This window comes from Achromobacter sp. 01N37 (assembly GCF_056399725.1).
Window position 1 is genome coordinate 167320 of sequence record NZ_JBFTRX010000004.1, and the last position, 57671, is coordinate 224990.

Annotated in this window: 42 protein-coding genes (2 of these 42 only partly in view); 29 read left to right on the forward strand and 13 right to left on the reverse strand. The window is 64.6% G+C overall.

The window, feature by feature from the left end; translation table 11 throughout:
- From AC1DSJ_RS09790 to AC1DSJ_RS09800, 3 genes are all read left to right on the forward strand, one after another.
- Positions 1 to 173 carry the 3' portion of an MFS transporter gene (locus AC1DSJ_RS09790; RefSeq protein WP_175170663.1) on the forward strand. It extends 1237 nt beyond the left edge of the window, so only the last 173 of its 1410 coding nucleotides appear in the window; its start codon lies off the left edge, out of view; the stop codon is at positions 171 to 173.
- 102 nt (positions 174 to 275) lie between these two features.
- Entirely contained in the window at positions 276 to 1598 is a 1323-nt protein-coding gene (locus tag AC1DSJ_RS09795; protein ID WP_441371342.1) for a UDP-glucose dehydrogenase family protein, read from the forward strand.
- Positions 1595 to 2653, forward strand: a complete 1059-nt coding sequence (locus AC1DSJ_RS09800; protein ID WP_346552471.1) for a glycosyltransferase family 4 protein — start codon at positions 1595 to 1597, stop codon at positions 2651 to 2653. The genes AC1DSJ_RS09795 and AC1DSJ_RS09800 overlap by 4 nt, the downstream gene beginning before the upstream one ends.
- 15 nt (positions 2654 to 2668) lie before the next feature.
- Here AC1DSJ_RS09800 and AC1DSJ_RS09805 read toward each other — a convergent pair whose 3' ends face one another.
- A complete protein-coding gene (locus tag AC1DSJ_RS09805; protein WP_346552474.1) occupies positions 2669 to 3157 on the reverse strand; it encodes an Lrp/AsnC family transcriptional regulator in 489 nt (162 codons plus the stop codon).
- Positions 3158 to 3307: 150 nt separating this feature from the next.
- Here AC1DSJ_RS09805 and glmS point away from each other — a divergent pair, with 150 nt between their 5' ends.
- From glmS to AC1DSJ_RS09875, 14 genes are all read left to right on the forward strand, one after another.
- Positions 3308 to 5140, forward strand: coding sequence for a glutamine--fructose-6-phosphate transaminase (isomerizing) (gene glmS / locus AC1DSJ_RS09810; RefSeq protein WP_054421081.1), 1833 nt, complete (start codon positions 3308 to 3310; stop codon positions 5138 to 5140).
- A 565-nt stretch (positions 5141 to 5705) separates the two neighbouring features.
- A complete protein-coding gene (locus AC1DSJ_RS09815; protein ID WP_082386902.1) occupies positions 5706 to 6965 on the forward strand; it encodes a nucleotide sugar dehydrogenase in 1260 nt (419 codons plus the stop codon).
- Between the two features lie 39 nt (positions 6966 to 7004).
- Positions 7005 to 9485, forward strand: coding sequence for a hypothetical protein (locus AC1DSJ_RS09820; RefSeq protein WP_441371343.1), 2481 nt, complete (start codon positions 7005 to 7007; stop codon positions 9483 to 9485).
- Complete coding sequence (locus AC1DSJ_RS09825; RefSeq protein WP_175170658.1) at positions 9482 to 11545, forward strand: glycosyltransferase; 2064 nt, start codon at positions 9482 to 9484, stop codon at positions 11543 to 11545. Before AC1DSJ_RS09820 ends, AC1DSJ_RS09825 begins: the two co-directional genes overlap by 4 nt.
- 43 nt (positions 11546 to 11588) lie before the next feature.
- Entirely contained in the window at positions 11589 to 12743 is a 1155-nt protein-coding gene (locus tag AC1DSJ_RS09830; protein ID WP_054421085.1) for a polysaccharide biosynthesis/export family protein, read from the forward strand.
- 7 nt (positions 12744 to 12750) lie between these two features.
- Positions 12751 to 14091 carry an ABC transporter permease gene (locus AC1DSJ_RS09835; protein WP_054421086.1) on the forward strand — a complete coding sequence of 447 codons (1341 nt, stop codon included), beginning with the start codon at positions 12751 to 12753 and terminating at the stop codon, positions 14089 to 14091.
- A 9-nt stretch (positions 14092 to 14100) separates the two neighbouring features.
- Positions 14101 to 14817: a P-loop NTPase family protein gene (locus AC1DSJ_RS09840; protein ID WP_054421087.1), complete on the forward strand. Its 717-nt coding sequence runs from the start codon at positions 14101 to 14103 to the stop codon at positions 14815 to 14817.
- On the forward strand, positions 14771 to 15970 hold the full coding sequence (locus tag AC1DSJ_RS09845) for a KpsE/RkpR family capsule polysaccharide export protein (protein ID WP_156336331.1): 1200 nt from the start codon (positions 14771 to 14773) through the stop codon (positions 15968 to 15970). Before AC1DSJ_RS09840 ends, AC1DSJ_RS09845 begins: the two co-directional genes overlap by 47 nt.
- The gene (locus AC1DSJ_RS09850; RefSeq protein ID WP_441371344.1) at positions 15963 to 17867 is read left to right on the forward strand and encodes a Vi polysaccharide transport protein VexE; all 1905 of its coding nucleotides are present in this window, start codon (positions 15963 to 15965) and stop codon (positions 17865 to 17867) included. Before AC1DSJ_RS09845 ends, AC1DSJ_RS09850 begins: the two co-directional genes overlap by 8 nt.
- 13 nt (positions 17868 to 17880) lie before the next feature.
- Positions 17881 to 19113, forward strand: coding sequence for a pectate lyase family protein (locus AC1DSJ_RS09855; RefSeq protein ID WP_441371462.1), 1233 nt, complete (start codon positions 17881 to 17883; stop codon positions 19111 to 19113).
- A 124-nt stretch (positions 19114 to 19237) separates the two neighbouring features.
- Positions 19238 to 20179, forward strand: a complete 942-nt coding sequence (locus tag AC1DSJ_RS09860; protein WP_441371345.1) for a GAF domain-containing DNA-binding protein — start codon at positions 19238 to 19240, stop codon at positions 20177 to 20179.
- Between the two features lie 163 nt (positions 20180 to 20342).
- Complete coding sequence (gene ampH, locus AC1DSJ_RS09865; RefSeq protein WP_054421090.1) at positions 20343 to 21488, forward strand: D-alanyl-D-alanine-carboxypeptidase/endopeptidase AmpH; 1146 nt, start codon at positions 20343 to 20345, stop codon at positions 21486 to 21488.
- 23 nt (positions 21489 to 21511) lie between these two features.
- Positions 21512 to 22753, forward strand: coding sequence for a hypothetical protein (locus AC1DSJ_RS09870; RefSeq protein WP_441371346.1), 1242 nt, complete (start codon positions 21512 to 21514; stop codon positions 22751 to 22753).
- Between the two features lie 7 nt (positions 22754 to 22760).
- Entirely contained in the window at positions 22761 to 24338 is a 1578-nt protein-coding gene (locus AC1DSJ_RS09875; protein ID WP_441371347.1) for a serine hydrolase, read from the forward strand.
- Between the two features lie 23 nt (positions 24339 to 24361).
- Here AC1DSJ_RS09875 and AC1DSJ_RS09880 read toward each other — a convergent pair whose 3' ends face one another.
- Both AC1DSJ_RS09880 and AC1DSJ_RS09885 read right to left on the reverse strand, forming a co-directional pair.
- Positions 24362 to 30535, reverse strand: coding sequence for an autotransporter outer membrane beta-barrel domain-containing protein (locus AC1DSJ_RS09880; RefSeq protein WP_441371348.1), 6174 nt, complete (start codon positions 30533 to 30535; stop codon positions 24362 to 24364).
- 128 nt (positions 30536 to 30663) lie between these two features.
- On the reverse strand, positions 30664 to 31854 hold the full coding sequence (locus tag AC1DSJ_RS09885; RefSeq protein WP_441371349.1) for a hypothetical protein: 1191 nt from the start codon (positions 31852 to 31854) through the stop codon (positions 30664 to 30666).
- 258 nt (positions 31855 to 32112) lie between these two features.
- Here AC1DSJ_RS09885 and AC1DSJ_RS09890 point away from each other — a divergent pair, with 258 nt between their 5' ends.
- Both AC1DSJ_RS09890 and AC1DSJ_RS09895 read left to right on the forward strand, forming a co-directional pair.
- The gene (locus tag AC1DSJ_RS09890) at positions 32113 to 32541 is read left to right on the forward strand and encodes a YjjA family protein (RefSeq protein WP_441371350.1); all 429 of its coding nucleotides are present in this window, start codon (positions 32113 to 32115) and stop codon (positions 32539 to 32541) included.
- Between the two features lie 81 nt (positions 32542 to 32622).
- A complete protein-coding gene (locus AC1DSJ_RS09895; RefSeq protein ID WP_441371351.1) occupies positions 32623 to 33399 on the forward strand; it encodes a fused MFS/spermidine synthase in 777 nt (258 codons plus the stop codon).
- Here AC1DSJ_RS09895 and AC1DSJ_RS09900 read toward each other — a convergent pair.
- The 6 genes from AC1DSJ_RS09900 to AC1DSJ_RS09925 form a co-directional block, all read right to left on the reverse strand.
- Positions 33392 to 34318, reverse strand: coding sequence for a hypothetical protein (locus AC1DSJ_RS09900; RefSeq protein WP_175170650.1), 927 nt, complete (start codon positions 34316 to 34318; stop codon positions 33392 to 33394). The two genes, AC1DSJ_RS09895 and AC1DSJ_RS09900, sit on opposite strands and share 8 nt — an antisense overlap.
- Complete coding sequence (locus AC1DSJ_RS09905) at positions 34315 to 35418, reverse strand: type IV toxin-antitoxin system AbiEi family antitoxin (protein ID WP_441371352.1); 1104 nt, start codon at positions 35416 to 35418, stop codon at positions 34315 to 34317. Before AC1DSJ_RS09905 ends, AC1DSJ_RS09900 begins: the two co-directional genes overlap by 4 nt.
- A 91-nt stretch (positions 35419 to 35509) precedes the next feature.
- Positions 35510 to 37777 carry an FdhF/YdeP family oxidoreductase gene (locus AC1DSJ_RS09910; protein WP_441371353.1) on the reverse strand — a complete coding sequence of 756 codons (2268 nt, stop codon included), beginning with the start codon at positions 37775 to 37777 and terminating at the stop codon, positions 35510 to 35512.
- Positions 37778 to 37890: 113 nt separating this feature from the next.
- Positions 37891 to 39198 (reverse strand): chloride channel protein, encoded by a 1308-nt coding sequence (locus AC1DSJ_RS09915; RefSeq protein ID WP_441371354.1) that lies wholly within the window; start codon positions 39196 to 39198, stop codon positions 37891 to 37893.
- 161 nt (positions 39199 to 39359) lie between these two features.
- The gene (locus AC1DSJ_RS09920) at positions 39360 to 40802 is read right to left on the reverse strand and encodes a M81 family metallopeptidase (protein WP_441371355.1); all 1443 of its coding nucleotides are present in this window, start codon (positions 40800 to 40802) and stop codon (positions 39360 to 39362) included.
- A gap of 31 nt (positions 40803 to 40833) precedes the next feature.
- The gene (locus AC1DSJ_RS09925) at positions 40834 to 42081 is read right to left on the reverse strand and encodes a D-amino acid dehydrogenase (protein WP_441371356.1); all 1248 of its coding nucleotides are present in this window, start codon (positions 42079 to 42081) and stop codon (positions 40834 to 40836) included.
- Positions 42082 to 42478: 397 nt separating this feature from the next.
- Here AC1DSJ_RS09925 and AC1DSJ_RS09930 point away from each other — a divergent pair, with 397 nt between their 5' ends.
- Genes AC1DSJ_RS09930 through AC1DSJ_RS09960 form a run of 7 tightly spaced genes read left to right on the forward strand, consistent with a single transcriptional unit; the run spans position 42479 to position 50995 of the window.
- Positions 42479 to 43918, forward strand: a complete 1440-nt coding sequence (locus AC1DSJ_RS09930; RefSeq protein ID WP_441371357.1) for a M81 family metallopeptidase — start codon at positions 42479 to 42481, stop codon at positions 43916 to 43918.
- 57 nt (positions 43919 to 43975) lie between these two features.
- Positions 43976 to 45568 (forward strand): ABC transporter substrate-binding protein, encoded by a 1593-nt coding sequence (locus tag AC1DSJ_RS09935; protein WP_441371358.1) that lies wholly within the window; start codon positions 43976 to 43978, stop codon positions 45566 to 45568.
- Between the two features lie 31 nt (positions 45569 to 45599).
- Positions 45600 to 46535, forward strand: a complete 936-nt coding sequence (locus AC1DSJ_RS09940) for an ABC transporter permease (RefSeq protein ID WP_175170643.1) — start codon at positions 45600 to 45602, stop codon at positions 46533 to 46535.
- Between the two features lie 19 nt (positions 46536 to 46554).
- Complete coding sequence (locus AC1DSJ_RS09945; protein WP_054421104.1) at positions 46555 to 47466, forward strand: ABC transporter permease; 912 nt, start codon at positions 46555 to 46557, stop codon at positions 47464 to 47466.
- A gap of 9 nt (positions 47467 to 47475) precedes the next feature.
- Positions 47476 to 48549, forward strand: a complete 1074-nt coding sequence (locus AC1DSJ_RS09950) for an ABC transporter ATP-binding protein (protein ID WP_441371359.1) — start codon at positions 47476 to 47478, stop codon at positions 48547 to 48549.
- The gene (locus tag AC1DSJ_RS09955) at positions 48546 to 49553 is read left to right on the forward strand and encodes an ABC transporter ATP-binding protein (RefSeq protein WP_054421106.1); all 1008 of its coding nucleotides are present in this window, start codon (positions 48546 to 48548) and stop codon (positions 49551 to 49553) included. Before AC1DSJ_RS09950 ends, AC1DSJ_RS09955 begins: the two co-directional genes overlap by 4 nt.
- Positions 49538 to 50995 (forward strand): amidase, encoded by a 1458-nt coding sequence (locus AC1DSJ_RS09960; RefSeq protein WP_441371360.1) that lies wholly within the window; start codon positions 49538 to 49540, stop codon positions 50993 to 50995. The genes AC1DSJ_RS09955 and AC1DSJ_RS09960 overlap by 16 nt, the downstream gene beginning before the upstream one ends.
- Here AC1DSJ_RS09960 and AC1DSJ_RS09965 read toward each other — a convergent pair.
- Complete coding sequence (locus tag AC1DSJ_RS09965) at positions 50938 to 52158, reverse strand: amidase (RefSeq protein ID WP_427948549.1); 1221 nt, start codon at positions 52156 to 52158, stop codon at positions 50938 to 50940. The two genes, AC1DSJ_RS09960 and AC1DSJ_RS09965, sit on opposite strands and share 58 nt — an antisense overlap.
- Entirely contained in the window at positions 52155 to 53147 is a 993-nt protein-coding gene (locus AC1DSJ_RS09970; protein WP_054421108.1) for a Bug family tripartite tricarboxylate transporter substrate binding protein, read from the reverse strand. Before AC1DSJ_RS09970 ends, AC1DSJ_RS09965 begins: the two co-directional genes overlap by 4 nt.
- A 119-nt stretch (positions 53148 to 53266) precedes the next feature.
- Between AC1DSJ_RS09970 and AC1DSJ_RS09975 the strand changes: the two genes are divergently transcribed.
- Positions 53267 to 54190: a LysR family transcriptional regulator gene (locus AC1DSJ_RS09975; protein ID WP_441371361.1), complete on the forward strand. Its 924-nt coding sequence runs from the start codon at positions 53267 to 53269 to the stop codon at positions 54188 to 54190.
- On the opposite strand, the gene dkgB is transcribed toward AC1DSJ_RS09975, so the two are convergent.
- Positions 54187 to 54990 (reverse strand): 2,5-didehydrogluconate reductase DkgB, encoded by an 804-nt coding sequence (gene dkgB, locus AC1DSJ_RS09980; RefSeq protein ID WP_441371362.1) that lies wholly within the window; start codon positions 54988 to 54990, stop codon positions 54187 to 54189. The two genes, AC1DSJ_RS09975 and dkgB, sit on opposite strands and share 4 nt — an antisense overlap.
- Positions 54991 to 55114: 124 nt before the next feature.
- On the opposite strand from dkgB, the gene AC1DSJ_RS09985 reads away from it, so the two are divergent.
- Both AC1DSJ_RS09985 and AC1DSJ_RS09990 read left to right on the forward strand, forming a co-directional pair.
- Positions 55115 to 56017, forward strand: coding sequence for a LysR substrate-binding domain-containing protein (locus tag AC1DSJ_RS09985; protein WP_054421114.1), 903 nt, complete (start codon positions 55115 to 55117; stop codon positions 56015 to 56017).
- Between the two features lie 102 nt (positions 56018 to 56119).
- The gene (locus AC1DSJ_RS09990) at positions 56120 to 57013 is read left to right on the forward strand and encodes a DUF4261 domain-containing protein (RefSeq protein WP_427948547.1); all 894 of its coding nucleotides are present in this window, start codon (positions 56120 to 56122) and stop codon (positions 57011 to 57013) included.
- On the opposite strand, the gene AC1DSJ_RS09995 is transcribed toward AC1DSJ_RS09990, so the two are convergent.
- A protein-coding gene (locus AC1DSJ_RS09995) for an MFS transporter (RefSeq protein ID WP_441371363.1) crosses the window boundary here: on the reverse strand, positions 56997 to 57671 show its 3' portion. Its footprint extends 555 nt past the window's final position; only the last 675 of its 1230 coding nucleotides appear in the window; its start codon lies beyond the right edge, outside the window — the gene reads right to left on this strand; the stop codon is at positions 56997 to 56999. The genes AC1DSJ_RS09990 and AC1DSJ_RS09995 overlap by 17 nt on opposite strands.

A 57671-nucleotide genomic window follows, 5' to 3' on the forward strand; every position in this document is an offset into this window, starting at 1 on the left:
GCTTGCAGGCCACGACCCGGGTGTTCGGCCAGAGCTTTGGCACGGCGCTGGTGGCCATCGCCTTCAGCGTCAGCGTGGCGCACGGCCCCGGGCTGGCGCTGGTGCTGGGGACGATCTGCGCAGCTCTGGCGGTGGTCGTGAACACCGTCCGTTTCAGCAAATTGCGGGTCTAGGGGCCATTCAGCCCCTGGTTCCCGGCCGCTTCTATAATGGCGGCCGGCGCCTGGTTCCTGAAGCCAGGCGCGCAAGATTCCCTATTTTGAAGGCGGGCAGGCATGAAAATCACGGTCGTGGGTACCGGTTACGTGGGATTGGTGTCGGGAGCGTGCCTGGCCGACATGGGCAACGACGTCATGTGTCTGGATGTCGACGCGGCGAAGATCGCCCTGTTGCGCCAAGGCGGCATCCCCATCTATGAACCCGGCCTGGAAGACCTGGTCCGCCGCAACGTGCAGGCGGGCCGCCTGCATTTCACGGACGACGTGGCGCAAAGCGTGGCCTTTGGCGACGTGCAGTTCATCGCCGTGGGCACGCCGCCGGGCGAAGATGGCTCCGCCGATCTGAAGTACGTGCTGGCCGCCGCGCAGAACATCGCGCGCCACATGACCACGCGCAAACTCATCGTCGACAAGTCCACCGTGCCGGTCGGCACCGCCGACAAGGTGCGCGCGGTGGTGGCTAAGGAACTGGCGGCGCGCGGCGTCGACATTCCCTTCAGCGTGGCCTCCAACCCCGAATTCCTGAAGGAAGGGGCCGCCATCAATGACTTCATGAGCCCGGACCGCGTGGTCGTGGGCGCTGACGACGACTACACCATCGGCATGATGCGCCGCATCTACGAACCCTTCCAGCGCACGCACGACCGCCTGATGGTGATGGACGTGCGCTCGGCAGAACTGACCAAGTACGCCGCCAACGCCATGCTGGCCACGCGCATCTCGTTCATGAACGAGATGGCGAACCTGGCCGAAGCCTTGGGCGCCGACATCGAGCAAGTGCGCCGCGGCATCGGCGCCGATCCGCGCATCGGCTATCACTTCCTGTATCCCGGCGCGGGCTACGGCGGCTCGTGCTTCCCCAAAGACGTGCAGGCGCTGGTCAACACCGCCGCCGAAAATTCCCTGCCCATGCGCGTCATCGAAGCCGCCGAAGCCGCCAACCACGCGCAGAAATTCCGCTTGTCGGAAAAGCTGGTGGAACGCTACGGCGAAGACCTGCGCGGCCGCAAGATTGCGCTGTGGGGCTTGTCGTTCAAGCCCAACACGGACGACATGCGCGAAGCGCCCAGCCTGACGGTCATCGCCGAACTGACGCGCCGTGGCGCGGACGTGCGCGCCTATGACCCCGTCGCCATGCACGAGGCCGCCCGCGTGCTGGTCGGCCAGCCGGGCATCAGCTTCGCCACCGACATGTACGACGCGCTGGACGGCGCCGACGCGCTGCTGATTGCGACCGAATGGAAGGTCTTCCGCGCACCCGACTTCGACCGCGTGAAGGCGCTGCTGAAGACGCCGCTGATCATCGACGGCCGCAACCTGTACACGCCGGCCGACGTGCGCGGCCTGGGCTTCGAGTATTCGGGCATCGGCCGCGCATGAAGATCCTGCAACTGAACTTCGAAAAAGGCTGGCGCGGCGGCGAACGGCAGACGCTGTATTGCATGCGCGCCTTTCGCAAGGCGGGCCATGACGTCGAAGTGATGTGCCGCGAAGGCGCGCCGCTGGCCGAGCGCGCGCGCCAAGAGGGTTTCGTCGCCCACACCTGCCGCAACGTGCCGGGCCAACTGGCGTTCCTGGCGGGCGCCAGCCGCTACGACATCATCCACGCGCAAACCGCCAACACCATCACGTGGGCCGTGCTGACCAAGTGGCTGCATCGCAGCCCCGTGGTGTTCTCGCGCCGCACGTCGTTTGTGGTGAAGCCGGGCGACGAATGGAAAACCGGCTACAAGTGGCGCCACGCGAATCTGTTCGTGGCGATCAGCGAGATGGCCGCCAGCGAACCGCGCCGGCTGGGCATCGAACCCGTCATCATCCGCAGCGCGGTCGAACCGCACGCCATCAACGCCGAGAACGTCGCCAACCTGGTGCGCGAATTCGAACTGACCGGCAAGAAGGTCATGGCGACCTCCGCCGCGCTGATCCGCGACAAGGACCCCGTCACCTTGGTGCGCGCCGTGGGCGAACTGGCCAAGACGCGCCGCGACTTCGTCTTCCTGCATTTCGGCGCAGGCGGCGACCGCGAACAGCAGGCCAAGGACGAAGCCAAAAAGCTCGGTATCGAAGACGTCTACCGCTTCGCGGGCTTTCGCAAAGGCGTCGAAGATTTCTACAGCATCCTCGACGTGTTCGTCATGAGCTCCGAAGAAGAAGCGCTAGGCAGCAGCGTGCTGGACGCCTTCCTGCAACGCGTGCCGGTGGTATCCACCGACGCGGGCGGCTTGAAAGAAAGCCTGGCCGACGGGCGCGGCGTGCTGGTGGCCGTGGGCGACCACCAGGCCATGGCCGCCGGCATGGCGCGCTGCCTGGACGACGCCGCATTCCGCCAAGATGTGACGGCGCGCGCGTACGAGTACGTCAAGAACGAACACGACGTGCAGAAAATGGGCAACCGGTATCTGGCGCAGTTCGAGCGGCTGCTGGGCGGGCGCTGACCCTTGCGGGGGCACTCACCCCCGCACATCAATCCTCGTTTCAAACTTCGCGCGGTGCACCGAGAAGAACGTGCGCACGTTGCGCACGTTGGCTTGCGCCGTGAAGGCGCGGTGGACCAGTGCGTGATAGGCGGGCATGTCCTTTACCTGGGCGATCACCACGAAGTCCGGGCCGGGCGACACGCGGTAGCACTGAAGCACGGCGGGCTCGGTCAGCATGCTTTGTTCGAACGCGTCCAGGCTTTCGGCGGCCTGCACATCCAGCGTGATCTCGACGATTGCCGTCAGCGTGCTGCCCAGCTTTTCGGCCGCCAGGATGGCGACCTGGCGGTCAATCACGCCTTCATCCACCAAGCGCCGCACTCGCCGCAGGCAGGTGGGGGGCGAGGCATGCACGCGTGCGGCCAGATCCTGGTTGGTCAGTGAGCTGTCTTCTTGTAACTGTTCAAGAATGCGCAGGTCCAGATCATCGAGTTCCGGCAGCAGATTGGGCATATTTTGCATGATTAATTCAAAAACAACATTTTGAAGAAAGATTATTTAATCACAAATATGTAAGGGAATTAACTTCCAAATATAGACGTATTAAGAAATCATATTTCTTTGCGGGTCGCGCACAATGCGTCGGTACACGAACTTAGCGGAGTCTCTCCTATGTGCGGCATTGTTGGCGCCGTCGCCCAGCGCGACATCACCCCGATTCTTGTTGAAGGTCTGAAGCGGCTGGAATACCGCGGCTACGACTCTTGCGGCGTTGCCGTCTATGCCGACGGCCATCTGCGCCGTACGCGCAGCACGCAGCGCGTGGCTGAGCTGGCCGACCAGGTTGCCCAAGACAAGGTGCAGGGTTTCACGGGCATCGCCCATACGCGTTGGGCCACGCACGGCGTGCCGGCCACGCACAACGCGCACCCCCACTTCTCGCATCTGGGTAACGACGAGCCGCGCATCGCGCTCGTGCACAACGGCATCATCGAAAACCACGACGAACTGCGTGCTGAATTGCAGGCCGTGGGCTATGTCTTTGAAAGCCAGACCGACACCGAAGTCATCGCGCATCTGGTGAACCACCTGTACGCCGGCGACCTGTTCGAAGCCGTGCAGAACGCCGTGCGCCGCCTGCATGGCGCCTACGCCATCGCCGTGTTCTGCCGCGACGAACCGCATCGCGTCGTGGGCGCTCGCCAAGGCTCGCCGCTGGTGGTGGGCGTGGGCCAGAACGAAAACTTCCTGGCTTCCGACGCGCTGGCGCTGGCTGGCACGACCGACCAGATCATCTACCTGGAAGACGGCGACGTCGTTGACCTGCAACTGTCGCGCGTGTGGATCGTGGACGCCAACGGCAAGAACGTGGATCGTGAAGTGCACACCGTGCACGTGCACACGGGCGCGGCTGAGTTGGGCCCGTACCGCCACTACATGCAGAAGGAAATCTTCGAGCAGCCGCGCGCCGTGGGCGACACGCTGCAAGACATCGAAGCCATCACGCCCGAGCTGTTCGGCGACCAGGCTTACAAGGTCTTCAAAGAGATCGATTCGCTGTTGATTCTGGCTTGCGGTACCAGCTACTACGCGGGTCTTACCGCCAAGTACTGGATTGAGTCCATCGCCAAGATCCCGGTGGCCGTGGAAATCGCCAGCGAATATCGCTACCGCGACAGCGTGCCCAACCCGCGTTCGCTGGTGGTCACGATCTCGCAGTCGGGCGAAACCGCCGACACGCTGGCCGCGTTGAAGCACGCGCGTTCGCTGGGCATGGAGCACACGCTGACCGTCTGCAACGTGTCCACCAGCGCCATGGTGCGCGAATGCAAGCTGTCGTACATCACGCGCGCCGGCGTTGAAATCGGCGTGGCGTCGACCAAGGCCTTCACCACCCAGCTGACCGCGCTGTTCCTGTTGACCCTGACGCTGGCGCAAGTGCGCGGACAGTTGTCGGACGAGCAGGAAGCCGATCACCTGAAGGCGCTGCGCCATCTGCCGGTGGCCATCGGTTCGGTGCTGGCGCTTGAGCCGCAGATCATGGCGTGGGCCGATCGCTTCGCGTCCAAGGAAAACGCCCTGTTCCTGGGCCGTGGCATGCACTACCCCATCGCGCTGGAAGGCGCGCTGAAGCTGAAGGAAATCAGCTACATCCACGCCGAAGCCTACCCGGCTGGCGAGCTCAAGCACGGCCCGCTGGCGCTGGTGACCGAGCACATGCCGGTTGTGACCATCGCGCCCAAGGACGAGCTGCTGGAAAAGCTGAAGTCCAACATGCAGGAAGTGCGCGCGCGCGGCGGCGAGCTCTATGTGTTTGCGGATGCCGACAGCAAGATCCAAAGCGCCGAAGGCATGCACGTGATCCGCATGCCCGAGAACTACGGCAAGCTGTCACCCATCCTGCACACCATTCCGCTGCAGCTGCTGTCCTACCACACGGCCTGCGCCCGCGGCACGGACGTGGACAAGCCGCGCAACCTGGCCAAGAGCGTGACGGTGGAATAACACCGCTGTTCGTCTTTTATATCAAGCACTTGGCCCACCGCATGCGGTGGGCCAAGTGCTTTGAAGACGGCGATTTTCAGGGGCATTATTCAGCGGATTATGACGGGCTTGTACACAACGATTTTGCATTACGGAATAATTGCTTTAGGCTATTAATAAATACCCGCTGAACAAGCATTATGTTTTTCAGTATGGTTAAACAGGAATAAGAAATACCCTTTTTAATATTCGTTAACAATTGCCCGGCCATTCTGTGTTGCGGTTTGTGTAATGAATGTAATTATTTGAGGGAATTCCCGGGGTTTATTACGGAAACCCTGACTCATTTCCACAGCAATAATAATTTTTAGAAAGAATATTGCTGTCTGGCCCATCTACGATTCGTTGGCTCGTCATCCGACACGTATGTGCAGGTTTCGAGACGAAACATTTCTTAAGCAATAAGTCCGCCCAATGGGGACAGTCGTATATCGATTTTGAATCGATTTACGTGTCTTCGGGCGTCGATTTCTAGTGTCCACGACACGACGAAAACAGTGAGGCCCCCGTGGTAAAGAGAATCGCAGTGTGTGGCCTTGGATATGTCGGCCTGCCCGTAGCCGTCGCATTTTCCAAGCGCTTTGATGTCATCGGCTTTGATGTAGATAAGCGGAGAATCGCACGACTGAAAGAGGGACATGACTGGACCGGCGAGATTGACGACGACGCCCTGCGTGCCTCTGCCATGACCTTTACCGACCAGATTTCGGAACTGGAAGGCTGCGACTTTTTCGTGGTCGCCGTTCCCACGCCGGTCGACGAAAAGAACAACCCCGATTTTTCCCTGCTGGTGCGCGCATGCCAATCGATTGGCCCTGTGCTGCGTCCGGGTTCCATCGTGGTGTTTGAATCCACCGTCCACCCCGGCGCTACCGAGGAAATCTGCGGCCCCGAACTCGAAAAGGTGTCCGGCCTGCGCTGCGGCGTCGATTTCAAGCTGGGTTACAGCCCCGAACGGATCAACCCGGGCGACCGCGAGCATCCGCTGGAGAAGATCGTGAAGATCGTGTCCGGCCAGGATGAAGCATCGCTGGAGATCATTGCCGGCGTGTACGAGAAGATCATCGACGCCGGCGTGCACCGCGCCTCGTCCATCAAGGTGGCCGAAGCGGCGAAGGTGCTGGAAAACACCCAGCGCGACATCAACATCGCGCTGATGAACGAGATGTCGAAGATCTGCGATCTGGTCGGCATCCGCACCTCGGAAGTCCTGAACGCCGCCGGCACCAAGTGGAACTTCCTGAAGTTCTCGCCCGGCCTGGTGGGCGGACACTGCATCGGCGTCGACCCGTACTACCTGACGTCCAAGGCCCAGGAACTGGGCTATCACCCGGAAGTCATCCTGTCCGGCCGCCGCATCAATGACGGCATGGCGAACCACGTTGCACAGCGCATCGTGCAGACGCTGGCCCGCAACGGCCGCCTGAACGCGTCCACGCGCGTCGGCATCCTGGGGATGACGTTCAAGGAAAACGTGCCCGACATCCGTAACTCGAAGGTTGTCGACCTGTACCAGGCGCTGGGCAGCTACGGCATCACGCCGGTTGCGTGCGATCCGATGGTCGACCCCGAACAGATGGAACACGAATACGGCATCAAGCTCGTCCCCCGCGAAGCATTCGGTGGCATGGACGTGCTGATTCTCGCGGTCCCTCACCGCGAAACCATGGAGACCATCTGGGAAGACCTCCCCGGCCTGGTCAACAGCGGAGGCATGGTGTGCGACCTGAAGTCGGTGCTGGACAGCAAGCGCCTTGCCCCCGACCTCTTGTACTGGACTCTTTAAGTTCAGGCTCGCTATCCATCACTACAGGAGAGACCCTGGATGACTGCATTTACTATCGCTCCGATCGGCACCTGCCGAATTCATACGCCCCTGCGTGACGCCGTGGGACGCTACCCGATCAAGCTGCAACTGGGGCGCAACTACGGCTTTGTGCACACCAGCGCCGAGGCGCTACAGCAGGCGCGTTTCATGTTTGGCCAGATGGACATTCCGGCCGACGTGCAGCGCCTGATCTTCCGCCCTTCGAATGGCGAGCAAGCGCGCCGCGGCACGCACAAGCCGGCCGACCTGTACATGGTCGAGCTGTCTTCGCGCAAGCTGCTGACCATCGACGGCCATCCCATTCAATCCAACTATCTGGTTCGCTATTTCAGCGAGTTCTTCGCCGACCGCGCGCGCACCCGGATGTTCTGGCAGCTGGCCAGCACCGACCGGCTTGCCGAACGCCGTGTGCAGCTGGACCAGGACGCCGTGTTCAAAAGCCTGTCGCGCGATGACCAGGACCTGCTGTCGCGCATCGTCAAGCGCGATCAGACCGACGAAGAAATCGAAGCCGAAATGCGCGAGCTGGTCGCGCTGCTGGGTCATGACAAGGTCGTGTTCGTCACGCATGTCAACGCACTGACGCCGGACAACGTGCCGATCGACCAACGCGCGCAGCTGATCGCCGCCGTGGCCGCAAGCGCGCAGCGCATCGGCGTGCCGTGCTATGACCCGACGCCGCTCATGAGCAAGATCGGCCAGGCCGACGCCATGGAAAACGGCGGGCTGGATTTGACGCACTACACGCAGGTCTTTGCCGAGCGCCTGTGCCACGAATGGTTCAAGAACTACATGCGCCCGCGCATGAGCGCATCGACCACGCAGGTGTCTGTACCCAAGCTGGGCGCCGACGACAGCGCCGAGCGCATCGAAAAGATCTGGGATTCGGGCGACCTGCGTGAAGCCTCGCGCCGCGTGCGCGACGTGCTGCGCCGCCACCCAGGCCTGCCCGAGCACATGCTGCTGTTCGCACGCATCCAGGCAGAACTGGGCGACTACGAAGGTTCGCTTGAGCTCTTGGGCAGCGCGGACGGCGCTCTGGCTTCCGGCAGCAAGGCGGAACAGATCCTGATGCGCAACCACTTCAAGCTGGGCCGCCACGATCTGGCGTACTCGCTTGCGGCCGGCTTGCTGGGCGACGAAATCGAAACGCCCGAAATCGTCCGCATCGCCGCGGCCTCCGCCGGCCAGTTGGGTCACGTGGACGAGTCGCTGGGCAACTGGAAGCAGCTGTTCCGCATTTCGTCGCCCACCGACGCCACCGCGCTGGAAGCGGCCGACACCGTGTTGTCGCTGTTGCAAACCAGCGGCGACATGGACGCCGTCATCCGCTGGGTCAATGAAGTGCGCGAAGCCATCCCGACGTACGGCCGGGGCTTTGCGGTGCTGTGGCGCGACCGGCTGCTGGCGGGCGACCGCGCCGGCCTGCGCGCCCTGGCGTCGGAATCCCCCGCGTTGGAAGACGTGGACGCGCTGGAACTGGTCAAGGAAGCCTCGTGGCGCGGTTGCATCATGGCCGCCGCCGCGCTGGCCGTGTCTTGCGGCCTGGCCAAGAGCCAACACGAAGACATCAGCGCCTGGTTGCAATCGCAATCGGCCGCATGGGCCGAGGACGGCACCCGCGCGCTGGAAGAAGGACGCCTGCGCGATGCCGCCGAACGCATCTGCGCGCACCGCCTGCTCAACGCCGACGCCCTGACCGCCCTGCGCGCGCAGCGTGCGTTCGAACGAGCGATGCGCCTTGGCGTACGCGCCGCGCTACTGGCCGGCAATCACAAGGAAGTGATCGACCTGACCGACATCGCGTTGGATACGCAGGTTGATTTCCCCGAACTGGACGCGATGCGCGGCCGCGCGGCCGATGCGCTGGGCGACAAGCAGACCGCCATGCGCCATCTGGAACAAGCCGCCGCCGACAAGGCCGCGCCGTTGAGCACGCAGCTGTACTTTGCCCGCGTGGCCTTCAACGGTGGCTGGTTCGGCGAAGCCATCGACGCCTACCAGGCCGTGCTGGCCAACGCCTCGGCCGACCAGAACGCCAAAGATGAAGCCGAACGCCAACTGGGCAGACTGGGCCCGCGCGCCATTCGCGGCGCTCGCGAAATCCTCGCGGCAGGCGATCACCGCGCCGCCTGGAACCTGTTGGAACGCGTTGCTCAATCGTGGCCGCAGATGACGGAAGTCGATCACGAAAAACGCCGCATCATCGCCGTGCTGTATGCCGAGGCGCGCGCGTTGGACCCGGCCAGCACCACCGAGCGCCTGGCGCTGGGCGAACGCATTCTGCAACTGGTTCCCACCGACGCCATCGGCCTGCGCCTGGCCGCCGTCGGCGCCATGCGTCTGCATCGTTTCGAACAGGCTTTGCCGTACTGGCGCCGCCTTCGCGAACTGTCCGATAACCCCACGCAGTTCGATCACTACATCGATCGCTGCTTGGTGTGGATCGAAAAAGCCAATCGAAGGAAGGCAGCATGAACCCACCACTGACTACCGAACGGGCGGACGTTGCGTCCGATCTTCAATGGGTGCATGCCCAGTTGGAGGAGATCGTCACGGCGTCGGTGCGGGTCCAGGTCGCACAAGAAAACCTGGCGCGCGCCGAAGCGTTGGCGCGCGATCATCTGCAAGACTCGAAGGTCCGCTTCCTGTTGCTTCGGCTGAAGGAATCGGCAGGCTTGAACGAGGGCATGGCCGAGCAGTGGGCAACCCTGCTGCAAGAGTGCCCGGACGACCTTCTTATCGTGCGCTACTGCGCGACGCGGCTGGTCAAGGAACGGCATGTCGACGAGGCCTTGTCCTTGGTCGACCGCCATCTGCCGGCAACGTCGGAGAACCCGTCGCGGCTGTTCGCCCGCGCCAAGTTGCTTAGCGACATCCGCGCACACGAGCAGTCGGACCAGTTGTTCCGGCGCTTGATTCTGGAACACACGGATCGCAATATCCGCGTTGAATTCGCCAAACGGCTGCGCAAGCGCGGCTTGCTGGCGGACGCGTATGAAGCGATCCGCCCCGTGGCCGCGCACCTGGCGCCGGGCAGCAAGGCGGCGGAGCTGGCCAACGCGCTGGCCGCCGACTACGCCTTCTTCAAGGGCCTTGAGCCCGAAGGCGGCCTGGCGGGAAAGGACGTGCGGATTGTGTCGATGAAGCACGCCATCCTGCACTTTCGCAACCGCAAGATCGCCGAGCAGCCGCCAGAAAAGCCCGTGTCCGTCGCCCTGGTGACGGGCAGCCTGGGCCCCGGCGGCGCCGAGCGCCAGCTGACGCGCCTTGCCGGCGAATTGACGCGCATGGCGGAGCAGCCGGATCGGCAGCTGCCGGACGTGGTGATGCGGCCCGAGAAGGTCGAAGTCATGGTCAAGCAGCACACCGAGCCGGCGGGTTCGACGAAAAAGAAGCAAGGGCTCGACTTCTTTTTGCCGGTGCTGGTGCAGGCGCAGATTCCGGTCACCGAGATCAACAAGCTGCCCGCCATTTCGGTGGCGCATCAATCGGTGCCCGACGGCCGCCTGGGCCGCATGCTGGAACAGCTGCCCCCGCCCGTGCACTACGGCGTGACGCGGCTTGCGCCGGTGCTGCGCGCCAACCCGTTTGACGTCGTCAGCCTGTGGCAAGACGGCACGTGCCTGTTCGGCGCGCTGGCCGCGTTGCTTGCGGGTGTGCCGACCATCCACCTGGTGTTTCGCGGATTGCCGCCGAACATCCGCAAAGACCGCTTCCGCGAAGAGTATCCCGAGCTGTTCCAGGCCTTGGCGCAAGTGCCGGGCGTGTACTTCGTCAGCAACAGCCGCACGGCCGCCGAGGCGTACGCGCAGTGGCTGGGCATTCCCGTCGTGCGCTTTCACGTGCTGTACAACGGCGTGCCCGACCTGGCGACCAATGCATCCAGCGCCGACGAGCAAAAGTGGGAGTCCTTCAAGGAAGCCACCACCGACGCCACTGAAACGATTGGCGGCGTGTTCCGGCTGGAACCGGACAAGCGGCCGCAGCTCTGGATCAAGCTTGCCGCGATGTATCTGAAGCGGCGGCCTCAGGCACGCTTTGTCATCGTGGGCGACGGACGCCTGCACGACAACATCGTGGCGCTGGCGGAAGAACTGCGCGTGACCGATCGCCTGTTGCTGGTGGGCCTGTCCAACCACGTGGGCTACTGGTATTCGCAGATGGACGCCAGCCTGCTGCTGTCGCGTTATGAGGGCTTGCCAAACGTGTTGATCGAAGCGCAGCTGTTGGGCGTTCCGGTGATCTCAACACCCGCTGGCGGCGCCGGAGAATGCTTCGTTGAAAACGAAACAGGCCATCTGCTCAGCGATGTCGAACATCCAGACCTGACCGAAGCTTGCGACAAGGTTGAGTCGATGGTTGATCGGGTGCGCAGCAACGAGTCATTGAAGGCGCAGAGCCGTACCCGGGCACAAGACCTGTTTTCGCTCGACGCGATGCTGAGCAAGTTCCTGAGCCTGTGCGTGCCCGTCCTGCCCGTCTCGGAAAACGAGGAACGCATCGACTTCCAGCCCATGCAGCGCATGCTTGCCTGACACACGGCTGGTCTTCCCGAGGTCCTACAGATTTAAGGTTTTTATGCACATGAACGTCCCGGCTTTCGGCCTGCGGCGCAACGCGGCCTTCGCCCTGCTGGTGTTGGCCGCTCTTTCACTTTCGGGATGCCAGCTGCCGCGTTCCGGTCCGATGTTGAGCGAAATGACGGGGGCTCACGATGACAAGGATGTCGTCGTGATGCCCGCCTCGCGCGAGCTTGCGCGCGCGAGCCAGGTGCCAGAGGTGTCTGACTTTCCGGTGCCGTACCGGGATCTTACGCAGGCAGGATTCGACCGCCTGGTGCCGGGCGACGGCATCAACGTCAAAGTATGGGAACGCGGTGGCCTGGGTGTATTCGCGGCGGACCCGTCCGGCGTCAGCGACCTGGGCAATCAGGAAATCGATCGGACGGGGTATGTCTCGTTCCCGATCCTGGGAAAATTCCGCGCCGCGGATTCGACGCTCTCGCAATTGCATGACGCCATCGTGCAGCGGCTGGCCAAGCTTGTCGTGGGCGCGGATGTGAGCGTCACGCGCGCAGCCGATGCGCGCGGGCAGATGGTGACGGTGCAGGGCAACCTGACCAAGCCCGGCATGTATCCCATCACGCAGACCGCGCAACGCCTGAGCAGCGCGCTGGCGCAGGCCGCGCCGGTGCAGACGAATCCCGAACAGCTCGTGATCAGCCTGCGCCGCGACAATCAGGTGGCGTCGGTGCGTTTGTCGGATATCTACCGCAACCAGAACAACGACATCATGCTGCGGCCGGGCGATGTCATCACCGCCTATGACTCGCGTGAATACCTGACCGTGTTGGGCGCCGCGGGCAACCAAGGCCGTGTGGCGATCAGCAAGCGCAACTACTCGGTGCTGGATGCGTTGGCCGATTCCCGTGGCCTGGACGACAAGCTGGCCGACCCGCGTTCCGTGTTCCTGTTCACGCCCGCGAAGGCCGGGGTGGAAGGCAAGGCGGACCTGCTGCCGGTGGTGTATCAGTTTGATCTGACGCGTCCCGAGCAGGTGGCGCTGGCCCGCGAATTTACGGTCCATGAAGGCCAGGCCATCTATATCTCGGACGCGCCGTTCACACAGGTGCAGAAGGTCTTGTCGGCCTTCCGCGTCACGATGAGCGCCGGCTTCAGCGCCACGCGAGCCATCGATAGCGATTCGGGTTCGAGTTCGTCCGGCGTGCAATAGCGTGTCGATGAGTAACGAGGACCGGATCAAGGGGTGGCGTAACCGCCGCAAGGACAGTAACTACGCGGTGGGTTCGGGGGTCGATGCCTGGCGCCTGGACCCGGCCGCGCTCTTTGAAGCACAAGCCAAGCCGGGCGTGTTGCTGAAGCCGTTGCTGGCGCGCCTGCAAGGCGAGCCGCACGATTCCGTGGCCGCCCGCCGCGCGGTGTACGAGGCCGTGCAGGCCGAGCTGGACGCAGAGATTGCGCGCAGCAAGGTCGATGAGACGCTCGCCGATTTTTCCCGGCGGCGGCTGCGTCTGATCGTGCGCCTGCTGGAGCAGGACATCCGCGCGGGCGTCGACGTGTTCACGCCGGGCTACATGCCGCCCAAGCTGATCGCTGAAGACGAGCGGCTGGCGGCGGCGCATGCGCGGCGCGTGGAACGGCGCAAGCAGGACGAAGCGCGCGATGCGCGCCGTCATGCGTCGCGCAACGACATCGCGCTGGAAATCGAGCTGCCGCAAGGCGAGGCCGGTGATCTTGCGATTCTGCGTGAACGCCTGCAAGCCTTGCATGAAGGGCATCACCCGGGGAATGCCGCGCGTGGGCGGCCCGTCGGGCGCACGCTGATGGCGTTGTTCGTGTATCAGCTGCGGGTGATTCATGGCGAAAGCCGAATCGCGCTGCTGTGGGCCTTGGTTGGCCCGGTGGTGCTGCTGACGCTGATCTCGTCGCTGTACATCCTGATGGGGACGCACTTCATTCTTGGCATGGACGTGCAAACGTTTTCGCTGTTGGGGGCCACCACATGGATCATGTTCCGGCAGATTGTTTTCCGAAGCAGCACCGCGTACGTGTCGGCCCGAGGCTTGCTGAACTTTCAGGGCGTCACGCCGCTGATGTGCGCGATGGTGCAGGCGCTGATCTACGTGTCGGTGTACCTCGTGGTGTTCGCGGTATTGATCAGCGCCGGCCACGCGTTGGGGCTCATCACGCTTCCCGAAAGCTGGGCGGGGTTCATTCTGTTCGTGGTGCTGATGGGATGCTGCGGCTCCGCCATGGGCGTGCTGTTCGGGTCGATCGCCACCTTCTGGCATTTCTTCCTGCGCCTGGCTCCCGTGATCGAGCGGGGTCTACAGATCTTCTCCAGCGTGTTCTTTGTGTCGGAGCAATTGCCCGAACACTTGCGGCCCTGGATTCTGTGGTCGCCCTTTGCCCACGGCATGCAGCTGCTGCGTTCGGCGTACTTCGCCGCCTACGATTCGCACGACGCCAGCCTGGGCTATTTCCTGACGGCATTGGTGTTCATGATGGTGGTTGCCTTGGCGGCCGAGCGTCTTGCGCGCCCCAATGTCCAACCGATGTGAGGCAAGCAGATGATCCATCTGAACGGCGTCACTGACGAACCCTATGCCTTTGGAAGCCGGCAGCCGCTGCTGGCCAACGCCACGCTCGACATTCCGGTGGGGCGTTACGCGCTGCTGTCGCATTCGCCGGAAATGCATCGCCAGATCGTCGACGTGCTGTGCTGCCTGCGTCCGCCGCGCCAGGGCTTTGTCAAACATGACGGCAACGTCTCGTGGGCGATCGGCCGGCAAGGCTTTATCCGCGGCAAGGCCAGCGGCATTGCCGTGATCGACTTCGTCTGCGAGATGTACGAAATCGATGTGGATGCCACGTTCGAACTGGTCGCAGACCTGATCAGCGATCCCAAATGCCTGGCCAAGCCCATGGAGCATTGGCCGCTCTACGTACGGCAGGAATTCTCGTTCGCCCTGGCGCTGGCGCCGGCGTTCGATGTCTACGTGATCGAAGGGGCCATCCCTTTCGAACCCTGCCGTTTCACCCGGCTATGGCTGGCGCTGTTCGAAGAGCGGCTGATCGGCCGAACCCTAATTCTCTCTAGCTACCGCCAGAACCAGATGGCGGACTATTGCCTAAAAGGCTTGATTTATGAACGAAGCGCTCTCAGCATCGAAGACGACCTCGACCAATGCCTCAGCAAATACCCCCCGCGACGATCACGAAGCGACTCCGGCACCGGCGATGACGTCTTCGGAGGCGGCTTCGAAGACAGCCAGCTCGGGATCTGAGGGCGGCTCCGAGATCGAACGCCGCCGTCGCGAACGGCAGGCGGCGCTGCGCGAACGCCGCCGCCACCGTTGGATCAACGCGTTCATCGTCATCGTGCCGGTGGCGCTGGCGCTGGTGTATGTGCTTGCCATCGCCACACCGCGCTATGAAGCGGAATCGCGGTTCTTCGTGCAATCGGGATCGGGCCAGCAAGGCGGTGGCGGCGGCGCGGCCAGCCTGCTCACCACCGGCAACATGGGCGGCATGCTGGGCGGCTTTGTCGACGGCTGGGCCGTCAGCGACTTCCTGAAATCCCGCGACGCCATGCAGCAGCTGGACAAGAAAGTCGGCCTGCGCCAATACCTGATCCACGCGGGCGTGGACCCGTTCAACCATCTTTCCGAAGACTCCAGCGAAGACGATCTGTACCGCGCCTATCAGTCGTCGGTGCATGTGTCGTTCAATGCGTTGGAGCAGATTGACGTGCTGCGCGTCAGCGCGTTCTCGCCGGAAGATGCGGCAACGCTGTCCAAGGCGCTGATCAGCCTGGCCGAAGAGTTCGTCAGCTCGATGAACGAGAAAGGCGTGGCCGATAAATTGAAGGTCAGCGAAGAGGCGGTGAAGCTTGCGGAACAAAAGGCGCTTGCCGCCCGCGACGCCCTGATGTCATGGCGGACGACGCACGGCAACATCGACCCCACGGCGACGGTGGCGATGCTGTTGAATCTGTCCAGCACGCTGGAGGCCGAGCTCAGCAGCGCGCAGATCAATCTGGACAAGATTCGCGCGCTGGGCAACAAAGACCACTTCATGCTCAAGCCCGCTGAAATGCAGGTGCTGGCGTTGCAAAAGCGGATTTCGTCGGTGCGCCGCCGTCTAAGCGGCGACGGCAATGCCGAAGCCAAGCAGCTGAAATCGTATGAGTCGCTGCGAAATGCCCAGGCGTTTGCGGATTCGAACCTGACCCTGGCGCAGCAGTCGTACCAGCAGGCCATGACGGACGCGCTGCGCTTGCAACGTTACCTGTCCATCATTGCTCAGCCGGTGCCCACCGACCGTCCGAGCAGCCCGCGCACGATGGTTCTGCTGCTGCAAGCGCTGGCGCTGGGCTTTGTGTTGATGTTCATCTCGCGCGTTGCGATGGCATTGTTGAGGGGGCTGCGTCATGGTTGATACGGCAATTGATACCCGTCGCGCTGCGGCCGACGCCACCGCGCGGCTGCGCGAGGTCATCAAGGACATTTACGCGGCGGGCGACCCCGCGCGCGAGATGGCCCGGCTGGACCCGGCGTTGGCCGAGGCCCATGACGGCTGGCGCGATGTGCGCCGTTTGATGGTGGCGCCGTGGATGCGCGAAGCGCGCTTCGAACCCGCCATCGCCGCGCTTGAAAAGCTGACGGTGGCTTACCCGACACGCGCTGATGACCGCCGCTTGCTGGCCAGCCTGTTGGGCCGCAGCAAGCAGTGGGACCGCGCGATTGCCGAGGCCGACGCCGCGGCCGGCATCGAGCCCGCCAACGCCTCGCTGCATGCCGCGCGCATTCAATTGCGCGTGCAGGCCGGGCGCGTGGCGGATGCCGCCGACATCGCGCGCGCCACTATCAGCATGGCCAAAGACGATCCTGCTGAAGCGTATGCCTGGATGATGGCGTTCGTGCGCAACGGCGACGTGGCCGAGGCGGCGGGCATTGCGGCAAGCCTGGATTCGAACCAGCTGCCCAACGAACGCGTAGCAACGATGGCCGTGCGCGCCTTGCTGGAAGACGACCGCGCGGAAGCCGCCATCCAACTGGGCAATGCGGCCTTAAGCGCAAACCACGATTGCGCGGCATTGCGCGCCTCGCTGGGCCTCGCGCACCTTCGGCGCGCCTCTGAAGAGGATCGCAAGGTGCACGCGCTGACGCATTTCGAAGCGGGCCTGAGCGCCGCGCCTGCGGACGTCAGGCTGCTCACGCTGTATGGCGAAACGCTGTTGCGCGCTGGCCGCTACAAAGAAGCCGCGGCGCCGCTTGCGCAGGCCATGGAGTTGGCGCCGGACCTGGAACAGACGCGCGCGCTGTATGCCCGCGCGCTGCGCTATACGTTGCAGTACGACGAAGCCGCCGACCAGATGTTGAAGCTTGTGGAAAAGTCGCCCGACAAGCTGATGTGGCAGCGCGCCGCCATCGGCGCGCTGTCGCAGGCCGGCCGCAAGGGCGACGCCGAAACCCTGTACGAAAAATACGTCGCCACCCGCAGCGCGAACCTGCCGAAGACCTTCCCGGAAGCCATGGCCCAGATGGAAGCGCGGCTGGATACCGCCCCGATTCCGCAGGCGCGTCTGGATTGGGCGTGGTCGATGCGCGGTGACACGAATGTGGACCGCGCAGAATGGGAACGCCGCGCACGCTGGGGCCACATGATCGATCACCTGCTGTTCGATTGGCTGGAATGCCGCGAGGATGACGTCGAAGAATCCATGCAGCTGTTGGGCGAACTTGATACCGGCGAACGCTTCTTTGCGCCGCTGCTGGCGGCCGGCAAAGGGGTGGTGGTAGCCACCGCGCACGTCGGCCCCATGTACGCGGGCCTGATGGCGTTGGAGCTGCTGGGCATCCCGTCGCGCTGGCTCGCCACCGCGCCCAGCATCGCCCAGAGCAGCTATTCCACGGCGCTGATCTCCACTGCCGACCAGACCGAAGCGCAGGTCGCCAAGGCCTGCATGCGCGCCATCAATTCGGGCTACGTGCTGTGTCTGGCGATTGATGGCGCGGCAAATCCCGCCGCACCGCGCACGACCTTTGAAGGGCAGGAAGTCACGTATTCCAGCTTTGCATCGCACCTGGCGCATCGTCTTGGCGTGCCGTCGGTGTTCTACGCGCCGCGATGGGAGAACGGCCACGTGGCTTACACGCTGGAAATGCTGCCCGCCGCCAACCCCGGTGAAGACGCCGACGCCTATGCCAAGCGCTGGCAGCAGGCGTATTTTGAACGGCTGCGCGAACACGTGGCCGGCCCCCCCGAAAATCTGCGCCTGAGCGGGGGCATCTGGCGCCATGTGCAGTCTGCGGATCGCTCCGCGCAGCAATAGGAATCAAGCCTTGATGAAGACAGCAATGAAAACGAGCCGGTGGACAGTGCGTCGGTCAATCCAGTGGCTGCTTGCCGTGGCCCTGTTGCAAGGCGGCGTGGCGGCCGCGAGTGAATCGTGCGCCAGCCCGGATGAACACTGCCCGCTCGTTTCGTCGCTGCTGTCCCAACGCGAAGGCTATGGCGCCAAGGCCACGGGCGGCTTGGGCGGAAAATTCATCGAGGTCACGTCCGACCAGGATTCCGGCCCAGGCACGCTGCGCGCCGCGCTCGCGCAAGCGAAGAAGGGGCCGACGTGGATACGCTTTGCGTCGGACATGACCATCGTGCTGGACAAGCAGCTGCGCGTGCCGTCGAACGTAACGATCGACGGGCGTGGCAAGCAGGTCACGTTGATTGACGACGGGTTGGGCGTGTACGGCAGCCAGAACGTCATCCTGACGCACCTGACCATCGACGGCCGCCTGAACCGGCTGACGCAAGCCGTGAACGTGGCCAACGGCAGCCGCGACGTGTGGGTCGACCACATGGACCTGTCGCGCATGTCTGACCGCCTGCTCAACGTGAAGAATGGCTCGACCGACGTGACGATTTCATGGACCAAGTTCCATAACTCGAACAAGGTCATGCTGCTGAACAACATCACATCGAAAAATCTGTTCGAAAACTACGACCGTGATTCGATTGCGCGCGTGACGCTGCACCACAACTATTTCTTCAACACCGTGCAGCGCAACCCTCGCGGGCAGTTCGGCACGTTCCACCTGTTCAACAACCTGTTGGAGAACTGGGACTTCTACGGCATGAGCTTCAGCCTGGAGGCCAAAGCCTTTGTGGAAGGAAACATCTTCAACAACACCACCCAGCGCAAGTGCGTGGAGCCGGCGTTCTTTCCCACGGTGGAAGGCATCAACGTCAACTACTGCCACTACATTCCCATCGCCGCCAAACGCAGCGCGCTGGACAACGGCGAATCCGATCGCGGCGCTTACGAAAAACTGAAGGCGCAGCACGGCTACACGCGCGACTACAAGGCGTTCCTGCGTCTGAAAGACAATCTTTATCTGGGCGACGCGAAGCCGGTGCTGGAAGACTACCGCCCCGAATCGGCGCCGACGCCGCCGTACTGCTACGGCTATGAGCGGCCCACGCCGGAATTGGCGGCAAAGATCCGCCAATTCGCGGGGAATACGGGTGGCGATACGCCGTTGCCGACGTCGCGCGTGGGCTCGGGCTGCGGGAAGTAACTCAGGAGGCCCAGCCGCCCTTTCCCGCGCTTGTCATTTCCCCTTCTCAGAGTGAAAATCGCCGCTTGGCGTGTTGCACAGCAACACAGGGACGACACACGATTCGGCCGCCAGGGGAAACGCAGTGAAGGACGCCGTCCAGTATCAGACTCACACCGCTTTCGACGGTGCCGCCGGCACTGAACCGGATCGCCCGTCAGACCGTTCGCCGGACTGGGTCTACCGTTGCGCGATGAGCCTGCTCAAGCGCCCGGCCGATGATGCGATATCCGAGCAACTGGCCTTCATGGGCGAGACGTCCGATGTGGATCGCTCGTGGCTGATCGAGTACCGGCCCGACATGCTGCGATTCCGCAATACCCATGAATGGTGCCGCGGCCAGACGCAGCCGTTTGTTGCCGAACTTCAAGATGTGCCGACCACGCTGATTGCGTGGCTGCACCGGTTCATGGTGAAGGGCTATGCCGTGGCCATTCATGATGTGCACGACCTGCCGCGCACGGCGCGGATCATCCAGGCCGAGTTCGTGCGCCAGGGCAACAAAAGCGTGCTGAGCGTGCCGGTGTTTCATGACAAGAAGCTGTACGGCATCATCGGTTTCGACACCACCGCCCGGCACCGCAGCTGGTCGCCCGCCGAGGTCAACGCGCTGTATCAATGCGCCAACCTGATCGGTCAGGCCAAGTATTCCAACAGCCTGGATCACAACCGCACAGCGATGCACGAGAGCTCGATGTCGGTGGTCTATCTGAACATGCGCGGCGTGGTGCGGGGTGTACAGCCGGAGACCATCGTCGGCGTGCGGTCGGCAGGAAACTACAGCGAGATCTGGCTGGAAGACGGCTCGATGGTGCTGGACTCCCGCGCGCTCGGGATGTGGTCGACCTTGCTGCCCGAAAAGATCTTCTTCCGCGTACACCGCACCGCCATTGCCAATGCGTTGCATGTCATGGACGTTGACCGCCGCAGCGTCGACAAGTGGCTGATCAGGATGCGCTCGGTTGAGGGCGCATGGCCCGTGTCGCGCTCGTACCGCAAGTCGCTGCGCGAACGCATGGGGATCTGATCCACCAGCCGGGGCCGCCGCGCCCCGCGCCTATGTCATTCGTCATGCGGGAATGTTGTTTCGTCCTGGCAAGGTGGTCAATTTCCAAGGTTTTGGGATGATCTCGCTTGCGGTGACCCCTTCCCGCAACTCCCATCCCCCGGGCGACCTTGAGAGAATTGGCATGCTGGCGACTCGCGCTTTCACACGTTTGACTTCCCTGGCTTTGACGGCGGCGTGCGCGTTGGGCGTGGCCCCGGCGCGCGCGACTGACCTGGCGTTGCAAGATGCCGTGTCCATGGCCGGCATGCAGCTGTTTCTGAACTCGGGTGCGCCGGCCGTCATCATCGCGGTGGTGCGGGGCGATGAGGTGGTCATCCAAGGCTATGGTGAGACAGCGCCGGGCAATGGCGTTGAGCCGGACGCGAATTCCATCTTCAGAATTGCGTCGGTATCCAAGGTGTTCGCCGCCGATGTGCTGGCGTCGCTGGCCGCCAAGGGCAAGGTCAAGCTGACCGACCCGCTGGCCAAGTACGCGCCCGACAATGCCCGCGTCGAAGCTAACGGGCGGCCCATCACGCTGTTGGATCTGGCCACGCATTCCGCAGGCTTGCCGCGCGAATTGCCGGACCCGAACGCCAAGCCGTCCGACAACCCCTACGCCGCGTTTGACCGCGCGTACTACTGGAAATGGATCGGCAGCAACAAGCCGGCCTACACGCCCGGCACCACCACGCTTTATTCGAACCTGGGATTCGGCTTGCTGGGCGATGCGCTGGCGAAAGCGGGCGGCGCGGATTATTCGACGGTGCTGGCCCGCGAAGTCACGCAGCCCGCGGGCCTGACGGACACCACCAATGTGTTGAACGACGCGCAGAAGAAGCGCTTGATGACGGGGCTGGACCCGTTTGGCAAACCGGACCCGAACGCGCCGGTGCCGGACGTGATGTACGCCAGCGCGGGCATCTATTCCACGGCGGCCGACATGGCGCGCTGGATGCGCTGGCACCTGGACGGCGCGCGCCAGGCCAAGGAAGCCTTCGCGCTGGACCATGTCATGTGGCTGCCGTATGACGGCTTGAAATCCGTGGTGGGAACCGAAGTGACCAGCGCCGATGGCATGGGCTTGGGCTGGGTGGTGTCACTGCCGCGCAACGGCACGCCCTTGCTGTTGGGCAAGAGCGGCGGCCTGGGCGGCTTCATGAGCTATGCGGTGTTGTCGCCGAATCGCGACCTGGGCGTCTTCGTGGTGGCCAGCCGCGTGAACTTCGCGATGTTCGAAAACATCCATTCCCAGGTGCGCGAATTGGCGGCTGAGCTGGCGCGGTGATCGGGTCTGGCCGGTGCTTGGCGATGGGCAAGCGCATTGGATTATCGGTATGCCACGGGATCGTGGCGGCATTGGTGATGCACGGCGTTTTTGCGCAAGACGTGTTTGCGCAAGAAGTGTCTGCGCAAGAGGTGTATGCGCAAGAAGTGCCTGCGCAAGAAGTGCCTGCGCAAGGCGGGCCCGACATCTTCAAGACCGAGATTTTCCTCACGCCGTACAGCCAGCTGGGCGAAGACGCAGGCACGTATCCGCAGTTGAACGGCCGCTTTCTGCTGATGACGGGCTACACCGGGTTTTTTGGCATCAAGGATGCCAACGGACAGATTCCGCGGTCGCACTGGAGCAGCGTGCAGCCCACAGCGGAAGCCGCACTGGTGATGCAGCTGACGCAACGATTTTCGATCCGCACCAAGGCAACGCTCAACTCGTCGAACAATGAGACCAAAGACAACGCGTTCTCGGACCTGGGCGTGAATTTGGACAACCTGTTCGCGGCCTATACCGCCGACCGCTATGCCTTGTACGGCGGCAAGATGGACTTGGGCTTTGGCGACGCGTGGCACGTCATCGATGGCCTGTACAGCGGCTTTAACGAGAACTCGGAGTTTCGCGGTTCCATCGGATTGGGCGGCCGCTACACCTTGGCCACCGGCGGCAACGGCACGCATTCGGTGGCGGCGGTGTTGTTCAAGCGTGATGACACCGCGTTGAACCAGCGCTTGAGTCTGGACGATGGTTTCATTCGCCAAGATCAGCCGCCGGCATTCAGCGACCAACTGAAGTCGTTCATCCTGTCTTATGACTTTCGTGATCTGCCGGAGCTGGAACGCTGGTCGGGCGGCGTGGACGCCGGCCGCCTGCATGTGGACCCGGGCATGGGCGAAAGCGCCAACACCGTCTCTGCCCGGCTTCGATACGACGCGCCGCTTGCCAATGCGTGGGCGCTCAGCTGGTTTAACGAAGCCACGTTTTCCAGCGCCTTTCGCGGCGCGCCCGTGCGCAACGGCAATGGCGTGACGTCAGTATCGCTGTCGCGCGACCGCTGGCAATTGACCGCTACCGCCGCGGCGCGCAAATTATCGGGCAGCGACGGCAGGCTGGCGCCGTACGGCTTGCAGAACGATTGGGACTGGGCGTTGTCCGGCGCCATCACCTACGTCACGCCGGTCGGGTTCATCTTGCAGGCCGGCGTGACGCATCAGCGCGATCAGGCCATCCGCATCAACCAAGGTGTTTTTCGCATCGCTTATCAAGCGGGATTCTGAGGTCACCATGACTAGCAAAACCAACTTCATTGCAGGCCTGTGCGTGTTGGCCCTGAGCGGCGCCGCGTCAGCGTGGGCGCAGCCGATTCCCGTTGAATCGCATGCCAGCCCGCCCGCCGACGTCGTCGCCATCCCCAAGGGCAGCCGCGAACAAGCCGTGAAGGATCTGCCGCGCGTGGTGGCAGACATCATGAAGCGCAGCCATGTGCCGGGCATGGCGGTGGCCGTGGTGATGGACGGCAAGACGGTGCTGACCCAGGGTTACGGCACGCGTGAAGTGGGCAAGAACGCGCCGGTGGATGCCGGCACTGTGTTCCAGATTGCGTCGATTTCAAAGTCGCTATCGGCCACTGTGGCGGCGATGGAAGTGTCGCAAGGCGTGGTGGCGTGGGACGACCCCGTGGCCCGCTATCTGCCGGACTTCAAGCTCAGCAACGCTTATGTGTCAGCGCACGGCACCATCGGCGACTTCTTCGCGCATCGCTCGGGTTTGCCTGGCACGGCGGGCGACGACCTGGAAGACTTGGGCTATACGCGCGGTGACGTCATGGCCCGCTTGCGGCTGCTGCCGCTGGACGCGTTTCGCACGTCGTATCACTACGCAAACTTCAGCACGACGATCGGCGCAGAAGCCGTGGCGAAGGCCGTGGGCCGCCCTTGGGAAAGCCTGGCGCAAGACGTGCTGTTCAAGCCGCTGGGCATGACGTCCACCAGCTATCGCTATGACGACTTCATGGCGCGCACGAATCGCGCCGTGCTGCATGGGTATCAGAAGGGCGCGTTCGTGCCGTTGGGCCAGCGCAATGCGGATCAGCAGGCGCCCGCGGGCGGCGTGTCGTCCACCGTGGGAGACATGGCGCAATGGTTGAAGCTATTGCTGGCCGATGGCGAATTCCAGGGCAAGCGGATGATCGCGCCGGGCGCGCTGCTGCCGGCCTTGTCGCCGCAGTCGTTCAGTGCGCGCGCGCACAACCTTGACGCGCGTTCGGGCTTTTACGGTTATGGCTTCAACGTCAATACCGAGCTGGGCGGACGCCCGTCGATGGGGCATTCCGGCGCGTTCCTGATGGGCACGGGCACGACGTTCCGGATCGTGCCGTCGGCGGGCATCGGCATCGTGGTGCTGACCAACGGCGCGCCCGTGGGTGCAGCAGAATCGGTGGCGGCAACCTTCATCGACACGGCGCTGTATGGCAAGCCCACGCGCGATTGGTTCGCCGCGTACAACGGCGCCATGCAGGCCTTCTTTGCGCCACAAGCCGATCTTTCCGCGCAGGCCAAACCGGCGAACGGCAAGCCTGCCGGCGCGCTGTCGCAATACACCGGCCATTTCGACAACCCCTATTACGGTCCTGCGGAAATCCAGGAAGCCAATGGCGGGTTGAGCCTGGTGCTGGGACCCAAAGGCATGCGCTTTCCCGTCAAGCACTGGGACGGCGATACCTTCGCGTTCGCCCCGGTCGGCGAAGCCGAGCTGGTGGATTCGCTGGCGTCCATTGTGTTCAAGATGGATCAGGGCAAGGCCAGCGGTTTCGACATCAAGTTCTATGACGATGCCGGCATGGGGCATTGGTCGCGCAAGTAACCTCAAGCGCCGCCACCGCCCCTTCAAAAGCGGTAGGCGGCGCGCAGCGTCAGCGATTGGTCGCGGTACTGTCCGTTGCCGCGCAAGGCGTATTCCGTCTTCAACTCCATGCCCTTGGGGCTCACGACTTCCAGGCCCGCCGACAGATTGCCGTAGGTGCGCGGCATGCCCGACTTCAGCGAGAACGGCGTGGCGTTGAAGCTGCTTAGCTGCATCGTCGTGACCACATCGCCACCGTTCAGAAAGCTCATGCCGCCGGCCACATACGAACGCAAGGTGGAGCCGTTAGCCAGGTCTTTCCGGCCGCCCAGTTCGATCATGGGCGACACCATGAACGACGTGGTGTCGTTGCCGCGCACCTTCAGGTTAAAGAGGCCCGCCCCGCTTTCCTGATAGCCGTCCTGGCGGATGTGGTTCACGTCCAGATCCACATAAGGCCGCAGATACCAGGTGGGCTGGCTGAATTCATAGGCGGTGCGCAAGCGGGCGGCCAGGAAGGACGCATCAGGTTTGCTTTTGGCCACACCATCCAGCGTGCTGCGCGACATTCTGCTTTTCTCAACACCGCCATGAACGGCCACGGCAATCTGCCACGGCGCGCGGTTGTACTTCAGCGCCAAACCACCCGAGAACGTGTCGCTGTTGCCGGTCAAGTCATTCGAAGACGTCGTCTTGCCGGCGGCATAGGCCAGCGAGCCGCCCAGGAACCAGTTGTTGACGATTTCGCGCTGCGCGCCGAGGGTCAGCGCGGTCTGGCGGATGCGATAGCCCTGGTCATCCGACGTGCTCTTGCGTTGCGTCCAGTTGGTGTCCAGCCGCGACCAGACGCAATTGCCTTCACGCAGTATCGTGCTTTCGCCGACAAAGCCCGGGCAGCTCATCATGCGGCCCATGGATGCATAGGACTCATGTATCTGGTTTGCCGCGCGGGCGAATTGCCCATCGTGGGCGACGCCATTGAGCGCATCGCGGTATTGGCCGGCGGTTTGCACGCCCGTGAACTTGTCGAACAGCGCTGCGCTGCGTGTGTCGCCCTGGTTCCACAGGCTTTGCAAGGAAGTCGCGATGCTCCGGTGGTCTGCGCTGACGGGCAATGCCGAGGGCGTGAAATTCGCGTCCACCGAAATCAGGGGATCGCGCCAGCCGCCTGCGCCGTTGTTCTTCAGCGCATAACTGAACAAGGGGCTGTCGCTGGCGGTGGCGGGAATTTGCGATTGCTCGGCGTCGAAATGCGCGATGCCCATCCACACGTTCTTCACGGGGTTATGCAGCACGGGTTGGATGATGCCCCCGAACGTGGATGGGCCAGACACCGAGATGAAGTCGCTGTGATGGTTGCCGAAATCCAGGTCGGGCCGATAGGTGCCGGTGTGGTTCAGCACGCCCGTTAACCGGGTGGCGGCGTACGCACCGGGGCCTGCCGGGTTGAGGATACCGGCGTTGTTCAGATCGCCCACGAACTGCGAACCGGTGTACAGGTTGCCGCCCGCGTTGTTGTTGAACGTGCTGCCGTTGCCCAGTTGCACATCGCCGGCCACGGTGCCGGTGTTGTTGACGAGCGCCTGGCCCGACACCTCAATCGCCGTTTTGGCTTGAATGGTGCCGGCGTTGGTAATGGTGGTGGTGGCCAAGGGCGCCACGGCAAGAATGCCCGTGCCGGAGGTGGCGTTCGCGCTGACGAGTGCGCGCGTGCCCAAGCTGATCGACACCGCCCGCCCGCCACCATTGGCGCCGTTGCTCAAGGCGACGATGGCGGGCGAGCCCGCGCCTGTGGCGACAACCTGGGCCGCTTCGCCCAGGCTGATCGTGACGGGGCCGCCGTAGGCCAGCGCGTTGTTGGGGGTGCCGTATTGGTAAAGCGTGCCGTCCTTGAAGACGCCGCCGCCGCCCACGCTCATGGCAAGAATAGCGGGCGCATTTGCGCCTGAGGTTTGCACGGTGCCGCCCGTGCCAATGGCCACATTGACCCCTGCCGAGTTGCCCGTGCCGCCGGTCAAGCCGGCGCTTTGGATGATGCGGGTGGAGTAGCTGGCGGACGACTGGTCGCCCGTCAGGCCGCCACCGCCGCCGATGCTTTGCGCCAGCACGCCCGCCGCGCCATTACCCGACGTCGAGATCACGCCCGACAACGACAGGTTGACGGCGTTGCCGTCGCCGTCCTGGGTGGGGGCCGTCACGGCTTTCAAGGTGGTCAGATTGGGCTGGAGCGCCAAGCCGGCGATGCCGCCGCCACCGCCGATGCTCTGCGCGACGATGGCATGCGCGTTGGCGCCAGCGGTGACAATGCGGCCGCCCACGTCCTGCGTGACGGTCACAACGCCGCCCGCGCCCTGCATACTGCCATTCGATCCGAACGTGATGGTCATGGGGTTGGCCGCTGGCCGCGCGGTGTTATCCAGCGAGGCATACCCGCCACCGCCGCCCACGCTTTGCGCCAGCACGCCGAACGACAGCGCGCCGTTCGTGACGATGCTGCCGCCCGAGTTCGAGACGGTGACGTTGCCGCCGCTACCCGTCAGCGTGGAAAAGGGCGTGGCGACGGTCTGGAGGCTGCCCAGCTGCATGTCGACGCTGCCTAGTGACGCGCTGGCCGACACGATGGCCGCACCGCCGCCGCCGCCCACACTTTGCGCGAAGATGCCCGGCGACAGCCAGCCCTGCGTCGTGATGAGGCCGGTGTTGTTCGCCACGCTGACCGCGCCACCCGACAGCAACGCGCTATTGAATGCCGCGGAGTTGCTGAACGTGTAGTCACCACCCAAGGTGACGCCCACGGAGGCGGTTTGTGAAATGTTGGCCAGGCTGGTGTTGCGCAGGCTTAAGGTCGTCAACCCGCCGCCGCCGCCCACGCTCTGCGCCATGATGCCGGCCGCGCCGCCTGCCTGCGTAGTGAGCGCACCGCCATGGATGACGCTGGCCTGGCCGCCCAAAGTGAATTCTGCATTGCGTTGTGCGCCGGTGGCGCCCAGCGTCGTGGTGGTGGTGAACGCGCTCCATAGATACATCGGCTGGTCCAGCACCGACACGCCGCCGCCGCCGCCGATGCTTTGGGCCAGGATGCCGGGCGCTTGCAAGCCCTGTGTGTTGATGCGGCTGGTCGACGCGCTGGCGTCCACGGTGACGGCTCCGCCCGAGCCGCTTGCGCCATCGGAGCCGCCGTTTTGCACATGAATCAATGAGCCCAGCACGGAACCGCCCTTGGTGCCGAGGAGGTTGATGACTTGCGTGATCTTGTCGATGATCGCGGCGCTTTGATTCCCGGCCGCCGCGGTGACGACGTCTTGCAAGTCCTGGCCGCTTGCCGTGCTGCGGCCGCCGCCGCCGCCGATGCTCTGCGCCACGATGCCGGCCGATCCATCGCCTTGCGTGGTGAGGGTTCCGGTATGGATCACGATGGCGGGATCGCTTGCTGATCCCCCGCCCGCGCCGCCCGTGCCGCCGCTGCCGCCCGTTTGATGGGTGATGCTGGTTTGCGGCAGGGCGACGGTGAACAGATTCTGCGCGCCGGATTCCGCTGCCTTGATCAGCGCGTCGATGCTCGACAGCAGGCTCGACGCGCCTGTGGAATCGATCAATCCGGCGTTGCCGCCACCGCCGCCGATGCTTTGCGCGAGGATGCCGGGAGCATGGTCGCCTTGCGTGGTGATGGCGCCGTCATTGCGCACATTGAAGGCGCTGGCGCTGCCGCCTCCACCGCCTTGGCCGCCGGTTGTGACGCTGGTGGACAGGCTGATGGCTTTGCTGATCTGCATCTGCGGGGCCGCTTCCAGCCACTTCACGGCCTGTTGCAGCAAGCCGGGCAGCGCCGCCGGTGAGCCGACGATGGCGTTGAAGGCATTGGCGTCCAGCGCTTGAACGATGCCGCCGTTGCCGCCACCCCCGCCAATGCTCTGCGCCACGATGCCCGCTGCGCCTGTGCCCGCCGTGGCGATGATGCCGCTGCTGGAATTGTTGGCCTGCACGCTTGCGCCACCACCGCCCTGGCCGCCTTGCGCGCCGTGCCGGATGCTCAGGTCCAACGACACCAGCGAGTTGCCGATCGTCGGCGTCTTGACCGGGGCCAGCACGCCGCCGCCATTGCCGCCACCGCCGCCCACGCTCTGCGCGACGATGCCATGGCTTTGCGCCGAGGCCGTGCGGATGCTGCCGTCGTTGGTGAGTGTGACGTTGCCGCCGTTGCCCGCGCCCTGTCCCGCCCCGCCATTGGTGATGGCGAGCGTGACCGTGCCGCTGGGGTTGTCGCCTGTGGGCGGTGCGATGGTGACGGTGCGCGAATTGGCCAGCCCGCCGTTGCCGCCGCCGCCGCCAATGCTCTGGGCCAGCACGCCATTGCTGTGCGGACCTAGTGTCGAGATCATGCCGGCGCTGGCCTGCGTGAACGACACGGTGCTGCCCGAGCCGCCGCTGCCGCCTTTGCCGCCTGTGGCCACGGTGACGTTCAGCCCCACGCCCACGCCCACCGCGTTGGCCGACCCGGCCGTGCCGCCGCCGCCTCCGATGCTTTGCAAGACGACGCCGGGCGCATTGCCCGCCCGCGTCAAGATCTTGCCCTGCGATGAAAACTGCACCAGCCCGCCGTTACCCGCCGCGCCGCCCGTGCCGCCGATGGCGACGGTGGCGATGACGCCGGTGGCATTGGCGTCACCGCCCGCGCCACCGCCGCCGCCTATGCTTTGCAGCGTTACGGCGGCGCTGTTGTCGCCCGAGGTATCGATGCTGCCGGTGTGTGTCATGGCGACGCCTCCACCCGCACCGCCCATGCCGCCATGTCCGCCGCCGACCGCGATGAAGCCGTTGCTGGCCTGCGCCAGTCCGCCGCCGCCGCCCGCGCTGTTCACCAGCACGCCCGCGGCATCGTTGCCCAAGGTGCTGATGACGCCCGCGTTGGTCAGCGTGATGGCCTGGCCGGCCATCGCACCCGCGCCGCCATTGCCGCCTGAGCCGAAGGCGCCGCTGGACCCGCCCGGCCCGCCTTCACCGCCCAGAACGCTGGCGACAATGCCCTTTGCGCCGACGGTGTTGGCGGCGCCTGTGGTGATGGCGCCGGTGTTGGTGATTGTGATGGCGCCGGGGTTGCCGCCCGCAGCGCCGTTGTGTCCGTCGGCCCAGGAACCATCGCCGCCGTTGCCGCCATTGCCGCCTTGGCTCAGCGCATAGATACCGATTGCGCGGTTGCCGGTGGTGGTGATCTTGCCGCCGTTGCTGAGGGTGACCAGGCCCGCGTTGCCGCCTGCCGCAGCCTTGGTATCGGTGTCGTTGCGCTGCGACGCATTGCCGCCGAGGGATCGCGCAATCACGCCATACATGCCGTCGCCCAGCGCCGTCACCGCACTGTTTGCCGATGACGTGAACGTCACGGCCCCTGCATCGCCGCCGCGCCCGGCATTGCTGTGGCCGCCGAAGTCGCCGGAGTGTTCCGCCGCACCCCCATTGCCGCCAAGCGAGATCAGCCCCACGCCTGCGCTGACGTCGTCCGGGCCGGGTCCGCGCGCCATGATCGATGTCGTGCCTTGCAAGATTGCGGTGGCGTCGCCGGCGTTGCCGCCTCGGCCCGAATCATTCGCGCCGCCAAACCCGCCAACGATGGCGCTGTCGGTGCCAGACCCGCCCCAGGATTGCACCGCTACGCCGAAACCCGTGCCGGTGACGGTGGTGTTGTTGAGTGTGATGCGCGCCAGATGGCCATCGCCGCCATTGCCGAAATGGCCGGCGCGCCCGTCGGCATTGGCGTACAGACCGCCGTTGCCGCCGGCCGAGGTCAGGCTGATGCCACGGCCCGCAGCCGACACGGTGCTGGCCGACAGCGCGTAGTCGATGATGCGCCCGCCGCCGCCGTTGCCGCCCCAATGGTTGAAGTTGGACGGCGCGTCGCGGCCATCACCGCCCTTGCCGCCGCTGACGTCGATCAGAATGCCCGTTTGCCCGGCTGCGGTTGCGGTGATGTTGACGTTGCGGTCCTGCTGGAGAAAGTCGCGCTGTCCCCATTGGCCGTCTAAGCCGTTGTCCGGGTAGTCGCCGCTGGTGCAGCAGGTGCCGTCCGCACCGCGAAAGACATATACCAACGCGGGCTGGGTCTGGATTTGGGCCTGGGCCGGGCGCCCGAACAAATACGCCGTCGACATGCCGGCTTGCAGCACCAGCAAGGCAAGTCGGGACGGCCGGAACCGATGGCGCGAGGGGGCTTGCGGGACGGACATGGCGGCGCGGACGTGTGGAATCGGGACAGATTAAGAAAATCGCCGTTCGCCGCGCGCCGGACAAGATCAAGATGACGAATCAACCATCCGGTGTGATGAGTCGCCTGTGGCGTGTGCAGGAGTCCGTTCTACGCCTCTTTCGTCGCCTTCCTGTCTGGCCGGGCGCTAAGCGGCTTGGCGTCATCCGCCGGCGATCCGATGCCGTCCGCATCCCGCGACCGGGCCGATTGCTCGGCCTGCGCCAGCTTGTCTTTCAGCTCGGCGACCCGATTGCCGTCGGCGTTCTTATCTTCACGCAACGCCTTTTCAGCGGCGGCCAGCAAGGCTTTCAGCTCTTGCATGACTTCCTTCACCAGGCGCTCATCGGCTTGACGCTGCCTGGCGTCGCGCTGGCGTTCGTCAGCGGGTGAGCTGGCGTCGATGCGTTCACTGTCTTCGCCGGACGCCGAGGCAGTTTCGGCGGCGTCGGCTGCGCGGTCTTCGGCCGTGGCCGCTCCGCCTGCATAAGCCGTCAATGCGCGAGACGCTGCGGTATTTGATGCCGGGGTATTTGATGCTGGGGCATTCGATGCTGGGGCATTCGATGCGGCGGCGTTCGATGCGGGGTTTGATGCCGCGGTATTCGTTGCGACGGCATTCGACGCGACGGCATTCGACGCGGGGGCATTCGATGCGACGGCATTCGATGCGGGGGCTTCCGCCTGCGGTTGAGGGGCCGCAGCGGAAGTCGTAGCAAGACCGGCGGCGGGCGCCTCGGTCGTCGATGCGGCCGCGGCGCTGGTGATGCCAGCCGTGGCTGCCGCGGGCATGGCCGCGCTTGGCGCTGCGGTCGCACTATGCACCACGGGCGCTGTCATTGGCCCCACGGATGCCCCGCCTCCCGAGCCTTGCGATAGGGTCGCCGCCGCTTGGGCCAGTTGTCCGGCCAGTTGGCGCAGTTCCTGGATGATGCCCTTGGCGGCTTCCGGCCCCATCATCGCCAGCAACATTTTCAGCATCTTGATGCGTTGCTTGATTTCGGCGATGCGGCCGCGCGCCATGTCACTGCCAGATGGGCCTGCAGCCGCTGACTGGCCGGCGTCGGCCATTTGTGCTTTTCGGGCTTTTGCAGCGCGTTCAAGCGCGTCGCCGCTGATCGACACGCGAACGGAGGGCATGTCCGTCTTGGCCGCGTCGTCCTTTTCCTTGGCGTCGGCCGTGATGGCCGCTTCTTTTTTGGCCCCTTCCTTTTTGGCGTCTTCCTTGATGGCGGCGCGTGTGTCGTTGGCCAGGGCTGCTGCGCCCCAGATGGAATCGTCGGTCCGTAGACTAGAGGTCATATCGCCCGCCTTCAACGCGCCTGAGGCGCGAATAATTATGGTTTTCGTCGAGTCACGGGCGTGTGTGGCCGGTGACATGCAGGGGTATATCCCGTTAACGGCAGGCGATATAAATACTTAACGTGTGTACGGAATTGCGCGATGTTGCCAAGGCGTGACGTTGCGAATTCAATTGCTACGGCGATCGGGATTCGTGCGCCGGATCTCCTATAGTTTTCCGGACGGGTCCGCTGGGCGGGCCGCTTCTGGGAGCACATCATGCGCATCCAATTCCGGCATTTCATCAGTGCGGCAGCACTGGTTGCAGCGCAATGCGTCGCGGCAGGGGCGCACGCGCAACTGCTCGATTCCGTGAAGGGACAGATGGAGGGCCTGGGCGGCAGCACCTCGTCCCTGTCATCGCTCAGCGCGGGCAGCGCCGGCAACGCAGCCGGCGTATTGCAGTACTGCATCAAGAACAACTACCTGAGCGGCGGCGACGCGCAGGCCGTGAAAGACAAGTTGATGGACAAGCTGCCAGGCGGCGCCAGCAAGGCCGAGTCCGATACGGGTTACACCTCTGGCGTGCAGGGCATCCTGAAAGGCAGCGACGGCAAGTCGCTTGATCTGAGCGGAAGCGGCCTGAAGAAAGAGATCACCCGCCAAGCCTGCGACCAGGTGCTAAAGCAAGGCAAATCGTTCCTGTAGACGGCTGGGCGCAGGTGGCAAGCGGGTGACGTCTGCCATGCGGATGGTATCTTGTGCCTGTTTTCACCCTCTGCCCTGCCCATGTCCGACTCTTCTTTTCCCGCCGACGCATCGCAACCTGACGAGCCGGCGGCCATCCACCGGCCCTTCGTCCAGAATGCCGGCACGCGCCGCACGCTGCATTTCACGCAGAAGGAAATCCAGAGCAGCATGTCTGTGCTGAACCCGGATGCGCTGGAAATCGAATACACGCGGATGATGATGGGCTTCGTGCTGTTCAAGCCCGAACCCGCCCGCATTCTGATGGTGGGGCTGGGCGGCGGCTCATTGCCCAAGTTCTGCCATCGGTATCTGGCCACCACCCAGATTGAAGTGGTCGAGATCGACCCCGCCGTCATCGCCCTGCGCGACACCTTCATGGTGCCGCGCGACAGCGAGCGCTTTCAGGTGATCCAGGCCGACGCGGCCGATCACATGCGCGACGTGTCGGACCACGCCGACGTGATCTTCCTGGACGGCTACGGCGTGGGCGGCATCCCCGACGCGCTCTGCTCCGAAGCGTTCTACGCCGACTGCTACCGCGCGCTGCGCGACGACGGCATCCTGGTGATCAACTTCCACGTCAACCACCCCATGCACCACGACTACCTGGACCGCGTGCGCGAATCGTTCGGCTCCGCGATGTTCGAAGTGGTCGACGACGACATGACCAACAGCATCGTCTTCGCCTGCAAGGGCGATCTGCTGAACGACCCCGCCGCCGCAGAGCTGAAACGCCCGGCGTCCATCCCCAAAGACGCATGGCGCCAGCTGATGCCGACGATGCGGGTGATTGGGGCGACGCTGGAGCTTAAGTAGCGGCTTCGTGCAAATAGGATTGGCCTGTCTTGGCGCTGATCCTTGCCAGCACGTGGCTGACCAGCCCGCTCACTTGGCGTAGCGCACGTATGCGCGTGTCGGCGTGTTCGCGGTCGAAGCCGTGAAAATTGACGAAGGCAGCGGGGCCTTCCTTGCGATAGCCTTCAACGTCAGCATCGTCGCAGAACCGGCGTGACAGGGCGTGCAATGCGGCGTTCAATGCCTTGCATTGACGCCCCTCCACCAGCCTTGCACTGAAGTGATCCGCCAGCGTTTCGGCGTCCCGCCAATAAGTCATGACATGGATAAGATCGGCGGCGTCTTTGGGTTCATGGCGTTGATCAAACGCCAGAGCCTTGAGCACGATGAAGGCCACGGCATCCGCGTAGCGGATGGTTTCCTGCGTGACGCCGCCCTGGTTGGGCAAATCAACCTGTACGACCCGTTCTTCGAACCAGTCGTGGGTAAGTCCCGCGTAGAGGATCTGGCATGCGGATACGGCTTCACCATCCAGCAGTGCTAGCCGCGCACTCTGTTCGGGGTCATCGGTATGCGTCAGGAATTCGACCCGAATCGGGAGCCCGTTCAGCTCATAGACCCATTGCCATGTACTGACGACGCCCTGGCGCGGGTGGTATCGCTGGAATCCGGCGGCCTGTAATTGCCGCTTCAAGGAGTCATAGGCGCCTCGTTCGGCCAAGAGCGCAACATCCAAAACAACATCGACGTCTGTTGTTCCCACATGCGGGGGAACGTCAGGCAGCGCCTCGGGCGTCAGATATCTCGGCACAAGCCCGCCGATCAATCTCAGGTTTCCTTTGAACCCTGCGAATGCGCGCAACAGGATGACAAGCACGGTCTCGCAATCGCGGGTGATGTCGGCGCTGTAGGCGTGCGCCGACTTGGGCTTTTCGTTCAATGCTCGGGTTCCAGATGCAGAACGTGGCGGCGGAATTCCTGCGCCAGTTCTTTATTGCGGCCATAACCATTCAGCAAATCCAGATATTGGATGAACCGGTTGGCAACGTTTGCGCCAGTCTGCCCGCTTTCATCGTCAAGGAACATCATTGAGGCCCCTTCGCGCTCAATAAATAGGACGTTTGCACCCTTTTCGGCCGGTTCTAGACCCATTTCACGGCCCCACGCCTGCGCTTGCCCGGGCGGCACGATGACCTCAACGCGCTCAACCTGGGTCAGATGCGGGAAGGCCGCATTCGCGGCTGCGGCACCGGTCAGTGCCCAGTGTTCTTTCTGCCGAAGTGTGTGAAGCAAGGTGTCGCGCAGCGAGGTTCGCGGGGGCGAAAACAGGAAGTACCGCGATGTCGTATCGCGCCGCAACGTCCACGCTTGCGCCCAGGCGTCCAGCAACGCGTTGGCATCCCGCAGCCGACGGCGCAATCGAGGGCCGTTGCCCATCGTCTCGACCCAGTCTTCGCGTTGGAGCGCTTGCATGGTGAGTGAGACGGTGTAGGGCGATGTGCCTGCCAGTGAAGCGAGCTCGGCGCCAGAGATGAATCCGTCGCTCTGATGTCGCGCCGCATGCTGAAGCAACGCCAGCACGACTTGCTCGCGAGCCCCCGTGAACAAGGCCGCAGGCCGGCGGGGGCGCGAGGGGGCCGCACGTTCGATATCAACGAGCCACGGCTGGTGTTTGAAGAACAGCGTCCCGCTGTGATCGAAGTAGCCGATGCCGCGTTGCCGAAGATCTGATCGCGCGCCCGGACTCAAGCTGTCCGCGACAACCACGCCGGCTACTGAGGATGCGTTTGGCTGCGCACGTTGAAAGTCCTGGATATGCGCAACAGCGGACGGGATGTCTCGCGGATAGCCTGCGCGCATGATTTCAACCGCCAGCGTCAAGGCGTCGCCGGTTGCAAGACGGAGGTTGACGGTGGCGTCCAGCCGGCTTGCGCCTATCGAGACATCGCGCCGGATGCGGGCGACCGATGCGCCCGTGCGTTCGCAGAACGCTTCCAGAAAGGCCGCCAAGGAATCGGAGGATGAGCGAACGTTAGCCATATAAGCAAGATTTGCTGCGCAGCAAATATAGGAGTTCTGCCAAATATAGTCTCAAGTGGCAGAAACTCCCTAACGGCTCACTCCGGCGCTGTTATGCCACTTTCCGAATCACCACCGGAATCGACTTATAGCTGGGCGTGCCGCTTTGCTTGTCCTGATAATCCAGTGGGCACAGATCATTGGCTTCCGGGTAGTACGCGCCGACGGACCCCGCGGCGATGTCGTATTCAATGGCGGTCAGGCGCAGGTGGCGGTGGGATTCGCCGGGCAGGCTGGTGTGGATGTCGACTTCGTCGCCGGGTTCCAGGCCGTGCAGCTTCAGGTCGGACGGATTCATGAACAGCACGTCGCGGCGGCCGAACACGCCGCGGTAGCGGTCGTCCAGGCCGTAGATGGTGGTGTTGTATTGGTCGTGGCTGCGCAGCGTGGTCAGTTTCAGGCTGCCGGGGGCGGTGGCGGCAACGTCTTCCTGCAAGCCTTTGAACGGCAGGAATTCGGCGCGCCCGGATGCGGTCTTCCAGATGCGTTCGGTGGGCGGCAACGACAAGCGGAAGCCGCCGGGTTTCAGGATGCGTTCGTTGTAGCCGTGAAAGTCCGGGTAGACCTTTTCGATCAGGTCGCGGATGCGGTTGTAGTCTTCAACCAGGTAATGCCAGGCGATGCGGCTGCCGGGCAGCGTAGCGGCTGCGATGCCGGCGATGATGGCGGGTTCCGAGCGCAGGTGCTCGGACGCCGGCGCCAGCTTGCCGCGCGAGGCATGCACCATCGACATCGAATCTTCGACGGTGATGGACTGCGCGCCACTGGCCTGCACATCGCTTTCCGTGCGGCCCAGCACGGGCAGGATGATCGAATCGTGGCCAATCAGCAGGTGCGACCGGTTCAGCTTCGTGTTCATGTGCACCGCCAGATCCAGGCGGCGCATGCCGGCCGCGCATTGGCTGGTGTCGGACAGCGCCATCGCCAGGTTGCCGCCCAGGCAGATCAGCGCCTTCGCAGCGCCGTCGACCATCGCCTTCATGGCGTCAACGGCGTCATGCCCGTGGCGCTCGGGCGGCCGGAAGCCGAAAGTCTTTTCGAAGTTGTCGAACATCACGGGGTCGATCTTTTCGGTGATGCCGACGGTGCGGTTGCCTTGCACATTCGAATGCCCGCGCAACGGGCAGATGCCGGCGCCGGGCTCGCCGAAGTTGCCGCGCATCAGCAGCAGCGCCGCAATCTGCTGCACGTTCTGCGTGCCGCGCGCGTGCTGGGTGATGCCCATGCCGTAGGTGACGATGGTGGCGTTCGACTTGGCGTAGGCGGCGGCGACGAGCTCCAGCTCGGCGCGCGTCAGGCCGCTGGCCAGTTCGATGTCGGACCAGGCGGTGTCGTCCAGGTCTTCTACGTAGGCGTCAAAGCCGTGGGTGTGTTCAGCGATGAAGGCGTGGTCCAGGACGCCGGGTGTGGCGCGGTCTGCGTCCACCAGCGCTTTCATGATGCCCTTGAGCGCGGCCGCGTCGCCGCCGACCTTCACCTGGTAGTACGTGGAGGCGATGCGCGTTGACCCCATGGTGCCCATTTCAATGGGGTTTTGAGGATCGGCGAAGCGTTCCAGCGCACGTTCGCGCAAGGGGTTGAACACGATGATGGGCACGCCGCGGCGGGCGCATTCATGCAAGGTGCCCATCATGCGGGGGTGGTTGGTGCCGGGGTTGTGGCCCATCGAGATGATCAGGTCGCAGGTGTCGAAGTCGTCCAGCGACACCGTGCCTTTGCCGATGCCGATGGCTTGCGGCAGGCCGACGCTGGTGGCCTCGTGGCACATGTTCGAGCAGTCGGGAAAGTTGTTGGTGCCAAGCTCGCGCGCGAAGGCGCTGAACAGGAACGCGGCTTCGTTCGACGCGCGGCCCGAGGTATAGAACTCAACCGAATCCGGGTCAGGCAGGCTGGCCAGCGTGCGGCCGATGCGGGCGAAGGCGGCGTCCCATTCGATGGCTTGGTACGTGTCGCTGGCGGCGTCGTAAATCATCGGATGCGTCAGGCGGCCGGCGTCTTCCAGGTCGTGGTCGCTCCAGGTCAGCAATTCGGTGACGGTGTGCGCAGCGAAGAAGTCGGGCGTGACGCGCTTCTTGGTGGCTTCCCACGTCACCGCCTTGGCCCCGTTTTCACAGAACTGGAAGGTGGACGTGTGAGCCTTGTCGGGCCAGGCGCAGCCGGGGCAATCGAAGCCGTCGGGCTTGTTGGTGCGCAGAAGCAAAACAGGCGCTTCGGCAATGCGCATCTGGTCCGCCACGGCTTGGGCGGTGGCTTTCAGCGCGCCCCAACCGCCTGCGGGGGCGTCGTAGCGTTGGATGCCGGTAAGGTTGCGTGACTTCATGAAAATCTCGGGTCGGGAGGTGTTGCGTGCCGGGTCAGCGGGATAAGGCGGGATAAATCGGGATCAAGCGGGATAAAGCGGATTCAAGCGGATTTAAGCGAATTCAAGCGAATTCAAGCGGATTCAGGCCGCGGTGCGCGGGCGGCATCGGCGCTGCGGGCGGCGCGGGCCGCGCAAAAACGATGGGTTACCGCAGAGCCTGCCACAGCCAGGATCATCGGCACCAAAAAACCCTGATCTACACGCGTGAATTCGAGAATCAGCACGATGGCCGTGAGCGGCATGCTCATGGACGACGCCAGAAACGCCGCCGCGCCAACGACGGCATAGGCGCCAGGCGGCCCGTCAGGCCAGGCCAGGCTCCACAGCCCGCCCAGCACAACGGCCATCAAGGCGCCGATGGCGATGCCCGGCGTCAGCAGCCCGCCGGACGCACCTGCGCGCAGCGAACTGGTGGTGATGGCCACCTTCAGCACGAGCAGAATCGCCGCCATGCCTATCGTCAGCTCGCTGCTAAAGCCCAGTTGCGCCGGTCCTTTGCCGTTGCCCAGCAACGCAGGCAGAACCATCGCCAGCCCGCCGATCATGGTGAAATTCAACAAGGCCGTCACGGGCAGCCGCCATCCGCGTGCGGCGCGGCGGCGGGCGGCGGTGGTCAGCCGCACAAAGCCATACGCGGCGCAGCCAAACAGCGGCCCTGTCACGACGGACCAGACGATCAGGCTGGCGCTGACTGACATGTCGGGAACGAGGTATTGGATGTCGTTGCCCAAGCCCGCCCACGCCACCACGGCGCCGATGCAGCAGGTTACCAACGCCAACATGGCGGCGGGCCATGCGAAGGTGCCCAGCAACACTTCCAGCACGAAAAGCGCCGCGCCCAACGGCACGTTGTAGACCGCAGCCAGCCCCGCGCCCGCGCCGCAGGCGACGATCATCCGGTGTTGGTCGGGCGGCAGCCGCAGCCACGCGGCAAGCCGGCTGGCGGCCAGCGCGCCCACTTCTCGCGGAGCGACTTCGCGGCCCAACGGTGAGCCCAGCGCTACGGTGATGATTTGCAGGGTGGCGTGCGCCAGGGTCGTCATGGCGGGCATGCGCAGGGCGGGGTCTTGCACGGCCTGCGTCACGCTGACCAGCGGCCGTCCGTAGCGGTAGATCAGCCACCATCCGCCGCCCGCGATCAGCCCGCACAGCATCAAGACACCCAAGCGCCGCTCGCCGCTGGCGGCCTGGACGCCTTCCAGGAAGGTCTCGTGGCTGATGATGTGATCCAGGCTGTAGCCATAGGCCACGTGCTGGACCGCGTGCAACAGCATGCCGAGCAACATGCCGCCCAGGCCGGCAAGCAGCCCGGTCAGCAGCGCGGCGGCGATAAGGCGGGAGTGGAACTGCGGCGGATCGGTGGCCGGGGCTTCAGTCATTTCAGGATGGCTCCTGTCCGGGGCGGGCGAATTCGCCCGGGAACGGTTCATGATGAAGCACTGTATGCCAACTGGCGTCAACGAATTGTGAACACGTGACGCTGTTAATACCAATGGATGACGCGGTCATTCCCAATCGAAGGGAGACCGCCAGGCGCGCCCTAGGCGATGGGCCACTTTGGCAGGCGGATCTTGCGGTAAGGCAGGCTGCGCCAGTCCGGGCTGGCGGAACCCGGCGCGGCCACGTACACCACGGCGCGCGCCAGGGGCGCATAGCGGGCGTAGAAATGATGCGCCGATTTCACGACGATGAGCCGTTGCGCGGTCAGATCGCAACCCAGCTGGGTGAAGAGGTCGGTGTGATAGGCCTGCGTGCGCAGCGACACCAGCGCGATCAGGATGCCGTCCGCGTCGACCAGCGCGCAATCACCCAACGCGATTTGCGTATTGGAGTTGCCGGTCATCATCATGTTGGCGTGCGTGGCCACCACGCGGCAGCGCGCGTCGACGGGCGCGCCTGACAGCGGGCCGACCTTTCCGCCGATGCGCAGATCCAGCTCGGCACCCACGCCCGCATCGAACGCGATGCGCGCGGCAACCGGGTCCCACATCGGGCCGAGCGCGGCGTTGCGGATGCCGCGCTCTCGCATGCGCGCCAGCAGATAAGTGGAGTCGCCGGCGGCGCCGCTGCCCGGGTTATCGGACCGGTCGGCCAGCACAATGGGTCCGCCATCGAACGCCAACGCTTCGTCCAGCGCTTCATCCACGCTGCGGTACGGCACCATCAGCTGTTCACGCATGCCGATCAGGTCGTCGGCAAGCGTGCGCGCAAGCGTCTGCGCGCGGGCCACATCGCCGTCGGCATAGACCAGCACCTTCGTACCCATCTCTGGCACATCGCCCGTGGCGAAACCCTGCGCCACCGAGATGGACAGAATGCCGTCGCGCCCTTCCAGCGCCTTGATGCGGCTGACGAAGCTGCGTGCCGGCTCGCGCGTGGTGTGCATGGGCACGACCATGTCGCAATCCGCCAGGGCGGGCGCCGGGTGCTGCTGGCGCAGGTGCGCTGCGTGGCACAGGTCCACGAGTTCACAGGCGCGCTCGTAGACGTCGATGTGCGGATACTCCTTGAACAGGACCAGCACCGTCGCCTGCTCCACCATCAGCGGCGTCAGGTGCGCGTGCGGGTCCAGCTCGGCGCCCACGATGACATCGGGGCCGACCAGCGCTCGCACGCGTTGCAGGATGTCGCCTTCGCAGTCGTCGTAGCCATCGGCCACCATGGCGCCATGCAGGCCCAGCAGCACCATGTCCACCGGCAGCGCGGCGCGCAGGTCGGCAAGCAGCTCGTCGCGCAGGGTTTCATAGGCGGCGCGTGTGGTGGTGCCGCCCGGCTGCGCCGAGGCCACCAAGCCTTCGATGACGGTCCATCCATATTCATCCGCGCGTTGGCGCGCGACCCACAAGGGGCCACCGTAGAACGTCATGTGATCGGGGTGCGTGCCGGCAGGCAGATACTCGCGCGACGTGAAGGCGGCCAACCCGGTTGGCAACGGCGAAAAGGTATTGGTTTCAGTGGCGAGTGCGCCGGTGAAGATACGCATGAGACGGCTCCAAGGCGCGCGCGGCGCCCGTTCAGGGTTGAAACGGCGCGGCGTCGATGGGCAAGGCGCTGCCGCTCATTTGCGCGGTCAACAAGGCCGCGCTGCCGCAGGCCAGCGTGAAGCCCAACGCGCCTTGGCCGATGTTCAGCCACAGGTTGCTGGCGGCGCGGCTCTTGCCAATAAGCGGCTTGCTGGTTGGCGTGGCGGGGCGCACGCCCGCCCAAGCCAACGCGCGCGTCAGGTCCAGCCGGGGAAACGCTTCGCCTACCTGTCGCCGCAACGTCGCCAGCCGCGATGCGTCAACGTCCGCGTGCTTGGCGCCGATGTCCACCATGGCTGCGATGCGCAGCACATTGCCCAGGCGCGCGTAAACGATGCGCCGTTCGTAGTCGGTGACGCTGATGGCCGGGATATCGGCGGTGTCGGCGGTGATCGGCACGCTCAGGCTGTAGCCCTTGAGCGGGTAGAGCGGCACGCGCTGGCCCAACGCCGCCAGCAGCGGCCGGCTGCCGATGCCGGAGGCCACAACGAACGCATCCGCCTGCACGTCACCCGCCGGTGTTTGTGCGGCGACGATGCGGCCGCGTTCGCGCCGCAAGCCTTGCACGCGGGTGTTCATGTGGACGCTTACGTTCCCCGCGCTGTGCAGCCGCTGGAATAGCGCACCGGTAAAGCGATGGCAGTCGGCCGTCTCTTCGCTGGGGGTATAGACGGCGCCCGCAATACGCGCGCCCATGCCGGTAAGGGCGGGCTCTGCCGCCAGCGTCTCGTCACGCGAGAGCACGCGCTGGTCCGTGCCGTGCTCGGCCTGGTAGCGCACCAGCGCGGCGGCCTTCTCCAGCTGCGCGGCGTCCCGAAACACGATGAGCTTGCCGGTTCGGGACAAGCCGAAATCCATGGGCGCTTCCGCCAGCAAGGCGTGCAAGGTGTCGCGGCTGAGATAAGACAGCGATAGCAGTTCCGCGGTGGATGCGCGCGACACCGACGCGCGGCATGCCCGCAAAAATCCCGCCAGCCAGAACCATTGCGACGGGTCGAAGCGATAGCGCAATCGCAGCGGCGAATCGCGCCGGAACAACCAGCCCGGCATGTCCGCCAATGCGCCCGGGCCGGCAAGCGGCGCCACATAGCTATAGCTGAGCTGCCCGCCGTTGGCGAAGCTGCTGCCCAGCGCCGGTTCCGCGCGTTCGTCCACCAGCGTGACCTCGTGGCCCGCCCGCGATAACAGGTGCGCCGTCGTAACGCCGACCACGCCCGCCCCAATTACGCATACCCGCATGACTCGCCTCGTAGGTTCAGGTAGGGCACGATTCTGAGCCGCGTGTGTGTGGCTGAGCAAATTCCAAAACACGCGCTATCCATAACCTTGCGATATGTGTGTGGCGACGCGTTGCCGCCCTATCGTTTTCCCTAGCGCACGCACATCTCTGGGGCATTTCCCCCGCTTTTTTCCCGAAAAACGCGCACACCATAACCTTGGGTTATCCATAGCCGCACGTTAGCTATTTGTGCCGCGGGTGCCCGGCCGCCGATGATCCGCATACGGAACGCAGCGCCACCTTGTTGAACAGGCAGGCGATGACGGATAACCGGCCTATACAAGGGGAAATGATGACGTCTTACCGGATCGCCGCGCGTGCCGCGGCGCTTGCGCCAGCCTGTCCGGGAGCGCAGCCATGAAGGTCTTCAGCGCCGGTCTTGGCACCGAGACCAACACCTTCGCGCCCATGCCCACCAGTCTTGCCGCCTTTCAAGAGCGCGACTACTACCCGGCGGGCACGCACCCCGATTCCGTCACCTTCGCAGGCGCGCCGCTCTATGTGGCGCGTTTGCAGGGCCGCGAAGCCGGCTGGACGCTGGTGGAAGGGTTGGTCGCTTCGGCACAACCGGGGGGCAACACGACGCGCGCCGCCTACGAAACCTTGCGCGACCAAATTCTGTCGGACCTGCGCGCCGCGCTGCCCGTGGACATGGTGCTGCTGGGCCTGCATGGCGCCATGGTGGCCGATGGCTACGACGACTGCGAAGGCGACATCCTGCAACGCGTGCGTGCGCTGGTCGGCCCCGATGTCATCGTGGGCGCCGAGCTGGACCCGCACGCGCACCTGACGCCGCTGATGGTGGAACAGGCGACGGTGCTGGTGCTGTTCAAGGAATATCCGCACACCGACATCCGCGAACGCGCAGAAGACCTGCTGGCCTTGTGCCTGGACGCGCACGCCCGCCGCACGCGGCCTGTGGCGGCGCTGGTCGACTGCCAGATGATCGTGCCCATGCACACCACGCGCGAACCGGCGCGCGGCTTTGTCAGCCGCATCAAGGCGCTGGAAGGACGCGACGGCATTCTGTCGATCTCGGCCGCGCAAGGCTTCGCCACCGGTGACGTGCCCGAGATGGGCACCAAGGTGCTGGTCTATGCCGACGGTGATGCGGCCGCGGCGCAAACGCTTGCGCGCACGCTTGCCGACGAACTGATCGGCATGCGTGAACAACTGATGGTGCCTTACCGCAGCGTGGATGAAGCGCTGGACGAAGCGCTGGCGTTCGATGGCGGCCCGGTGGTGTTGGCCGACCGGCCCGATAACCCGGGCAGCGGCGCGCCGGGCGACGCCACCTTCGTGTTGCGCCGCATGCTTGAGCGCGGCATCACGAATGCGGCGCTGGGGCCCATGTGGGACCCGGTTGCCGCGCGCATCGCGTTCGATGCGGGCGTGGGCGCCGAGCTGGCCCTGCGCATCGGCGGCAAGGTCGGCCCGCTATCGGGTGACCCCGTCGACCTGCGTTGCACGGTGCTTGCCGTGCAGGCCGAAATGGTGATGACCGGCCTGTCTGGCGCGCCCGCGCCGATGGGCGACTGCGTGCTGGTCGAGGCGCAGGGCATCCAGATCGTGCTGACTTCCGTGCGTAACCAGGCCATCAATATGGATCTTTTCACGCAGCTGGAATGCGATCTGGCGGCCAAGAAGATCATCGTGGTCAAGTCCGCGCAGCACTTCCACGCGTCGTTCTCCAAAGTGGCGCGCCACATCATCTATGTGGGCGGCAAAGGCGTTGCCACGCCGGATTGGAAGACGCTGACGTATCGCAACATCCGGCTGCCGAAGTGGCCGCTTTAAGATCCTGCCGGCGCACAGCCGCCGGCGAATCCACCAATTTGATGGGAGCCTAGTGCGATGAAAAACCGCCTGCTTTGCCTGTTCTCGACGACGACGCTGGCGCTGGCCTGCACCCTGGGTGCGGCGACCGCGCACGCGCAAGCCAACACGTCGCCCAAGACGTTGCGCATCGTGCCACACGCCGATCTGAAGGTGCTTGACCCCACCTTCACCACCGCCTACATCACGCGCAACTTCGGCTACATGGTCTACGACACGCTGTTCGCGATGGATACGCACAGCAAGCCGCAGCCGCAGATGGTTGAGAAGTACGAGGCCAGCGACGACAAGAAGACGTGGACGTTCACGCTTCTGTCCGGCTTGAAATTCAGCGATGGTCAGCCGCTGACCACGGCGGATGTCATCGCGTCGCTGGAACGCTGGTCGGCCCGCGACAACATCGGGCAGGCCATCACGCGCGCCGGCGGCAAATGGGAAGCGCTGGACGATACGCGCTTCAAGCTGACGCTCACGCAGCCCTTCGACATGGTGCTGGACGGCTTGGCGAAGGTGTCCAGCTACCCCGCGTTCATCCTGCCCAAGCGCCTGGCGTCGCAGCCGGCGACCCGCCCGTTGACCGAAGTGGTGGGCTCTGGCCCTTACGTGTTCAAGCGCGATGAATGGGTGCCGGGCAGCAAGATCGTGTTCGAAAAGAACCCGCACTACATCGGCCCCAAGGCGCCCGCAGACGGACTCGCAGGCGACAAGACGCCGCACATTGGCCGCGTGGAATGGCGCGTGCTGCCTGACTCCAACAGCGCAACGGCCGCACTGACCAACGGCGAAGTCGACATGATCGAGCAGGCGCCCGCCGATTACATCGACGCATTGCGCGCCAACAAGAACGTGAAGATCGGCGTGCTGGAACGCGCTCAGGGCTACATCATCCTGAACCAATCCATGCCGCCGTTTGACAACCCGAAGGCGCGCCAAGCCATTGCGCATCTGGTGGATCAAGACAAGTTCACGGCCGCCATGGGCTACCCGGACGACCTGCGCATGAAGTACTGCGCCACGGTCTTCATCTGCGGCGGCCCCAACGACAGCACGGCCGGCGCGGCGCCTTACGCCAAACCCGACCCGGCGCTGGCCAAGAAGCTGCTGGCCGAAGCGGGCTACAAAGGCGAGAAGCTGGCGATTCTGCTGCCGACCGATCTGGCCTATCTGAATTCCGCCACGCTGGTCGCCATTCAGGCCTTGCAGGACATCGGCGTCAACCTGGACATTCAGTCGATGGACTGGGCCACGCTGACCGCCCGCCGCGCCCGCAAAGAAACGCTGGACAAGGGTGGCTGGAACATCTTCCTGTCGGCGGCCTCCGAGTTCAACGTGGACTCGCCCATCAGCAACACGTATCTGGGCGCGGTGTGCGGCAACAGCCTGCCGGGCTGGCCGTGCGACAAGAAGCTGGATGAGCTGCGCGAGCAGTGGATTTCCGCCACCAGTTCGGACGAGCGCAAGCGCGTGCTGGATCAGTTCCAGGAACGCGTCTACGAAATCTTCCCCGTGATTTCCATCGGCCAGTATTCGCGCGCTTTCGCCGCGCATAACAGCCTGAAACACGCGGACAAGATCTGGAGCTTGCCGAACCTTTGGGTGCTGGACAAGTAGTCCGCCGCCGTTACCGATACGCGAGACAACTATGGGTTACATCATTCGGCGCGTGCTGGCCATCGTGCCTGTCATGGCGGTGGTGGCAGTGATCGTGTTCCTGCTCATCCACCTGTCGCCCGGCGACCCGGCGGCGTTGATTGCCGGCGACTTCGCCACTGCCGAGGACATCGCCAAGCTGCACACGGCGCTGGGCCTGGACGAGCCGCTGTGGCGCCAGTTTGGCCTGTGGGCGGCCAAGCTGATGCAGGGCGATCTTGGCACCTCCATCTTCACTCAGGTGCCGGTGACGCAGCTGTTGTCGCAGCGGGTGGAACCCACGTTGTCGATTGCCGCCATCACGATGCTGGTGTCGATTCTGGTGGCGGTGCCGCTGGGCGTGCTGGCGGCCTACCGCGCCGGCACCTGGATCGACCGCCTGGTCATGCTGTTCGCCGTGCTGGCGTTTTCGTTGCCGGTGTTTCTGGTGGGCTACCTGCTGATCTACGGCTTTGCCGTCAAGTTGCAGTGGCTGCCGGTGCAGGGCTACGTCAGTTTGTCCCAAGGCGTCGGGCCGTGGCTGCGCAACCTGACCTTGCCGTGCATCAACCTGGCATTGGTGTACATCGCGCTCATCACGCGCATGACGCGGGCGACGGTCGTCGAAGTGCTGCACGAAGACTACATCCGCACGGCGCGCGCCAAAGGCCTGGCGGTGCTGCCGGTGCTGGAGCACGCGCTGCGCAATGCCGCCATTCCCATTGCGACAACGGTGGGCGTGGGCATCGCGCTGCTAATTGGCGGCGTGGTCGTGACCGAAACCGTGTTTGCCATTCCGGGTATTGGCCGGCTGGTGATCGACGCCGTTCAGCATCATGACTATCCGGTGATCCAGAGCGTGCTGCTGATTTCGGCCGGCGCCTACGTGCTGATCAATCTGTTGATCGACCTCAGCTACCGGCTGTTCGATCCGCGTATCCGCTATTGACCCGCCGCGGGAGAACACCATGTCTGATAATTCCCTTTCCAACGCTGCGGCCCCCGCGCCCGCAGCGCCCATTCTGCTGCACGAGGCCTTGACGGCCAGCGGCCGGCGCTGGCGCTGGGTGCGCAAGCATCCGACGCTGATCATTGGCTTGGTGCTGCTGCTGATCGTGGCGGGCCTGTCGATTGCCGCGCCGTGGATCGCCACGCACAACCCCATTACGATCAACCCCTTGCAGCGCTTGAAGCCGCCGTCGGCGCAGCACTATTTCGGCACCGACGCGATGGGCCGCGATGTGTTCAGCCGCGTCGTGTGGGGCGGGCGCGTGTCGCTTGTGGTGGCGATTGTGGTGGCGCTGGTGGCCACGCTGTTGGGCGTGGTGCTGGGGCTCTTGGCCGGCTTTGTGCGCTGGGCCGACGCCATCATCATGCGCATCATGGACGGCATGATGGCCATCCCCGACATCCTGCTGGCCATCGCCTTGATGGCGGTGATACGCGCCAGCCTCACGACGGTGATCATCGCCATTGCGATTCCGCAGGTGCCGCGTGTGGTGCGGCTGGTGCGTTCGCTGGCGCTGACGCTGCGCGAACAGCTGTACGTGGAAGCGGCGCACGCCATCGGCACGCGTCTGCCGGTGATCCTGCGCCGGCATGTGTTGCCCAACATGGTGACGCCGCTGGTGGTGCAGGCCACGTTCATCGCGGCCACCGCCGTGCTGACCGAAGCGGTCTTGTCGTTCCTGGGCGTCGGCGTGCCGGCGCAGGTGCCTAGCTGGGGCAACATGATGGCCGACGCGCGCAACTATGTGGCCGTGGCGTTCTACACCATCCTGTACCCGGGCATTCTGCTGGCCATCACCGTGCTGGCGATCAACCTGATGGGTGACGGCCTGCGCGATGCGCTGGACCCGCGCCTGACCAACCAACGCTAGGAGGACGCCATGGCCCTATCCCCCGCCACCGCCGTCGCCCCTGGCGACGTGCTGCTTGAAGTTGATAATCTGCGCACGTACTTCGATACCGTTTCCGGCACCGTCCGGTCGGTTGACGGTGTGTCGTATCAAGTCCAGGCCGGCCGCACGCTAGGCGTGGTCGGTGAGTCCGGCTGCGGCAAGAGTGTGACGGCGCTGTCGATTCTGCGTCTGGTGCCGACGCCGCCGGGGCGGTTCGCCGGCGGACAAATTCGTTATCGCGGCACCGACCTGCTCAGCCTCACGGAAAAGCAGATGCGCCAGATTCGCGGCAACCGCATCTCGATGATCTTCCAGGAACCGATGACGTCGCTGAACCCGGTGCTGACCGTGGGGCGGCAGATTGCCGAGACGGTGATGGTGCACCAGAAGCTGGGCCGCCGCGACGCGTACCTGCGCGCCGAAGAGATGCTGCGCCTGGTGCAGATCGCCGAGCCGGAACGCCGGGTGCATGAATATCCGTATCAGTTGTCGGGCGGCATGCGGCAACGGGTGATGATTGCGCTGGCGCTGGCCTGCAACCCCGAAGTGCTGATTGCGGATGAACCCACGACCGCGCTGGACGTGACCATCCAGGCGCAGATCATCGACCTGCTGCGCAACTTGCAGAAGACGCTGGGCATGGGCATCGTGCTGATCACGCACGACCTGGGCGTGGTGGCGGAATGCTGCGACCGGGTTGCGGTGATGTACGCGGGGCGCAAGGTCGAGGAAGCCTCGGTGACGGAATTGTTCGATACCCCGTTGCATCCCTACACGCGCGCGCTGATGGGGTCGATGCCGTCGATGAATGCGTCCACGCAGCGTCTGGCGGAGATTCCCGGCATGGTGCCCGCGCCCAGCGAGTTGGGCAAAGGCTGTAGTTTCGCGCCGCGTTGCACCTACGCCACCGAGCGCTGCCGGATCGAAGCGCCCGAGCTGTCGTCGCACGGCGCGGATCATGTGGTGGCCTGCCATGAGGTGGCGCGCGTGCTGGCGCAGCCTGCTCTGCAAACCCTGTCGTCCCCTGCCAACCCTGCCGCCCTGAATGGAGTGCAAGCATGAGCGCCCTGACGCAACAACCGGCGCCGGCTTCGCCTTTGCTCGAAGTCCGCGACTTGAAGATGCACTACCCCGGCGCGGGCGGCTGGTTCAAGCCGCGCCGCAAGGTCATCCAGGCGGTGGATGGCGTGTCGTTCAATGTGGCGCGCGGCGAGACGCTGGCGCTGGTCGGGGAATCCGGCTGCGGCAAGACGACCACCGGCAAATCCGTCTTGCGGCTGATTCAGCCGACATCCGGCTCGGTCAAGCTGGAAGGCGAAGAAATCCTGGCGCTGACGCCGGAGCAGATGCGCAACCGGCGGCGCGACATGCAGATCATTTTCCAAGACCCCTACGCGTCGTTGAACCCGCGCATGACCGCGGGCGACATCGTGGGCGAGCCGCTGCGCAACTATCCGATGCCCGGCGGCCGTGCCCGCGTGGACGAACTGGCCTGGCTGTTCGGCAAGGTCGGGCTGCGTCCGGAAGCCATGAAGAAATTTCCGCACGAATTTTCGGGCGGGCAGCGGCAGCGGCTGGGCATTGCGCGGGCGCTGGCGCTGCGGCCCAAGCTGATCGTGTGCGATGAACCGGTATCGGCGTTGGATGTGTCGGTGCAGGCGCAGGTGATCAACTTGCTGATGGACTTGCAACAAGAGATGGGCATCGCCTATCTCTTCGTTGCGCACGACCTGGCCGTGGTGCGCCACATCAGCCATCGCGTGGCCGTGATGTATCTGGGCCGCATTGTTGAAGTGGCTGACCGCGATACGCTGTTCTCGCAGCCGCGGCATCCCTATACCGAGATCCTGCTGTCTGCCGTGCCCGTGCCCAACCCGCACAAGCCCGCGCAGCGCAAGCTGCTGCAAGGCGATCCGCCCAGCCCTGCGAACCCGCCCAGCGGTTGTCGCTTTCATACGCGCTGCCCGCTGGCGCAGCCCATCTGCCGCGAGACGCAGCCCGCGCTGACCGAACGGCCCGTTGCATCGGCCACGGGTCAGCAATGGGTGGCGTGCCATTTCCGATGAACCGGCCGGGCTTGCTGGCGGGGCCATTGCCCGATGGCGACGCGGTGTTCGGGCAGCCGGTCGCCGCGTTGCAAGCGGCGATGGCGGCGGGCAGCTTGACTGCGGCCGATCTGGTGCGCGCCTATCTGGCGCGCATCGCCGCTTATGACCCGCACGGGCCTGCGCTCAACGCCGTGCTGACGCTCAATCCGCACGCCGCGGACGAAGCCGCATTGCGCGATGCAGAGCGGCGCGCGGGGCAGCGGCGTGGCCCGCTGCACGGCATTCCTGTTCTGATCAAAGACAACATCGACGTCGTGGGCATGCCCGCCACGGCTGGCTCGCGGGCCTTGGCGCAACGGCGGCCCGAGCACGATGCGGACGTCGTGCAGCGCTTACGTAACGCCGGCGCCATCGTGCTGGGCAAGACCACGCTGCACGAGCTGGCTTGCGGCGTCACCAATGTGTCGTCCTTGTCTGGCCGGACGCGCAACGCGTATGACGCGGCGCGCGTGCCGGGCGGGTCCAGCGGCGGCAGCGCGGTAGCGGTGGCGTCAAGCTTTGCAGCGGTGGCGATTGGCAGCGACACCAGCGGTTCCATCCGCATCCCGGCCGCATTCAACCAAGTGTGGGGCTTGCGTCCGACGGCGGGCCGTTGCAGCACCGCAGGCGTGGTGCCGCTGTCGCCTACGCTGGATACCGTAGGGCCGATGGCGCGGTGCGCGGATGATCTGGCGGTCTTGTGGTCAGTGATGGCGGCGCCGGATGCGGGAACCGCGAGCGCGCCTCGGGCCGGTTCGCCGTGGCGCATCGGCATGCTTGATGGGCTTTACGGCGGCGCGGAGCAAGAGCGCGACGTGTCTGATCACGTGCGCGCCGCCTTGACGCGCATGCAGGCGAACGGCGCGCAGGTTCAGCCCGTGTCGATGGCGTTGGATGATGCGCGGCTGGCGGCCGCGAATGTCACCGGCTACGAGTTCCGCGATGCGCTTGCCGAATGTCTGCGCGATGCCGGGTTGCCGGTGCGCAGCCTGGACGACATCCTGGACGGCGCGTATCCGCACCCGGAAGTCATGGCGATTTTGCGCGAGCGCAATGCCGTGCGCGATGCGGACGGCAGCGCACGTCAAGCCGCGCTGGACCGTGCGCACGCGATTCGCGCGGACGTCTTGGCGGCGCTGGCATCGGGGTCGCTGGACATGTTGGCCTACCCCAGCGTGCGCGGCGCGCCCGTGCTATTGGGCGAGCCGCAACGCGGCGGCAATGGCTTGCTGGCCGCCGTAACCGGCTTGCCGGCGTTGAGTGTGCCGATCGGGTTTACGCCAGGCGGCATTCCGGTCGGCTTGGAGCTGCTAGGCGCGGCGGGCAGCGAAGCGATGCTGATCCAAGCCGCGCGTGGCTTGGATCAGGGTGCAGGCGCCGGCAATGCTTGCCGGTCTGCCGCCCATGCCAGCAACGCGTGATCCTGATCCGGGCGCGCGACCCATTGCACGCCGACGGGCAGGCCGCTGGCGGTCTTGCCCGTAGGCACGTGCAGCGCAGGCCAGCCCAGCAGCGACCAGACGCGGTTGAACACCGACGACCCTGTCGACTGCAAGCCTTCCGGCGCGGGGCCGGGCGCGCTCGGCGTGAGGATGACGTCAACGTCGGCAAAGCGTTCCAGCCATTCCCGCGCCAGGCGGTCGCGCGTCTGCTGGCATTGCACGTACTCCGCGTAAGGAATCGCCAAGCCCAGCGTCACCGCATCCCGCAAAGCAGGCGATAACTGGTCCGCCTGCGGGCTGTGTGCAACCGGCAGCATGGCGCGCGCCAGTTCGGCGTGCATGATCCGCGAATGCAAGTGCAAAAGTTCTTTCAGGTCGGCGTCGTATCCGGGCGTGAAGAGGGTAGCGCCCTGCTGACGCAAGCGCGTTGCCTCGTCTTCCAGCGCTTGCCGCGATGCGGATTCCAGCGTTCCGATGCCGTCACAAACGAGCACGGCAACGCGCGGCGCGCGCGTGGGAACACTCAACGGCGCGCGCGGGGGCGCAACCCGCGGCGCGCCCTGAGGCAGCAACACCGACGCCACGGTTTGACATTGCGCCACCGTGCGGCTGAACCAGCCGATGGTGTCGAGCGAATCGCACAGCACCGTCATCCCTTGCCGGTGCACGCGGCCGAAGGTGGGCTTGAAGCCCACCACGCCGCAGAACGCCGCCGGACGGATCATGGACCCGCCGGTTTGTGTGCCCAAGGCGATATCGACCATACCAGCGGCGACGGCGGCCGCCGAACCGCTGGATGAGCCGCCGGGCGTGTGCGAGGCCCGGTGAGGGTTGCGGGTGGGCCCGGGTGACACGTACGCGAATTCCGCCGTGACCGTCTTGCCGATGGGAACCGCACCGGCTGCGCGCAGCTGCGCGACGCAGCTGGCGTCCCACCGCGCGGGGTCGGAAGACGTGGCGGGCGAGCCGCAACGTGTGGGCATACCGGCCACGTCAATCACATCCTTGACGCCGAATCCCACGCCCGCCAGCGCACCCGTGGCGGGCGTCGCATCGTTGGGCTCGCCCAGCCATGCCCAGGCTTGGATGGCGTCGTCCCGCTCCGTGCTGCGAGACCATGCGGCGTGCGCTTTCCGCATCATTGAACCTGGATCTGCTTGTGGCGGATCAGTTGCGTCCAGCGCTCGCTTTCGCTGGCGATGAAGGCGCTGAACTGTTCGGGCGTACCGCCTGCAACTTCACCCCCTTGTGATTCGACGACGTCGCGGTACTGCTTGTCTTGCAGCGCGCGGTTGATGTGTTCGTTCAACGTCTTGATCACATCAGGCGGCGTGCCAGCAGGCGCGACCACACCGAACCAATTCGATACCACCATGTTTGGCAGGCCCAGTTCCTTGAACGTCGGCACATCGGGCAGGCCTGGCACGCGCTTGTCAGCCGCAACGGCAAGCATCTTGATGCGCGGCGTGGCGCCGGTGGCATGCGGCAGGAACAGGCTGGGCAGTTCGATGTAGAAGTCCACATTGCCGGCGATCAAGTCATTGACCGCGGGCGCGCCGCCCCGGTACGGCACGTGGGTGGCGTTCATGCCGGCCTGCTCCTTGAACAATTCGGTGCTCAGGTGCGAAGCGCTGCCCGCGCCGGTAGAGGCGTAGTTCAGCTTTTCCGGATTGCGCTTGGCGTCATCAATCAGCGCGGCCGGATTGGCGTAGGGCGACTTGTCGTTCACGCCCAGCGCCATCGGCCCCCGTTCAATCAGGGCGATGGGCGCCAGGTCCCGTGCCGGATCGAAAGGCATGGTGTAGAGCGCCTTGTTGACGGCCAGCGGCGCGAAGTTGCCCAGGCCGATGGTGTAGCCGTCGGGCTTGGCGGTGGCGATTTGCCCGGTGCCGATGTTGCCGCTTGCGCCCGGCTTGTTGTCCACCACGACGGGTACGCCGAGTGAGTCGCTCAGCTTCTGGGCCAACTGGCGCGAGCGCGTGTCCGAACTGCCGCCTGCGGCGTAAGGCACGATGAATTTGATTGCCTGCGTGGGATACGCGGCTTGCGCGTGGGCGCTGGCCGAGGCCAGCGACAGGCTGGCGGCAAAGGCGCCGGCCAGCAGTTTGATGGTTGCGGTTGTCGTACCCATGGCACTCCCCTGATGGTCAGGGGAATTCCCCTGCTGTTGATTTGTCAGCGCATAGTAGGAAGCGGCGATTAGGTTGTCTAATACCTTATTCTCTTGTTATTGATTCGTCGGGAAAATAAATGCTGATCGACAGCCGATTGCTTCAGGTCTTTGCCGTGGTGGCCGAAGAGCTGCATTTTGGCCGCGCCGCGCAGCGGCTGCACCTGAGCCAGCCGCCATTGAGCCAAAGCGTGCGCAAGCTGGAAGAGGCATTGGGCGTGCAGCTGCTTGAGCGCACGACCCGCTCGGTCAGGCTGACGTCGGCGGGCGCTGAACTGCAACGCCGCATCCAGAAGATGGCGGTGGAACACGAGGCCACGCTACGCCATGTGCGCCAGGCGGCGCGGGGCGATGCGGGCCAGTTGACCATCGGCTTGACGCCGAGTGCGGCGTACTCAAACGTGCCGCAAGCGCTGTTTGCATTCCGCCAGCGCTATCCCGGCGTGATGCTGGACTTGCAAGAAATGAACTCCAGCGACATGCCCGATGCGCTGCATCAGCGCCGCCTGGACCTGGCGTTACTGCGGCCGCCTTTCGCCGATGCCGACCTGGCGCCGGTGCCGCTGTATTCCGAGCCGATGGTGCTGGCATTGCGCAACGATCACCCGCTGGCGGCCAAGCGGTGGGTAACGATGGCGCAGGTGCTGGAGTTGCCGCTCGTGGGTTATGCACGCGACCGCTCGCGTTACTTCAGCCAGGTGTTGCGGCAAATGATCGAAGCGGCGGGCAAGCCCGCCAACATCGTGCAAGAAAGCATGATCCCCACGATTCTGACTTTGGTCGAAGCGGGCTTTGGCGCAGCGGTGGTGCCGGCCTCGCTTGCGCGGATGCGCATGGACATCCTGGCTTACGTCGGTATTCGCGGGCCGGGCGCGTTTCGCGCAGAACTGGCCGCCGCCCGCCATCCGGATAATCCGAATCCGTTGATCGACGCGTTTGTGGCGATCATGCGGGAGAGCCCCGATAAACGCTTGGCCGGGGCGCGCGGCGGCCGCGCCGCTTAATCCCAAACCGCCGCCAACCCGTCCGGGCTGACTTCGCGGCCGTTCCTTTCCAGCGCAGCGATCTGCGCCATGTCTTCGCTCGTCAGCCGCAGTTGCTGCGCGAGCAGATTGCTGGCCAGGTTGTCGCGCTTGGTCGACGACGGGATCACCGAATACCCCAATTGCAAGGCCCAGGCCAGCGCCACTTGCGCAGGCGTGGCGTTGTGGCGGCTGGCGATCTGCTGGATGACGGGGTCTTTCAGCACCTTGCCGTGGGCGAGCGTCATGTAGGACGTTACATGGATGCCTTGTTCCTTCARAAACGCGGTCAGTGCGGCGTTCTGCAGATAGGGGCTGAGTTCGATCTGGTTGGTGGCAATGGCGTCGCGGCCCACGGCGGCGATGGCGGCGCGGGTTTCGGCGATGGGGAAGTTCGAGATACCGATCTGGCGGGTCAGGCCTTGCGACTTGGCGTCGGCCAACGCGGTCATGAATTCGTCGACGGATACGCCGTTGCCGGGCGCGGGCCAATGGATGAGCGTCAGGTCGACGTAGTCGGTACGCAGTTTCGTCAGGCTGTCGCGCAGGCTCGCGGCAAGCTTGGCCTGTGAATAGTTCGGCACCCAGATCTTGGTGGTGATGAACAGGTCTTCGCGCGCCACGCCGGACTCGGCGATGGCCTGGCCCACTTCGGCCTCGTTCTCGTAGATTTGCGCGGTGTCGATCGCGCGGTAGCCGACGTCCAGCGCGTTGCGCACCGAGTCGATGACGACCTGGCCTTGCAAGCGGAACGTGCCGACGCCAAATGCGGGAATGCTCATGTAAAACTCCGGAGAAGATTCGGGGGTCCAGGCGCTTTCGGCCTGGGAATGACGCTAGTGTGCCCGCGAGATACTTGATGAAAAAGCCCGGTATGGGCGAAAGACTTTTGATATAACGTCAAATATGAAAACCACTCTCGACGAAATGCAGGTCTTTATTGCGGTCGTGGACAGCGGGTCCATCACCGCTGCCGCCGACGTGCTGGGGCAGACCATTTCCGCCACCAGCCGCACGATGAGCCGGCTGGAAGAGAAGCTGCAGACGACGCTGATGCGCCGCACCACACGCCGGCTTGAGCTCACCGAAGAAGGCAAGACCTATCTGGAGCAGGTGCGGCGCATCATCGCGTCGGTGGAAGAAACCGAAGAACTCATGAACGTGCGCCGCAATCAGCCGGCGGGCCTGCTGCGTGTGGATGCGGCGTCGCCCTTCATGCTGCATGTGATTGCGCCGCTGGTGCCCGGTTACCGCAAGCGCTATCCGCAGGTGGAGCTGGAGCTCAACAGCAACGAGGGCAACATTGACTTGCTTGAGCGCCGCACGGATCTGGCGATACGCATCGGACGATTGAAGGATTCTTCGCTGCATGCGGTGCTGTTGGGCCACAGCCGCGTGCGCGTGCTGGCCAGCCCCGGCTATCTGGCGGCGCATGGCACGCCGAAGCGCGTGGCCGATCTGGCGTCGCATACGTTGCTGGGTTTTTCGCAGCTGGAATCGCTGAATGAATGGCCGCTGCTCGAAGCCGATGGGCAGGCCCTGCATGTGAAACCCGCCGTGCGCGCCTTCAGCGGTGAAACCTTGCGGCAGCTGGCGTTAAACGATGGCGGCGTTGTGTGCCTGTCGGATTTCATGACGCGCGGCGACCGCAAGGCGGGCACGTTGCAGCAACTGCTGGTCAAGCAGACGCAGGATGTCAGGCAACCGATCAACGCGGTGTATTACCGCAACACGGCGATATCGTCGCGCATCAAGTCGTTCATTGATTACGTGGTGCAGGCCGTGGGGCCGGACGGATTCGCCGAATAACCCCCACGGTGAGAGATGTGTCCAATGGAGACAAGGGCGTCTCGGGCGAAAAGGGCAAACGTATACTGCCCCCGTTTTTATTCTTACCGCCCCAGACACCCCATGAGCATCTTTTCCCGTTTCTTTGGCCGCAAGGAAGAATCCGCCGACGCCCGTGCGCTGGCGGCCAACCCCGCCATCGAGAACCCGCTGAGCCTGCAAGTGTTGTTCGCTGCGCCCTTGGCCGTGACCGAAGACACGCTGGCGGCTGCCCTGCGCGGCTATCACCCGTCGATGAGCGATGCGCGCGCAGAAGTTGCGCCGGACATGCCGGAATTCCTGGGCCTGGTCGGCTGGGGCAAGCATGTGGTGCGGCTGGTGGGTTTCAACGCGCCCTATCCCAAGGACGCGCTGGAAATGTGCGTGGCGCCGGCGCATTACCCGGCCACGGTGAAGGAAGAAATTCGCGCGCACGCCAGCCACCTCATCCTGTACTACGCGGGCTTTGAAGAAGACGTGCTGGAGCAATACGTGGCGCTGGCTGCGGTGGCGGGCGCGCTGACGGGCTTCAAGGCGATGGCGGTGATGAACGAACACGCGCATACGTCGTTGCCGGCGGGCGTGTTCGATGGCGAATCGCTGGGTGAAGAAAGCCTGGACCTCTTGCGCACGCTGCCGTTGACGATGCTGTATTGCGGCTTCGTGAAGTACGAAGTCGAAGGCGTGGAAGGCGTGTGGATGCGCACCTATGGCGCAGACCAATTCGGCCTGCCCGACTTCGCCGCACTGGCCCAGGGCCACCACGAAGGCGAGTACTACTCGGACATCTTCAACAACATCCTGGGCTACATGCGCGACAGCGGCGCTGAGCTGGCTGCCGGGCATACGATGCAGATCGGCGAGAACGCCTATATGAAGTTGCGCGCGCCCGCCCAGGAAGAGTATTACCTGGACGGGCCCGGCGTGGTGCTGGTGGCCGAGATCATCACGGCCGACGAGATCAACGCGCCGGAGTAAGCGCCACGCCGCGGCGCGCGCCCGGCCACACGCGCAAGCCCAGCGCCAAGGCCGCCGCGCCTGCCGCCACCACGGTGACGCCCGTCCAGCCCCAGTGCGCCAGCGCCAGGCTGCCCAAGGCACCCCCTGCCGCCATGCCGATGAACACGCCCGTCATCAGGATGGCGTTAAGACGGCTGCGCGCCGCAGGGTCGATGCCGTAGACGATGCTTTGATGCGCGATCAGCGAGGTCTGGATGCCCAGGTCAAAGCCGATGGCGCTGCCCGCAATCAACCACAGCGCGGCATGCGGCGACAGGAACGGCAGGAAGATCATCGCGGCAAACGACACCATCGTCAGCCCCGCGCCCAGGCTGGCCACGGCCAGCGGGCCGCGGGTGTCGGCCACGCGGCCAGCCAGCGGCGCGGCCAATGCGCCCGCCGCACCCGCCAGACCGAACGCGCCTGCCGCGCCTGCACCCAGGTGAAACGGTGCGCCATGCAGCATCACCGCCAACGTCGACCAGAACGCGCTGAAGCCCAGCGACAGCAAGCCCTGCGCCGTGGCGGCGCGGCGCAGGCCGGGGTGTTGGCGCCACAGGGTGGCAAGCGACGCGAGCAAGGCCGCGTAGGACAACTGTGCAGTCGGTACGAAGCGCGGCAGGCCACGCCACAACGC

What these genes read in the sequence shown, in the direction of transcription:
- AC1DSJ_RS09920 (WP_441371355.1), bottom strand. Translation starts at nt 40,802, where the DNA reads ATGCGTATCTTCACCGGCGCACTCGCCACTGAAACCAATACCTTTTCG.
- AC1DSJ_RS09890 (WP_441371350.1), top strand. Translation starts at nt 32,113, where the DNA reads ATGCGCATCCAATTCCGGCATTTCATCAGTGCGGCAGCACTGGTTGCA.
- AC1DSJ_RS09975 (WP_441371361.1), top strand. Translation starts at nt 53,267, where the DNA reads ATGCTGATCGACAGCCGATTGCTTCAGGTCTTTGCCGTGGTGGCCGAA.
- AC1DSJ_RS09825 (WP_175170658.1), top strand. Translation starts at nt 9,482, where the DNA reads ATGAACCCACCACTGACTACCGAACGGGCGGACGTTGCGTCCGATCTT.
- AC1DSJ_RS09945 (WP_054421104.1), top strand. Translation starts at nt 46,555, where the DNA reads ATGTCTGATAATTCCCTTTCCAACGCTGCGGCCCCCGCGCCCGCAGCG.
- AC1DSJ_RS09925 (WP_441371356.1), bottom strand. Translation starts at nt 42,081, where the DNA reads ATGCGGGTATGCGTAATTGGGGCGGGCGTGGTCGGCGTTACGACGGCG.
- AC1DSJ_RS09965 (WP_427948549.1), bottom strand. Translation starts at nt 52,158, where the DNA reads ATGATGCGGAAAGCGCACGCCGCATGGTCTCGCAGCACGGAGCGGGAC.
- AC1DSJ_RS09880 (WP_441371348.1), bottom strand. Translation starts at nt 30,535, where the DNA reads ATGTCCGTCCCGCAAGCCCCCTCGCGCCATCGGTTCCGGCCGTCCCGA.
- AC1DSJ_RS09875 (WP_441371347.1), top strand. Translation starts at nt 22,761, where the DNA reads ATGACTAGCAAAACCAACTTCATTGCAGGCCTGTGCGTGTTGGCCCTG.
- AC1DSJ_RS09990 (WP_427948547.1), top strand. Translation starts at nt 56,120, where the DNA reads ATGAGCATCTTTTCCCGTTTCTTTGGCCGCAAGGAAGAATCCGCCGAC.
- AC1DSJ_RS09850 (WP_441371344.1), top strand. Translation starts at nt 15,963, where the DNA reads ATGGTTGATACGGCAATTGATACCCGTCGCGCTGCGGCCGACGCCACC.
- AC1DSJ_RS09950 (WP_441371359.1), top strand. Translation starts at nt 47,476, where the DNA reads ATGGCCCTATCCCCCGCCACCGCCGTCGCCCCTGGCGACGTGCTGCTT.
- AC1DSJ_RS09915 (WP_441371354.1), bottom strand. Translation starts at nt 39,198, where the DNA reads ATGACTGAAGCCCCGGCCACCGATCCGCCGCAGTTCCACTCCCGCCTT.
- AC1DSJ_RS09820 (WP_441371343.1), top strand. Translation starts at nt 7,005, where the DNA reads ATGACTGCATTTACTATCGCTCCGATCGGCACCTGCCGAATTCATACG.
- AC1DSJ_RS09835 (WP_054421086.1), top strand. Translation starts at nt 12,751, where the DNA reads ATGAGTAACGAGGACCGGATCAAGGGGTGGCGTAACCGCCGCAAGGAC.
- AC1DSJ_RS09845 (WP_156336331.1), top strand. Translation starts at nt 14,771, where the DNA reads ATGACGTCTTCGGAGGCGGCTTCGAAGACAGCCAGCTCGGGATCTGAG.
- AC1DSJ_RS09940 (WP_175170643.1), top strand. Translation starts at nt 45,600, where the DNA reads ATGGGTTACATCATTCGGCGCGTGCTGGCCATCGTGCCTGTCATGGCG.
- AC1DSJ_RS09840 (WP_054421087.1), top strand. Translation starts at nt 14,101, where the DNA reads ATGATCCATCTGAACGGCGTCACTGACGAACCCTATGCCTTTGGAAGC.
- AC1DSJ_RS09985 (WP_054421114.1), top strand. Translation starts at nt 55,115, where the DNA reads ATGAAAACCACTCTCGACGAAATGCAGGTCTTTATTGCGGTCGTGGAC.
- AC1DSJ_RS09970 (WP_054421108.1), bottom strand. Translation starts at nt 53,147, where the DNA reads ATGGGTACGACAACCGCAACCATCAAACTGCTGGCCGGCGCCTTTGCC.
- glmS (WP_054421081.1), top strand. Translation starts at nt 3,308, where the DNA reads ATGTGCGGCATTGTTGGCGCCGTCGCCCAGCGCGACATCACCCCGATT.
- AC1DSJ_RS09855 (WP_441371462.1), top strand. Translation starts at nt 17,881, where the DNA reads ATGAAGACAGCAATGAAAACGAGCCGGTGGACAGTGCGTCGGTCAATC.
- AC1DSJ_RS09805 (WP_346552474.1), bottom strand. Translation starts at nt 3,157, where the DNA reads ATGCAAAATATGCCCAATCTGCTGCCGGAACTCGATGATCTGGACCTG.
- AC1DSJ_RS09910 (WP_441371353.1), bottom strand. Translation starts at nt 37,777, where the DNA reads ATGAAGTCACGCAACCTTACCGGCATCCAACGCTACGACGCCCCCGCA.
- AC1DSJ_RS09895 (WP_441371351.1), top strand. Translation starts at nt 32,623, where the DNA reads ATGTCCGACTCTTCTTTTCCCGCCGACGCATCGCAACCTGACGAGCCG.
- AC1DSJ_RS09800 (WP_346552471.1), top strand. Translation starts at nt 1,595, where the DNA reads ATGAAGATCCTGCAACTGAACTTCGAAAAAGGCTGGCGCGGCGGCGAA.
- AC1DSJ_RS09935 (WP_441371358.1), top strand. Translation starts at nt 43,976, where the DNA reads ATGAAAAACCGCCTGCTTTGCCTGTTCTCGACGACGACGCTGGCGCTG.
- AC1DSJ_RS09930 (WP_441371357.1), top strand. Translation starts at nt 42,479, where the DNA reads ATGAAGGTCTTCAGCGCCGGTCTTGGCACCGAGACCAACACCTTCGCG.
- AC1DSJ_RS09830 (WP_054421085.1), top strand. Translation starts at nt 11,589, where the DNA reads ATGCACATGAACGTCCCGGCTTTCGGCCTGCGGCGCAACGCGGCCTTC.
- ampH (WP_054421090.1), top strand. Translation starts at nt 20,343, where the DNA reads ATGCTGGCGACTCGCGCTTTCACACGTTTGACTTCCCTGGCTTTGACG.
- AC1DSJ_RS09870 (WP_441371346.1), top strand. Translation starts at nt 21,512, where the DNA reads ATGGGCAAGCGCATTGGATTATCGGTATGCCACGGGATCGTGGCGGCA.
- AC1DSJ_RS09885 (WP_441371349.1), bottom strand. Translation starts at nt 31,854, where the DNA reads ATGACCTCTAGTCTACGGACCGACGATTCCATCTGGGGCGCAGCAGCC.
- AC1DSJ_RS09905 (WP_441371352.1), bottom strand. Translation starts at nt 35,418, where the DNA reads ATGGCTAACGTTCGCTCATCCTCCGATTCCTTGGCGGCCTTTCTGGAA.
- AC1DSJ_RS09955 (WP_054421106.1), top strand. Translation starts at nt 48,546, where the DNA reads ATGAGCGCCCTGACGCAACAACCGGCGCCGGCTTCGCCTTTGCTCGAA.
- AC1DSJ_RS09795 (WP_441371342.1), top strand. Translation starts at nt 276, where the DNA reads ATGAAAATCACGGTCGTGGGTACCGGTTACGTGGGATTGGTGTCGGGA.